Annotated in this window: 50 protein-coding genes, 9 tRNA genes, 1 rRNA gene, 1 other RNA gene and 3 pseudogenes; 57 read left to right on the top strand and 7 right to left on the bottom strand. The window is 45.3% G+C overall.

Translation table 11 applies throughout. From position 1 onward, the window contains the following. The 17 genes from L1028_RS24755 to L1028_RS24675 all read left to right on the top strand — a co-directional run. A 23S ribosomal RNA gene (locus L1028_RS24755) occupies positions 1-119 on the top strand; the annotation flags it as partial. Between the two features lie 83 nt (positions 120-202). Continuing rightward, positions 203-294 (top strand) — tRNA-Ser (locus L1028_RS24750). A gap of 30 nt (positions 295-324) precedes the next feature. Continuing rightward, a tRNA-Met gene (locus L1028_RS24745) sits at positions 325-401 on the top strand. Positions 402-409: 8 nt separating this feature from the next. Next, positions 410-485, top strand: a tRNA-Val gene (locus tag L1028_RS24740). Between the two features lie 32 nt (positions 486-517). Continuing rightward, positions 518-593 (top strand) — tRNA-Thr (locus L1028_RS24735). A 13-nt stretch (positions 594-606) separates the two neighbouring features. After that, positions 607-684, top strand: a tRNA-Asp gene (locus L1028_RS24730). A gap of 65 nt (positions 685-749) precedes the next feature. Continuing rightward, positions 750-822: transfer RNA gene (locus L1028_RS24725), tRNA-Phe, on the top strand. A gap of 9 nt (positions 823-831) precedes the next feature. Then, positions 832-917 (top strand) — tRNA-Tyr (locus L1028_RS24720). A 5-nt stretch (positions 918-922) separates the two neighbouring features. Then, positions 923-995, top strand: a tRNA-Lys gene (locus L1028_RS24715). Positions 996-1,134: 139 nt separating this feature from the next. Then, positions 1,135-2,238: a PucR family transcriptional regulator gene (locus L1028_RS24710; protein WP_234540556.1), complete on the top strand. Its 1,104-nt coding sequence runs from the start codon at positions 1,135-1,137 to the stop codon at positions 2,236-2,238. 114 nt (positions 2,239-2,352) lie between these two features. Then, the gene (locus L1028_RS24705) at positions 2,353-3,474 is read left to right on the top strand and encodes an ABC transporter ATP-binding protein (protein WP_042123255.1); all 1,122 of its coding nucleotides are present in this window, start codon (positions 2,353-2,355) and stop codon (positions 3,472-3,474) included. Positions 3,475-3,684: 210 nt separating this feature from the next. Continuing rightward, positions 3,685-4,623, top strand: a complete 939-nt coding sequence (gene hprK / locus L1028_RS24700; RefSeq protein ID WP_042183988.1) for an HPr(Ser) kinase/phosphatase — start codon at positions 3,685-3,687, stop codon at positions 4,621-4,623. A 12-nt stretch (positions 4,624-4,635) separates the two neighbouring features. Further along, complete coding sequence (gene lgt, locus L1028_RS24695; protein WP_234540555.1) at positions 4,636-5,667, top strand: prolipoprotein diacylglyceryl transferase; 1,032 nt, start codon at positions 4,636-4,638, stop codon at positions 5,665-5,667. Between the two features lie 5 nt (positions 5,668-5,672). Beyond that, on the top strand, positions 5,673-6,329 hold the full coding sequence (gene ppaX / locus L1028_RS24690; protein ID WP_234540554.1) for a pyrophosphatase PpaX: 657 nt from the start codon (positions 5,673-5,675) through the stop codon (positions 6,327-6,329). Beyond that, the gene (locus L1028_RS24685) at positions 6,326-6,835 is read left to right on the top strand and encodes an acyltransferase (protein ID WP_234540553.1); all 510 of its coding nucleotides are present in this window, start codon (positions 6,326-6,328) and stop codon (positions 6,833-6,835) included. The genes ppaX and L1028_RS24685 overlap by 4 nt, the downstream gene beginning before the upstream one ends. 293 nt (positions 6,836-7,128) lie before the next feature. Beyond that, positions 7,129-8,325, top strand: a complete 1,197-nt coding sequence (locus tag L1028_RS24680) for an acyltransferase (protein ID WP_234540550.1) — start codon at positions 7,129-7,131, stop codon at positions 8,323-8,325. A 42-nt stretch (positions 8,326-8,367) separates the two neighbouring features. Next, positions 8,368-9,522: an acyltransferase gene (locus L1028_RS24675; protein WP_234540549.1), complete on the top strand. Its 1,155-nt coding sequence runs from the start codon at positions 8,368-8,370 to the stop codon at positions 9,520-9,522. A gap of 77 nt (positions 9,523-9,599) precedes the next feature. Here the strand turns inward: L1028_RS24675 and gntK are convergent, their stop codons facing one another. Further along, positions 9,600-11,129, bottom strand: a complete 1,530-nt coding sequence (gntK, locus tag L1028_RS24670) for a gluconokinase (protein WP_234540559.1) — start codon at positions 11,127-11,129, stop codon at positions 9,600-9,602. Between the two features lie 384 nt (positions 11,130-11,513). On the opposite strand from gntK, the gene L1028_RS24665 reads away from it, so the two are divergent. From L1028_RS24665 to L1028_RS24535, 27 genes and pseudogenes are all read left to right on the top strand, one after another. Further along, positions 11,514-12,731 (top strand): ATP phosphoribosyltransferase regulatory subunit, encoded by a 1,218-nt coding sequence (locus L1028_RS24665; RefSeq protein WP_234540548.1) that lies wholly within the window; start codon positions 11,514-11,516, stop codon positions 12,729-12,731. 167 nt (positions 12,732-12,898) lie between these two features. Beyond that, complete coding sequence (gene hisG, locus L1028_RS24660; RefSeq protein ID WP_060626426.1) at positions 12,899-13,537, top strand: ATP phosphoribosyltransferase; 639 nt, start codon at positions 12,899-12,901, stop codon at positions 13,535-13,537. A gap of 36 nt (positions 13,538-13,573) precedes the next feature. Continuing rightward, positions 13,574-14,884, top strand: a complete 1,311-nt coding sequence (gene hisD / locus L1028_RS24655; RefSeq protein ID WP_234540547.1) for a histidinol dehydrogenase — start codon at positions 13,574-13,576, stop codon at positions 14,882-14,884. After that, complete coding sequence (gene hisB, locus L1028_RS24650) at positions 14,871-15,479, top strand: imidazoleglycerol-phosphate dehydratase HisB (protein ID WP_036687073.1); 609 nt, start codon at positions 14,871-14,873, stop codon at positions 15,477-15,479. The genes hisD and hisB overlap by 14 nt, the downstream gene beginning before the upstream one ends. A 1-nt stretch (position 15,480) precedes the next feature. Then, entirely contained in the window at positions 15,481-16,098 is a 618-nt protein-coding gene (gene hisH, locus L1028_RS24645) for an imidazole glycerol phosphate synthase subunit HisH (protein ID WP_234540546.1), read from the top strand. 147 nt (positions 16,099-16,245) lie between these two features. Then, positions 16,246-16,983: a 1-(5-phosphoribosyl)-5-[(5-phosphoribosylamino)methylideneamino]imidazole-4-carboxamide isomerase gene (hisA, locus tag L1028_RS24640; RefSeq protein ID WP_234540558.1), complete on the top strand. Its 738-nt coding sequence runs from the start codon at positions 16,246-16,248 to the stop codon at positions 16,981-16,983. Positions 16,984-17,659: 676 nt separating this feature from the next. Continuing rightward, on the top strand, positions 17,660-17,806 hold the full coding sequence (locus L1028_RS24635; RefSeq protein WP_234540545.1) for a hypothetical protein: 147 nt from the start codon (positions 17,660-17,662) through the stop codon (positions 17,804-17,806). Between the two features lie 118 nt (positions 17,807-17,924). Next, on the top strand, positions 17,925-18,683 hold the full coding sequence (gene hisF, locus L1028_RS24630; RefSeq protein WP_234540544.1) for an imidazole glycerol phosphate synthase subunit HisF: 759 nt from the start codon (positions 17,925-17,927) through the stop codon (positions 18,681-18,683). Beyond that, positions 18,680-19,396: a bifunctional phosphoribosyl-AMP cyclohydrolase/phosphoribosyl-ATP diphosphatase HisIE gene (gene hisIE / locus L1028_RS24625; protein WP_234540543.1), complete on the top strand. Its 717-nt coding sequence runs from the start codon at positions 18,680-18,682 to the stop codon at positions 19,394-19,396. The genes hisF and hisIE overlap by 4 nt, the downstream gene beginning before the upstream one ends. A 14-nt stretch (positions 19,397-19,410) precedes the next feature. Continuing rightward, a complete protein-coding gene (gene hisJ, locus L1028_RS24620) occupies positions 19,411-20,238 on the top strand; it encodes a histidinol-phosphatase HisJ (RefSeq protein ID WP_234540542.1) in 828 nt (275 codons plus the stop codon). 23 nt (positions 20,239-20,261) lie between these two features. Next, positions 20,262-21,212 carry a ribose-phosphate diphosphokinase gene (locus L1028_RS24615; protein WP_042123288.1) on the top strand — a complete coding sequence of 317 codons (951 nt, stop codon included), beginning with the start codon at positions 20,262-20,264 and terminating at the stop codon, positions 21,210-21,212. A 334-nt stretch (positions 21,213-21,546) separates the two neighbouring features. Further along, a complete protein-coding gene (locus L1028_RS24610; RefSeq protein ID WP_234540540.1) occupies positions 21,547-23,283 on the top strand; it encodes a tetratricopeptide repeat protein in 1,737 nt (578 codons plus the stop codon). A gap of 40 nt (positions 23,284-23,323) precedes the next feature. Further along, positions 23,324-24,277, top strand: a complete 954-nt coding sequence (trxB, locus tag L1028_RS24605) for a thioredoxin-disulfide reductase (protein ID WP_234540538.1) — start codon at positions 23,324-23,326, stop codon at positions 24,275-24,277. A 136-nt stretch (positions 24,278-24,413) separates the two neighbouring features. Beyond that, entirely contained in the window at positions 24,414-25,226 is an 813-nt protein-coding gene (locus tag L1028_RS24600) for a class I SAM-dependent methyltransferase (protein WP_234540536.1), read from the top strand. 210 nt (positions 25,227-25,436) lie between these two features. Then, positions 25,437-26,864, top strand: coding sequence for a glucuronate isomerase (gene uxaC / locus L1028_RS24595; protein ID WP_234540534.1), 1,428 nt, complete (start codon positions 25,437-25,439; stop codon positions 26,862-26,864). 57 nt (positions 26,865-26,921) lie between these two features. Beyond that, complete coding sequence (locus L1028_RS24590; protein WP_234540533.1) at positions 26,922-27,926, top strand: LacI family DNA-binding transcriptional regulator; 1,005 nt, start codon at positions 26,922-26,924, stop codon at positions 27,924-27,926. A gap of 133 nt (positions 27,927-28,059) precedes the next feature. Next, positions 28,060-29,301 (top strand): annotated as a pseudogene (locus L1028_RS24585) (UxaA family hydrolase); the annotation flags it as partial. A 203-nt stretch (positions 29,302-29,504) separates the two neighbouring features. After that, positions 29,505-29,732, top strand: coding sequence for a DUF1858 domain-containing protein (locus L1028_RS24580; RefSeq protein ID WP_234540532.1), 228 nt, complete (start codon positions 29,505-29,507; stop codon positions 29,730-29,732). 40 nt (positions 29,733-29,772) lie between these two features. Beyond that, complete coding sequence (locus L1028_RS24575) at positions 29,773-31,032, top strand: DUF438 domain-containing protein (RefSeq protein ID WP_234540531.1); 1,260 nt, start codon at positions 29,773-29,775, stop codon at positions 31,030-31,032. A 209-nt stretch (positions 31,033-31,241) separates the two neighbouring features. Next, positions 31,242-32,192, top strand: a complete 951-nt coding sequence (locus L1028_RS24570) for an ROK family glucokinase (protein WP_234540530.1) — start codon at positions 31,242-31,244, stop codon at positions 32,190-32,192. A gap of 45 nt (positions 32,193-32,237) precedes the next feature. Beyond that, a complete protein-coding gene (gene rapZ, locus L1028_RS24565; RefSeq protein WP_042123306.1) occupies positions 32,238-33,137 on the top strand; it encodes an RNase adapter RapZ in 900 nt (299 codons plus the stop codon). Between the two features lie 57 nt (positions 33,138-33,194). Continuing rightward, positions 33,195-34,142 (top strand): gluconeogenesis factor YvcK family protein, encoded by a 948-nt coding sequence (locus tag L1028_RS24560; protein WP_179085868.1) that lies wholly within the window; start codon positions 33,195-33,197, stop codon positions 34,140-34,142. A gap of 146 nt (positions 34,143-34,288) precedes the next feature. After that, positions 34,289-35,218 (top strand): DNA-binding protein WhiA, encoded by a 930-nt coding sequence (whiA, locus tag L1028_RS24555; RefSeq protein WP_042123310.1) that lies wholly within the window; start codon positions 34,289-34,291, stop codon positions 35,216-35,218. A 97-nt stretch (positions 35,219-35,315) separates the two neighbouring features. Beyond that, the gene (locus L1028_RS24550; RefSeq protein WP_036687106.1) at positions 35,316-35,585 is read left to right on the top strand and encodes an HPr family phosphocarrier protein; all 270 of its coding nucleotides are present in this window, start codon (positions 35,316-35,318) and stop codon (positions 35,583-35,585) included. 149 nt (positions 35,586-35,734) lie between these two features. Further along, the gene (locus tag L1028_RS24545; RefSeq protein ID WP_234540529.1) at positions 35,735-36,490 is read left to right on the top strand and encodes an SIMPL domain-containing protein; all 756 of its coding nucleotides are present in this window, start codon (positions 35,735-35,737) and stop codon (positions 36,488-36,490) included. A gap of 121 nt (positions 36,491-36,611) precedes the next feature. Next, on the top strand, positions 36,612-37,712 hold the full coding sequence (locus L1028_RS24540; protein ID WP_234540527.1) for a PdaC/SigV domain-containing protein: 1,101 nt from the start codon (positions 36,612-36,614) through the stop codon (positions 37,710-37,712). A 109-nt stretch (positions 37,713-37,821) separates the two neighbouring features. Continuing rightward, entirely contained in the window at positions 37,822-38,460 is a 639-nt protein-coding gene (locus tag L1028_RS24535; RefSeq protein WP_234540524.1) for a GDSL-type esterase/lipase family protein, read from the top strand. 98 nt (positions 38,461-38,558) lie between these two features. Here L1028_RS24535 and clpP read toward each other — a convergent pair whose 3' ends face one another. After that, entirely contained in the window at positions 38,559-39,155 is a 597-nt protein-coding gene (gene clpP / locus L1028_RS24530; RefSeq protein WP_042184034.1) for an ATP-dependent Clp endopeptidase proteolytic subunit ClpP, read from the bottom strand. 193 nt (positions 39,156-39,348) lie between these two features. Continuing rightward, positions 39,349-39,423 (bottom strand) — tRNA-Arg (locus tag L1028_RS24525). A gap of 334 nt (positions 39,424-39,757) precedes the next feature. Between L1028_RS24525 and L1028_RS24520 the strand changes: the two genes are divergently transcribed. The 11 genes from L1028_RS24520 to L1028_RS24470 all read left to right on the top strand — a co-directional run bounded on the left by L1028_RS24520 (position 39,758) and on the right by L1028_RS24470 (position 52,458). Beyond that, positions 39,758-40,810, top strand: coding sequence for a sugar-binding transcriptional regulator (locus L1028_RS24520; protein ID WP_234540521.1), 1,053 nt, complete (start codon positions 39,758-39,760; stop codon positions 40,808-40,810). 102 nt (positions 40,811-40,912) lie between these two features. Then, complete coding sequence (gap, locus tag L1028_RS24515; protein WP_060626472.1) at positions 40,913-41,920, top strand: type I glyceraldehyde-3-phosphate dehydrogenase; 1,008 nt, start codon at positions 40,913-40,915, stop codon at positions 41,918-41,920. Between the two features lie 118 nt (positions 41,921-42,038). Further along, positions 42,039-43,220: a phosphoglycerate kinase gene (locus L1028_RS24510; protein WP_234540519.1), complete on the top strand. Its 1,182-nt coding sequence runs from the start codon at positions 42,039-42,041 to the stop codon at positions 43,218-43,220. Between the two features lie 27 nt (positions 43,221-43,247). After that, entirely contained in the window at positions 43,248-44,000 is a 753-nt protein-coding gene (gene tpiA / locus L1028_RS24505; RefSeq protein WP_060626476.1) for a triose-phosphate isomerase, read from the top strand. 1 nt (position 44,001) lies between these two features. Further along, complete coding sequence (gene gpmI / locus L1028_RS24500; protein ID WP_234540517.1) at positions 44,002-45,546, top strand: 2,3-bisphosphoglycerate-independent phosphoglycerate mutase; 1,545 nt, start codon at positions 44,002-44,004, stop codon at positions 45,544-45,546. Between the two features lie 66 nt (positions 45,547-45,612). Continuing rightward, on the top strand, positions 45,613-46,899 hold the full coding sequence (eno, locus tag L1028_RS24495; protein ID WP_042123330.1) for a phosphopyruvate hydratase: 1,287 nt from the start codon (positions 45,613-45,615) through the stop codon (positions 46,897-46,899). 211 nt (positions 46,900-47,110) lie between these two features. Beyond that, positions 47,111-47,344, top strand: a complete 234-nt coding sequence (secG, locus tag L1028_RS24490; protein ID WP_042123332.1) for a preprotein translocase subunit SecG — start codon at positions 47,111-47,113, stop codon at positions 47,342-47,344. A 345-nt stretch (positions 47,345-47,689) separates the two neighbouring features. After that, positions 47,690-50,572, top strand: a complete 2,883-nt coding sequence (gene rnr / locus L1028_RS24485) for a ribonuclease R (protein ID WP_234540557.1) — start codon at positions 47,690-47,692, stop codon at positions 50,570-50,572. A 507-nt stretch (positions 50,573-51,079) separates the two neighbouring features. Next, a complete protein-coding gene (gene smpB, locus L1028_RS24480) occupies positions 51,080-51,559 on the top strand; it encodes an SsrA-binding protein SmpB (protein ID WP_234540516.1) in 480 nt (159 codons plus the stop codon). Positions 51,560-51,757: 198 nt separating this feature from the next. Then, positions 51,758-52,122: a transfer-messenger RNA gene (gene ssrA, locus L1028_RS24475) on the top strand. A gap of 168 nt (positions 52,123-52,290) precedes the next feature. Further along, entirely contained in the window at positions 52,291-52,458 is a 168-nt protein-coding gene (locus tag L1028_RS24470) for a hypothetical protein (protein ID WP_234540515.1), read from the top strand. 380 nt (positions 52,459-52,838) lie between these two features. Here the strand turns inward: L1028_RS24470 and L1028_RS24465 are convergent, their stop codons facing one another. Continuing rightward, positions 52,839-53,069, bottom strand: coding sequence for a hypothetical protein (locus L1028_RS24465; protein WP_234540514.1), 231 nt, complete (start codon positions 53,067-53,069; stop codon positions 52,839-52,841). Between the two features lie 168 nt (positions 53,070-53,237). Between L1028_RS24465 and ltrA the strand changes: the two are divergent. Further along, positions 53,238-54,472 (top strand): annotated as a pseudogene (ltrA, locus tag L1028_RS24460) (group II intron reverse transcriptase/maturase). Between the two features lie 225 nt (positions 54,473-54,697). Here the strand turns inward: ltrA and L1028_RS24455 are convergent. The 3 genes from L1028_RS24455 to L1028_RS24445 all read right to left on the bottom strand — a co-directional run bounded on the left by L1028_RS24455 (position 54,698) and on the right by L1028_RS24445 (position 56,893). Beyond that, a complete protein-coding gene (locus L1028_RS24455; RefSeq protein WP_234540513.1) occupies positions 54,698-55,486 on the bottom strand; it encodes a hypothetical protein in 789 nt (262 codons plus the stop codon). 75 nt (positions 55,487-55,561) lie between these two features. Further along, positions 55,562-56,191 (bottom strand): hypothetical protein, encoded by a 630-nt coding sequence (locus tag L1028_RS24450; protein ID WP_234540512.1) that lies wholly within the window; start codon positions 56,189-56,191, stop codon positions 55,562-55,564. A 378-nt stretch (positions 56,192-56,569) separates the two neighbouring features. Next, positions 56,570-56,893: a hypothetical protein gene (locus L1028_RS24445; RefSeq protein WP_234540509.1), complete on the bottom strand. Its 324-nt coding sequence runs from the start codon at positions 56,891-56,893 to the stop codon at positions 56,570-56,572. 170 nt (positions 56,894-57,063) lie between these two features. Here L1028_RS24445 and L1028_RS24440 point away from each other — a divergent pair. After that, positions 57,064-57,277 (top strand): annotated as a pseudogene (locus tag L1028_RS24440) (group II intron reverse transcriptase/maturase); the annotation flags it as partial.

Genomic DNA, 57,277 nt, shown 5'->3' with positions numbered 1-57,277 from the left:
TCAAGATGAGATTTCCCAATTAGTAAGACCCCTTGAAGACGACGAGGTAGATAGGTTGGAGGTGGAAGTGCAGTAATGCATGGAGCTGACCAATACTAATCGGTCGAGGGCTTATCCTATAACATAAAACGCAAATTCAATTCGGATTCAGTTTTCAGGGAGTCAAATTCCTGTTTGGATTGCTGTGGTACTGATATCGTTTGGAGAGATACCCAAGTGGCTATAAGGGGACCCTCTGCTAAGGGGTTAGACTGCGTAAGCGGTGCGTGGGTTCGAATCCCACTCTCTCCGCCATTTTCAATCCATAGCATTTCTAATTATTGTGGCGGTGTAGCTCAGCTGGCTAGAGCGTACGGTTCATACCCGTGAGGTCGGGGGTTCGATCCCCTTCGCCGCTACCATAATACCTGGAGGCTTAGCTCAGCTGGGAGAGCATCTGCCTTACAAGCAGAGGGTCGGGGGTTCGATCCCCTCAGCCTCCACCATTATTACTTTTTAGAATTACTCTTTACACCGTGCCGGTGTAGCTCAACTGGTAGAGCAACTGACTTGTAATCAGTAGGTTGGGGGTTCAAGTCCTCTCGCCGGCACCATTATTATCAATGCGGAACCGTGGTGTAGTTGGCCTAACATGCCTGCCTGTCACGCAGGAGATCGCGAGTTCGAATCTCGTCGGTTCCGCCATTTTTTCCACAAGACTAGGGTGGGAAGTTTAATACTACCACTTTATTTTTATGTCAATTTAATATGGCTCGATAGCTCAGTCGGTAGAGCAGAGGACTGAAAATCCTCGTGTCGGCGGTTCGAATCCGTCTCGAGCCACTTTTCCCTGGGGGATTAGCGAAGTGGCCAAACGCATCAGACTGTAAATCTGCTCACGTACGTGTTCGGTGGTTCGAATCCATCATCCCCCACCATTTATGAGCCATTAGCTCAGTTGGTAGAGCACCTGACTTTTAATCAGGGTGTCGAAGGTTCGAGTCCTTCATGGCTCATCCCAAACAGAAAGTCATCACCTTATGGTGGTGGCTTTTTTTGTGTTTTTGGTTGTATTATAGTAGCGCGCTACTGTAGCGATTAACATAATATAAGAGAATATGCTAAAATAGGCGAAAAGAGCAAAAGTGGTGGAGCATGGTGACTATGGATAGTGAGACATTGCGGAAAAATTTAGAGCAGCTCACCGGAAAGAGAACCGGAATCAAGCAGTTAGGGAGGCAGCATTCAGCTTCTCTTTTTAGCATGGGATTAGAAGGACAGGATCAGCTGGTAATCCATGAGGGTCATCTCTGGGCACCTTTATATGAGAGTGAAGGACGTATAACCGCTGTTTGGGTAGAAATGGAGGGGCTCACCTCTCTGGAAGTACAACTGGTCAACTATGCAGTTCGAAATTTTGCTATTGCACTCAAAGCTACAGGGCTTAGAGAAGAAGGTGAAGTGGAGGCGCGGCAGCTTGGCGCTTGGTTGAACACGGAGTTAGAGCAAGAGAAGAATGACACTGAAATACCCGATGAGATTACCCTAAAAGGACGTCTATTCGGAGATATGATTCCATTCCTCCTTAGTAGTGAGATTGCCCATAGTCCACAGATCTCTTATCGTTCGCTGATGAAATTACTGCGTAGCTATTTTGAGAACGAAATTCTTCTTATTCCCCTTCAAGAGAAGGAATGGTTAATTTTAGCTCGTAAAGAATTACTTACGGGCGGAGATGATAAGGATGATGAAGAAGAGAGTGTAGATGATCTTCTAGCACAGACTAGTATGGGGTTACATGAGCTGATAGCTAGTGAATGGGTAGGGGTATTCCATTTGGCAGTAGCTCCGGCTATAGTCCCTGTTAAGGGATTGACTGGGTCTGTAGCTTTGCTAAGGGAGACGATTGTACTCGGTCGTATTTTTCAAGTAGGAGAGTATATTCATTTACCTTGGGAATTGCATTTGGAACGTCTGGTTAACAGCATTCCTGTTGTACGCCGCAAACAGTTGCTTGGACAAATTGGTGACTATTCCTCTGTACTATCAGATAAAGAAATGCTGCTGACTTTGGAGACTTTCTTTGAGATGGACTGTAATGTAAGTGAAACCGCCAAGAAGTTGTATATCCATCGTAATACGCTGCTGTACCGTCTGGATAAGATAAAACAAGAGACTGGAGCAGATGTACGAAGCTTTGGGGACGCTGCTATTGTGAAGCTCACTATGCTTTTGTATAAAGTGACGAAAAGGAAATAGGTTTTTTGTGAACCTTACAAATAGCCATAGTGTCCCGACTGGGGTAATATAAATGTACAAGGAAACAGAATTTTTATATTAACTAATTAATAATTAACTCGAGGGGGAAATACAATGGCAGGCGTACGTTTAGAGCATATTTTCAAAAAATACCCGGGTTCAGATAAAGCAACAGTAATCGATATCAATCTTGATATTAAAGATAAGGAATTTCTAGTATTGGTTGGACCTTCCGGTTGCGGTAAATCCACAACTTTGCGTATGATCGCTGGGTTGGAAGAAATCTCCGAAGGTAAAATGTACATTGGCGATCGTGTAGTTAATGACGTTGCACCTAAAGACCGCGATATCGCGATGGTATTCCAATCCTACGCCCTGTATCCGCATATGAGCGTATACCAAAACATGGCTTTCGGTTTGAAACTTCGTAAAGTGAAGAAGGATGAAATCGACAAGAAAGTTCGCGAAGCTGCTAAAATTCTTGATATCGAGCATTTGCTAGATCGTAAACCAAAAGCGCTTTCCGGTGGTCAACGCCAACGTGTCGCTTTGGGACGCGCTATCGTACGTGATCCACAAGTCTTCTTGATGGATGAGCCTCTTTCCAACTTGGACGCTAAACTTCGTGGTCAAATGCGTGCTGAAATCACTAAACTGGTTAAGCGCCTTGAAACTACTTGTATCTACGTAACGCATGACCAAACAGAAGCTATGACAATGGGAGATCGCATCGTAGTTATGTATGATGGTATCATTCAACAAGCAGCTTCCCCTGAAGAGTTGTACAATGAACCTACAAACTTATTCGTAGCTGGATTTATCGGATCCCCTACAATGAACTTTATCAATGGTACTTTGTCCGAAGTGAGCGGTTCTATCCGTTTCCGTGCTGAGAACCTTGATGTTGAAGTACCAGGCGGAAAAGCTCAAATCATCCGCAACAAAGGTTACATCGGTAAAGAAGTAATCATGGGCGTTCGTCCAGAAGATATCCATGAAGAGCCAGTATTCTTGGAAGCTTCCCCGAACACAATCTTCACTTCATTGGTTGATGTTACTGAAAACCTTGGTCACGAAATGCTCCTTTACTTGAGCGGCCTTGGTAAATCTACTGTAATCGCTCGTGTAGATGGACGTTCCACTACTCGCGAAGGCAGCAAGCCTAAATTGGCTATTGATATGAACAAAATTCACTTCTTTGATAAAGAATCCGAAGCTAACATTTTGTTGGGATAAGATTGTAAAGATCTTTTCTCTCTTGATAAAGCCACCCGAAAGGGTGGCTTTATTGTTTAGATGGACCTTGTTTGGTTAGGCGCTAAGATTGCATTCATAAGCGTTATCAATTAAGATAGCAGGAGAATTACCTCCGGAATGTAAAGAGATCGCTGCCAACCGGACGCAGTAAGCGGACAAATACCGCAGGTGACGAAAGGACGAAATTACATGGCTAAGAAAGTAAAAGTATCTGAATTGGTACAGCATTTTCAATTAGAGGTTATTTCCGGCCAGGAAGGTCTAAAGAGACCCATTACGGTCGATGACCTGAACCGCCCTGGACTAGAGATTGCTGGTTATTTTGAATATTATCCAGAAGAACGTGTTCAATTGTTAGGCAAAACAGAACTCGCTTTTTTCTCCATGCTGCCCGAAGCTGAGCGGAAAAGTCGGCTTCGTGGAATTTGTAATGACAACACACCTTGTATTGTAATTACACGTGGTTTGGAAGTGCCTCAGGAGTTAATTGACATAAGTAATGAAAAGGCCCTTCCTGTGCTTCGCAGCTCCATGGCTACGACTATTTTCTCCAGCCGTTTGACGAGCTTCCTAGAAGGGAAATTAGCTCCTACGGCGACTATTCATGGCGTACTTTGTGATGTATATGGTGTAGGTATGCTAATTACGGGTAGTAGTGGGATTGGTAAAAGTGAAACAGCTCTTGAACTTGTAAAACGCGGTCATCGATTGATTGCTGATGATGCCGTAGAAATCCGTCAGACTTCAGATAACCAGTTGCATGGTACAGCCCCTGAGTTAATCCGTCATTTACTGGAGATCCGTGGAGTAGGTATCATTAATGTAATGACACTTTTTGGTGCGGGTGCCATTCGTAATCATAAACGGATTACACTTGTTGTTAGATTGGAAGCTTGGCAGCAAGACAAGCAGTATGATCGACTTGGACTTGATGAGGAAACGACACGGATTATTGACACAGATGTCCCGCTAGTAACGATTCCCGTACGCCCAGGACGTAACCTTGCAGTTATTATAGAGGTTGCAGCGATGAACTATCGCCTGAAACAAATGGGCTTTAATGCAGCCCTGCAGTTCACTAATAAGTTAACTGCTACCATATCTGAAGATATGGATGATCTCGATTAGGAGTGTGAGAGAATGTTCCCATTAGCACTAAATCCTATTGTCTTCTCCATTGGATCACTGCAAGTACACTGGTACGGATTAATACTAGGTTTCGGTGCACTCGCGGGGTTATTTCTTGCGATCCGCGAGGGCAAACGGTTTGGTATACCACAAGAATTCTTTATGGATATGCTGCTGCTAGGTGTGCCTTCGGCCATTATTGGGGCACGGATTTACTTTGTAGCGTTTAAATGGGAGGATTATAAGGATAATTTAATAGATGTCTTTAAGATCTGGAACGGTGGTATTGCCATTTACGGTGCGTTAATTGGAGCCATTATTTGCGGGATTATTTATTTCCGCTATAAAGGCTATCCCTTCTGGCGTATCGTTGATATTTGTGCACCTGGACTACTTGCGGGTCAAATGATTGGACGCTGGGGAAACTTTGTCAACCAAGAGGCATACGGCAGCGTGGTTGAAGAGTCCTTTTTGCGGGATAAACTGCATTTACCTGACTTCATCGTGAACCAAATGTACATAGGGGATGCTTTTCATCATCCGACCTTCTTGTATGAATCTCTTTGGAGCTTACTGGGGATCGCGCTACTAATGGTCCTTCGTCGCCAGAAGTTTGTGCGTGCCGGTGAGATCTTCATGTCTTACTTTATATGGTATTCTATCGGTCGTTTCTTCATTGAAGCCATACGTACGGACAGCTTGGCCTTTAATGGAAGTGCAGGCTTGGCATCCTTGATGAACGGATTGTGGAAACCGATGGAATGGTTAGGTTTTGAACAAGGATACTTGGACCCAAGCTATGGAAATATCCGTATTTCTCAGCTGCTTGCTCTATTGATCATCGTCGCAGCTGTACTGCTTATCATTATTCGTAGGGTCACCGGAGAGCCTAAAGCACATTATTCTGATCCTATCGTATGTACTAAACCGATCAAAGCAGATACCATAGTGCCTGAAAGCGCAGTAAATACACCGCAGAAAGCTCGTCAAGCGACTCAACCTGAGCAAGGACAGCCTGCGGATGGTGATAAGAAGGAGCAGTAAAGCTTATGATAGAATGCGTTCTTTTTGATCTAGATGGAACGATTGTCGATACGAATGAGCTAATTATTAGTTCGTTTATGTACGCGCTGAAGGACAATGGTCTAGCTCCACCCACTAGGGAAGAGATTATTCCGCATATGGGCACAACCCTTCAGCAACAGATGAGAGTCTTCTCTGGACTTGAGGATGTAAGTGGTGCGCTTGAGAAATCTTACCGTTCTTATAATTATGAACATCACGATGAGTTAGTACGTCCCTTTCCTCAAGTGAATGAGACAATGGAAGAGCTCTTACGTCGTGGAATTAAAATGGGGATTGTGACCACAAAAATTCGTCCAACAACGATTAAATCGCTTGAGATGTTTGATTTGCTAAAGTACATGGATACGATTGTGACGGTGAATGATGTTACTAAACCAAAGCCACATCCAGAGCCTGTTCTGACAGCAGTCAATAACCTTGGCGTTGATCCTCGTAAAACTCTCATGGTGGGTGACAGTACAGTTGATATTCAGTCAGCAAAAGCTGCTGGTGTATATGCGGCGGGAGTATCGTGGTCATTAAAAGGCGAAGAGACTCTCCGCAAGTATGATCCCGACTATATCATCCATAACATGAAGGATATTATAGAAATTGTGGAGCGAGGAACGAGTGAATCGTGAGAAACGTAACCCGATATCCTGTAGAAGGTCATAACTCACTTTGGTACATTTACCGTACGGTCAGCCCGTGGAAGGGTGTCCGTAACTTTATTTTTATTCAGATTGCCCGTTATTGCCCGATTCTACCGTTAAAGAACTGGATCTATCGTCGGATTCTCGGGATGAAGGTAGGCAAACATACCTCCTTCGGTCTGATGGCGATGGTGGATGTATTTTTTCCGGAAAAAATAACGGTGGGTGAGAACTCTATTATCGGTTATAACACGACGATTCTGGCGCATGAGTATTTAATCAAGGAGTATCGCCTGGGAGAAGTAGTGATTGGTGAAAATGTATTAATTGGCGCCAATACAACGATTCTTCCCGGTGTAACCATCGGTGATTGGGCAGTTGTTGCCGCAGGATCAGTAGTACACAAGAACGTGGCGGCTGGCTCTTTTGTAGGAGGCAATCCACTGCGAGAGCTACGCCCAGCTTCAGCGGAAGATTCTTCGGAACAAGTGTAAAAGATGCTTCGTAAACCCTGCAGTTTCATATTGCGTTTTTTTAGCGCAGGATCTGCAGGGTTTCTTGCGTCTTGGAGAAGCTTATTAAGAAAACTTTAAGGTCTTCTTAAGTTTTTTATTCGGATGTAGGCGGTATAATTAACCTTAGTAATCACGTAAATCCCACGCTAGGCATTCAGCATCAAATATCAGAATGTAAATTCAGCAAGTGCAGACTTCCTGGTATGTTCAGTTTCCACATTCCGCTTAGCGTCTCTATGAACAGCCATCATAGTAGAGAAGAGGAATTTAATATGAATACTGTGAGACAGGAAAGGCTGCCCCAGCTGGATATTTTCAGAGCTCTAGCTATATTAGGAGTGCTGCATGTGCATGCCTCATCTTTTGCTGCTGGAGAGCAGGCACTGCATTCTCCTTATTATTACTGGCTGAACTGGATTAACATTTTCTTTAAATTCGGTACGCCCTCATTTATTTTCCTTAGCAGCTTCGTATTGTTTTATAATTACTATGGTCGTCCTGTGACACGCAGCTTGATCATTAATTTCTACCGTCGGCGATTAAAGTATATCTTACTGCCTTATTTGCTAGCTTCTATGGGATATTATGCACTAACTCTATATGTGAACGGACGATTGATGCAGAACTTTGGAGATAACTTGTTAAGCTTTTCTAGAGCGTTATTCTCGGGTTCCGCATATGCGCATTTGTATTTTGTCTTTATTAGCATTCAGTTTTATTTGCTTTTTCCAGTGCTGCTTAAGCTACTGCAGAGTTCCCGCTTCTTAATGAAATGGGCGATACCGGTGGGTCTGGCGCTTCAGTGGGGTTTTATTTTTTGGAATAAGTACGAACTGCATATTGTTGAAAAAGGAAGCTTGGCGATCTCCTACCTGGCCTATTATATGATGGGTGCTTATATCGCCATTCACTTTGAGAAGGTGAAGCAGTGGCTGATAAAGCCATGGAGAGAGCTGGCTGCAAAGCAAAAAAGATGGACTGCCCTATTAGTGAGCTTGTGGTTAATTGCGGCCTTTATCCATGTGCAGCTATGGTATGTAGCCCGCCATTTTGGGGTGTGGACGGATTCGCTGTGGTACGAGCTATTATGGAATGTCCATATGATGTTATCAGCATTGGTTCTGTTGTACGCTACATTTTTACTTTATCGTAAGGCTCCTCGTGTGATCGTTACTTTCTTGACTCGTTTAGGTGAGTTGTCATTTGCAATTTATTTGATTCATCCGCTATTGCTGGCGATATATCGCAGGTTCCGATACCATATTCCCCTGGAGTCGCTAACTTATGTTTTCTTCATCTATGGAGGACTTGTAGCTGCACTGGGAGGAAGCTGGTTCATGGTGCAGTTTGCTTTTCGCCGAATTCCTAAGTCATGGATCTTTTTGGGAAGTGTTCCTCGGTCTCTAGAGTCTAGTTCCAAGGTAAAGTCAGGACATGCCTCGGAGGAGATGAGGAAGGTTAATACTTGATTAGGCATCATTTTGATGCGGAGCTTAACAGGAGGAAAGATTATGAGACAAAAAGAAAGAATTCCGCAGCTGGATATTTTCCGAGCGATTGCTATTTTCGCAGTGCTAGCTATTCATGCTACCTCGCGAACGTTGGCGGAGACACTAGGTACAAACATGTTCCATCCGTTCTTATTTATTAATAAATTCAGCCAGTTTGCCGTACCTTCGTTCATATTTTTGAGTGGGTTCGTGCTGTTCTATAACTATATTGATCGTCCTCTGGGCGGAAAGACGCTGGGGAAGTTCTACAGTAGAAGGCTGCTTTATATTATTGTGCCCTATGTACTATTCTCGCTGCTATATTTCGCATTAAAAATGACGGCGGGTCATACATGGAGTTTACCTCCTGGGGAGATGGCTTCTAAGCTTTGGAAGTATTTGTGGACAGGAACAGCATATACACATTTGTATTATATTATTATCATTATTCAGTTTTACGTATTGTTTCCGCTCATTTTGTGGTGTCTGCAAAAGGTTCGTCATCTGGCGGCTTGGGCGCCGCTGATCGGATTAATTCTACAGTGGGGTTTTGTGCTGCTGAATAAATACATGACTAATCACGGGTATTGGCAGTTGTCGAAAGGCAGTCTGGCAATTACTTATTTCTCGTATTTCTTGCTGGGTGCTGGAATTGCAGTATATTATCCTTCTTTGAAAAAATGGCTGGTACCTTCACGTGAAGGCTGGCGCGCCGGTAGAGGTCTGGTATGGATTACGTTGTGGTTGTTATGGATCGTAGCAGGGGTTGTTCATGTTGAGCTATGGTTTAACAACTATACGAAGAAAACAGTCATCAATAGTTTATGGTATGAGGGTTTCTCTAACCTTCATGCGCTACTCTCTTGTGTGGTGTTGCTACAAGTCTCCTTCTTATTGTACGGAGCGGGCCGAAGCTTGATTACAAGACTGTTGTTATCTGCCGGAGCCTGCTCTTTCGGAATCTATTTACTGCACCCGTTACTGCTATTTTTCTATAGAAAATTACCGTTTCACGGAGGTTCACTTGCCTATACCGCAGCGATTGCTGGGGGCTGGCTCTTTGCGTTGTTAGGTTCATGGCTAGTAGTGGCTTTTGCCTTCCGATATTTCAAATCGACTTGGATCATCTTCGGCTCGGGTCCAAAGAAAGCGGAAACGAATTCCAAAGGTGCGTAACCTAGTTATGCGTTAATGGTAATAATGAAAGCGTCGGTCTTCCACCATTGGGTGGATTGACCGACGCTTTTTTTACCTTATTCTCCCGAATGTTCACGCTGAAATTCTGCAATGGCTTGATATTGGCTTTCGAGACTACGGTAGACAGAAATATAGATCGGTAGCAGCTGCTTGTATATTTTGGTATGTTCATCCATTGGATCATGCTTGTAGGTTGAACCAATCATGTCAAACACCACATCAAAGGAATCTACACGACCCGTAGCATAAAGGCCAAGTACAACTGCACCGAGGCAGGAGCTCTCGATGCTCTCCGGAATGATAACCTCCTGATCAAAGATATCAGCCATCATCTGCCGCCATACTGAGGAGCGGGCGAAGCCACCTGTGGCAAGGATTCTGCTTGGGCGTCCGATTTGCTCTTCCATCGCGAGCAGAACCGTATACATATTAAAGATTACGCCTTCTAAGACCGACCGGATCATATGCTCCTTATGGTGGTTCATAGTAAGGCCAAAGAAGGAACCCCGAGCATCCGGATTCCACAGCGGAGCTCGTTCCCCGGTCAAGTAAGGATGGAATAACAGTCCGCCGCATCCCGCAGGAACCTGCTCTGCAATGCGAGTCAGAACCTCGTAAGGATCGATGCCTAGTCGTTTGGCGGTTTCAACTTCAGAAGCCGCGAACTCATCCCGTACCCAGCGGAACAGCATCCCACCATTATTGACGGGTCCTCCGATTACCCAATGTTTTGGGGTTAAGTTATAACAGAAGGTCCGTCCTTTGGGATCGGTGAGCGGGTGATCCACTACGGTACGAATTGCTCCGCTAGTTCCAATCGTAGCGGCTACTACACCGGGTTCAATTGCACCTACACCGAGGTTGGACAGGACGCCGTCACTGGCGCCAATAACAAATGGGGTTGTAGGAAGCAGCAGCAGCTCCTCCTCCAGACCAGGGAGCAGCCCTTGCATGATCTGTGTGGTGGGAACAAGCCGCGAGAGTTGATCCGCAGTAATATGAGCAATCTCCAAGGCTTCTTTATCCCATTCTAGATCCTCCAGATTGAGCATGCCTGTGGAAGAGGCAATGGAATGATCGATGACGTATTCGCCAAAGAGTCTTGCGAATATGTATTCTTTTATGGAAATGAATTTATAGGTTTGGTAGAACACGTTGGGCTGCTCGTCACGAAGCCACATTAGCTTGGTGATCGGAGACATTGGGTGTATAGGTGTTCCTGTACGTAGATACAATTCATGACCGTTCAGCTCATCCCTCAAACGAAGTGCGCACCCGGCACTGCGATTATCAGCCCATGTGATGCAGGCAGTTAGGGCCTTACCCAGTTTATCAACTGCAATGACACTGTGCATAGCTGAACTGAAGGAGACGAATAGGATTGCATCCGCAGATACACCGCTTTGCCGCATAACATCAGAGATAGTATGGAAGACTGCATTCAGGATTTGCTCTGGGTCCTGCTCCGCTATTGAGGGTGAGGGCTGATGTAAAGGATATCCTACATTAGCTTGTGCAGCTATGGCTCCTTTTTCCTCGAAGAGAACTGCTTTGGTACTTGTAGTTCCAATATCAACGCCAATCATATAGGATTTAGTCACGCATTAGCCCTTCTTTCTAGTTGTAAGTAGATTTTTAGAACACTAATTACAGAATTATGAAGTACAATCATATTAGCTCATTATAGTATTGGATAAACGTAGAGGCAAAATAAAGGGATTGCCAAGTATTCGTTCGAAGTACATAAGTATTTATTTCGGAATCAGATTTTCCTTGCGAGCCATTCAACCTAGATGGACAAACTTAAGCATACAAGCATTTGAAATGAAGTTATAGCTTTATCCCGTTTGATTGACGAAAAAGCGGTGAACATGATACGATATTGAAAATACTTTAATTTGCTACCACTTTACCATAGTAAAGTTAACATAAACAATATCTAATGATAACTGACGAGGTGAACAATGAAGATGTCCAAACCAAAGGGATTTGAGAAGCCGTCTGGCGTTCGGGACTATCTGCCCCGGGCCGTAACGAAATTGCGCAAAATTGAGAACGATGTCCTGCATTGCATGAGTCGCTGGGGTTACCAGCAAATGATGACTCCAACGCTAGAATATTACGATACGGTTGGCGTGGCTAGCTCTACGTCTGACCAAAAGCTTTATAAATTGCTCAACAATCGTGGTCAGGCGCTAGTGCTTCGTTCTGAAATGACAGCTCCAGTCGCCCGTGTGGTTGCATCTCTTTTGAAGGATGAGCCATTGCCATTGCGGTTGTCCTATCACGCTAATGTTTTCCGTGCCATCGAAGAAGAGGCAGGGCGGGAAGCGGAGTTCTTCCAGACAGGGGTTGAGCTGGTAGGTGATGATTCACCTGAGGCCGATGCAGAAGTAGTGGCGCTTGCGATTTCATCGCTGCAGGCTGCGGGTGTGAAGTCTTTTAAAATCGCTATGGGACATGTAGGTTTTTTGAATGGTTTATTTCAAGAGGCACTTCCGGAATTACCGGAGGTTCAGGAGGAGTTGAAGAGTCATTTGCTGGGTCGCGACTATGTCTCTTTCCGAGAGACCCTACGGCGGCTGGATCTGACGGAAGCTCAGAAGAATGAACTGGATGGACTGTTACGTCTGCGTGGAGGCAAGGAGATTTGTGGCCAGGCGCTGGAGCTTAGCGATCATCCGCTTGCCCGTCATTCGATAGATCATTTATGCAAGGTGTGGGAGGTGCTGGTCTCTTACGGCGTATCCCAGCATGTGTTGATCGATCTGACGATGATCGGGGACTTTTCCTATTATACGGGAATGACTTTTGAAGGCTATGCAGCGGAATTAGGGTTTCCGGTATGTAGTGGAGGCAGATATGATAATCTCCTTCAGCAGTTTGGGCGTCCGATCCCTTCCACCGGTTTTTCCTTAAAAACGAATCGTATTCTCGATGGTGTGGCTGGAGCAAACGAAGAGGAAGAGCTGCCTATCTTGATCCAATATGATGCTACTCGCAGAAAGGAAGGCCTCGAAGAGGCAACACGTTTGCGGTCAGAAGGCCACGCGGTAGTGACTAGACTGGCAGCAGGTCCAGAAGAACTTGAAACGGTGAAGCGCCTAGATACGGACACGGTCGAAGCAGAGGGTGTGCGGTACGGCGAAATTTATACCTTCGTATCTTTTGTAAGTGAGCATGGCTGAGATATCGCTAGCAAGCTATAACGCCTTCGGTGTCCTTATAAGGACGATAGCGTTTATGCGAGAACTATAAGGATAAAGCATAGCGTGAAACTTATACTTTCTTATAATTTGAAAATGAGCGGTTAAGATAAATTTTGTATGGAGATGGAAAAGGAGGCAACTTAACGATGGCACAGATTTTGAAGGTCGCTATGCCAAAAGGTCGGATTTACGAAAAGGCTGCTGAGCTGTTCCGCCAAGCAGGTCTCCCGATTCCACCGGATGGTGAGGCATCCCGCAAGCTTGTTATTCCGCTGCCTGAGGCAGGCATGGAGTTTATATTAGCTAAACCAGTAGATGTACCTACATATGTAGAATATGGTGTGGCCGACATTGGAATCGTGGGCAAGGACGTATTGCTGGAAGAAGATCGTGATGTATATGAGCTGCTTGATCTTGGCATCGCTCGATGCCGGATGTCGATCATTGGATTGCCGAACTGGCAGCCGGGGATCCAGCAACGAGTAGCTACGAAATATCCAAATGTGGCATCAAAGTATTTCCGGGAGCAGGGACAGCAGGTTGAGGTCGTGAAGCTGAATGGTTCAATTGAGCTTGCACCGCTGATTGGTCTCGCCGATCGTATCGTGGATATGGTAGAGACGGGCCAAACGCTGCGGGATAACGGATTAATTGAAATGAAGAGCATATTCGAAATTACGAGCCGTCTTGTGGCGAATCGTGTGAGCTATCGGATGAAAAATGAAGAGATACAGCAGTTGTGTGATCGACTGCAGACGGTTATAGGGGAACCTAATTTGCGGTAGGTGACAGATGTTAAGGGGTAAAGGGAGGAACCAGCGATGAAGGTTGTATCGAGCAAGGATTTTAAGCTAGAGCGGGAAGTGGAGTATGGAACACCGGAGCAAAATAAGGCGGTAAAGGAAATCGTGTCTGCGATTAAAAAAGAAGGAGACACGGCGCTTCTTCGCTACACGGAGCAATTTGATCGGGTCACGCTTACGCCGAATCAGCTGCGGGTAACTCCGGAAGAGCTTCAGGCAGCATATGGTCGAGTAGAAGAATCCTTCGTATCAGCTATTCAAGCGGCTGCTGCCAATATCCGGGCTTTTCATGCTAGACAGAAACGGAATTCGTGGATGGATCTGCAGCCCGATGGTACGATTCTGGGACAGATTATTCGTCCGCTGAAGCGGGTAGGGGTATATGTTCCTGGTGGTAAGGCAGCTTATCCTTCCTCGGTGCTGATGAACGTGATCCCTGCGCAGATCGCAGGCGTGCCAGAGATCGTTATGGTAACCCCGCCATCCACCGGCGGCAAAGAAGGGATTGATCCTTACATCCTGGTTGCTGCTGCTGAAGCAGGAGTGAATGAGATCTACCGTGTGGGCGGAGCGCAGGCGGTAGCTGCTTTGGCTTTTGGTACGGAGAGCATAGCGCCGGTAGATAAAATATGTGGGCCCGGCAACATATACGTTGCGCTAGCGAAACGCGAGGTATATGGTGCCGTGGACATCGACAGTATCGCGGGTCCAAGCGAAATTGTCGTGCTCGCAGATGAGACCGCTGAGCCGGCCTATGTCGCAGCGGATCTGCTCTCGCAGGCTGAGCATGACGAGATGGCCTCCGCGATTCTGGTCACGCCATCGCAGAGCTTGGCGGATAGCGTGGCTGCCGAAGTGGAGCGTCAGCTACAGGAGCTGCCGCGACAGGCGATCGCCCGTTCATCCGTAGAAAATTACGGGGCGATCATTGTTGTGGAATCTATGGAGGAGGGAATCTCCGTAGTGAATCGTTTGGCACCAGAGCATCTAGAGATTGTTGTCGAGGATCCAATGGGCCTTGTGGGCAGCATCGAGAATGCTGGGGCGATCTTCCTGGGAGCGTATAGCTCGGAGCCTGTGGGCGACTATTTTGCCGGACCGAATCATATTATCCCGACCAATGGAACGGCACGATTCTCGTCGCCAGTGGATGTGGATGATTTTATAAAGAAATCAAGTCTGATCTATTACAGTAAAGAAGCCCTCCTGCGGGATGGGAAGACCATTATAGAGCTGGCGCGTCGAGAAGGGTTAGAAGGTCACGCACGAGCCATTGAGATTCGACTCAAGAACGAAGGAAAAGGTGGAGACGGATATGGAGAACAATAATGAACAGGCCTTGCGCCAAGCAGGATTAAGCCGTAAAACAAACGAGACGGATATCAAGCTGTCTCTTAACGTAGATGGAAGTGGAGTTTCCGAGCTGGAGACGGATGTTCCTTTTCTAAATCATATGCTGGACCTGTTTACGAAGCACGGCCAGTTTGACCTGTCAGTACAGGCGCGCGGAGATATCGAAATTGATGATCACCACACGGTTGAAGACATCGGGATCTGCCTAGGTCAAGCGCTGCACGAAGCACTGGGTGATAAAAAAGGAATCAAACGTTATGCGAGTGTTTTTGTACCGATGGATGAGGCGTTGGCGCAGGTTGTGATCGATATCAGCAATCGCCCGCACTTTGAATATCGCGCAACATATCCTTCACAGCAGGTGGGTAGCTTTTCGACGGAGCTTGTTCAGGAATTCTTATGGAAGTTCGCGCTGGAAGCCCGGATTACGCTGCATGTGATCGTACACTACGGTTCTAACACACATCACATGATTGAGGCTGTATTCAAGGCGCTCGGACGGGCGCTCGATGAAGCGACACTGATTGATCCACGTGTGAAGGGTGTGCCTTCTACGAAGGGAGTGCTGTAGCATGACTGTTGCAATCGTCGATTATGGCATGGGCAACCTGCACAGTGTGAGCAAGGCGGTAGAACGTCTCGGTTATGAGTGTGTAGTGACGGGGGAGGCCGAGCAAATTCTCGCTGCTGATAGTGTCATTCTGCCAGGTGTCGGTGCATTTGGCGATGCGATGGAGCAGCTGCGGGAAAGTGGTATGGATCTGGTAGTCAAACAGGTAGCTGCCGGAACCCAGCCGCTGCTAGGAATCTGTCTTGGTATGCAACTACTGTTTAGCAGCAGTGAAGAGCATGGCAGCCACGAAGGACTTGATATTCTCTCAGGCTCGGTGGTGCGTTTCGCTCCTAGAGATGGCTATAAGGTGCCGCATATGGGTTGGAACAAGCTGAGCTTTAGGCAGCCGCAAAGTCCGCTTTTTGCAGATCTTGATGAGGGTCATGTGTACTTTGTGCACTCGTATCATGCGCTTGTAACAAAAGAGAGTGATCTGCTGGCTGTCACCGATTATGGTTATCCAGTCACAGCTATTGTAGGGCAAGACAATGTGTTCGGCATGCAGTTCCATCCGGAAAAAAGTGGGGAGCTGGGAATCAAGCTGCTGGGGAATTTTTTGAAATATAAGAAAGTATAAGTTTCACAATACACTTTATCCTTATATTTCTCGCTTAAACGCTTACCGTCCTCATAAGGACGACGAAGGCGTTTATACTTGAAATATAAGAAAGAGCGGGCGTAAGCTGCGCAATAAATGGAATATAACGAAAGTGGGGAGCGCCAAATGTCTTCTTTTATTGTATATCCGGCGATTGATATCCGGGATGGAAAATGTGTCAGGCTGCAACAAGGGGACTACAGTCAGGAAACGATATACAATGATAGCCCACTAGAGGTGGCAAAATCATGGGAAGAGCAAGGCGGAAAGTTCATTCATTTGGTGGACTTAGATGGCGCGAAAGCAGGTCATCCTGTGAATGATGCGATTATCGGCGCTATTGCTGCTAATGCTAATGTGCCTGTTCAGGTGGGCGGTGGCCTTCGTAATCTTGCGGACGTGGAAAAATTGCTTGGGCTTGGCGTTAGTCGGGTTATTATCGGAACTGCTGCGATTAACGATCATGCTTTTACCGAAGCGGTATTGGCTAAATACGGTGATAAAGTAGCTATCGGTATTGATGCGCGCAACGGTTATGTTGCGACACATGGCTGGTTGAACACCTCTGAGGTACGTGCTGAGGATCTGGCTAAGGAATTGGCTGCAAAAGGAGCCGAGACGTTCATTTACACCGACATCTCCCGCGACGGGATGATGCAAGGGCCGAACGTGGAGGGCATTGTGTCCATGGCGAAGGTCAGCGGTAAAACGGTGATCGCCTCCGGCGGAGTCACCAGTCTTGATGATCTGTTACGCCTGAACGTGCATAGCGGTAGCGGTGTGGGTGGAGCTATTGTTGGCAAGGCGTTGTACACGGGCAATATTGATCTTTCCGAAGCTTTGCAGGCGCTTGGGCAGAAGTAGTGCTGAGTATGTGCGTTAGTTGACGAACCTGACTAATTAACTCGTTCTCACTCTGTGAAAAGTCTCATTTGTGGTTTTGGTTGTATTTTGTGCAATAGAAAGTTGCTTAAAGAGAGTGAATGCTTGTTTGATTGCACTTTGTACAATCAAAACAATAAAAAGCCCTCATTTTCGAGGATTTCTCAGGAATCTATTGCATGAAATGCATTAGACAGCACAATTTGATTGTTTGAGGTCTATTCTATTGTACAGAGTGCAATAGAACGTTGAACCATGCTGCGGTACGGACATTACTCCTCAGCTGGATGATATAAGTGTACTTCATACAACTATTGTTCCAATTAAGAGCGTGTTTGCTAATTTAATTGTATTTCGTGCAGCTATAAATGAGAGTTGAGCTTAATTCTAAGCTCATTCCCAGATTTAATTGTACGAAATGCAGTTAAACACCTGGTTTGCTGGACGGACGGTGAAATAACTGCACAATGTGCAACTAATTATGCTTATTACTTCATGAGCGCGAGCCCATAGGCCGCCTATACGAATGTGGTCTTACCGGTGTCGCGAGTCCGCATCCTGTTAGGAGCAAGAATCGTGGAAACATAGTGATTATAGAGTGTTTGTCTAGCTTGGGCTTGCAGGCGGCGTAAGCCCGCCGACCCGCAGGGGCAAAAACGTGGAACACGAAGGTGTTATGGGCTTAAGTTTGGGTTTAGGTTTGGACTCAGGTTTGTGGTTTAGCTTTGCTCTTGCAGGAGCACCAAGCGTCCAAGCGGCCCCAGAGGGGTTAGCGATCACAGCTCAAACTCACCTGAGTACGTAATGGTCATGCCCACGTCAACAATCCGGGTGTCCAGAGGGCCGGGGCCCTTGGGGTCCCCCTTGGCTAAGGGGGATTTAGGGGGATCGAAAAAGCCTTTGCAATAAAGGAGGGATTTATTATGTTAGCAAAACGTATCATCCCCTGTCTTGACGTTAAGGACGGACGGGTAGTTAAAGGCGTTAACTTTGTGAATCTGCGCGATGCCGGAGATCCGGTAGAGCTGGCGGCGCTGTATGACCGTGAGGGTGCAGATGAGCTTGTGTTTCTCGATATATCGGCTTCCGTAGAAGGCCGAGCGACCATGATTGAGGTTGTGCGGCAGACCGCAGGTGAGATCGCTATTCCTTTTACAGTGGGTGGAGGGATCTCTACACCTGATGATATGAAGCGGATTCTTCGCGCAGGTGCAGACAAAATCGGTATTAATACAGCCGCTATTACAAATCCACAGTTAATTCTGGAAGGTGCGCGCCGTTTTGGCTCTCAATGTATTGTGGTAGCAATAGATGCTAAATATAACGAGACCTTTGACGAATGGGAAGTGTATACCCATGGTGGGCGCAAGCCCACTGGTATCCGTGCTCTGACCTGGGCGAAAGAAGCTGAAAAGCTGGGTGCAGGCGAGATTCTGCTCACAAGTATGGATGCAGATGGCACGAAAGATGGCTTCGACCTGAAGCTGACCTCAGCAGTAAGCGACTTACTTAGTATCCCTGTGATTGCTTCTGGCGGCGCTGGGAAGAAGGAGCATTTTTACGATGTATTTACGGAAGGGAAAGCCGATGCGGGACTGGCGGCGACCATTTTTCACTATAAAGAGATTGCCATTAACGACTTAAAGGCCGACTTGAAGCAAAAAGGGGTAGAGATCCGATGAGCGAAACAGAAAAGAATACACCCATTAGCCAAAAAGAAGCGCTGGCCGGCATTCGCTGGAATGAAACAGGTTTGGTGCCTACCGTTGTGCAGAATGCTAACACACTAGAAGTTTTGATGGTTGCTTATATGAATTCTGAATCATTACAGCTCTCCCTGGAGAGTGGCCAGACCTGGTTCTGGAGCCGCTCGCGCAGCGAGCTTTGGCACAAAGGTGCAACCTCAGGCAACACACAAGCGATTATCTCCATATCCTATGATTGCGATAGTGATACACTGCTCGTGAAGGTTGTCCCTGAAGGACCAGCTTGCCATACTGGAGCTACGTCATGCTTTTTCCGTGACGTTCCTTTGAATAACCAAGCCGAGGAATCTCAGAAATCGGTAGCTACTAGCCTTACCGATGGTGAGCGGTTTGCTGTTCTGGGTGAGCTGGAGCGCGTGATTGCTGAGCGGGAGGTAGAGCGACCAGAAGGCGCGTATACAACTTATTTGTTCGATAAAGGTGTCGATAAGATCCTTAAGAAGATAGGCGAGGAAGCCTCCGAAACGATTATTGCCGCCAAAAATAAAGACAATGCCGAGCTGCGTCTTGAAGTTAGTGATCTGATCTACCACTTACTAGTACTGCTACAGGAGCGCAAGCTTCCGCTGGATGAGATCATGGAAGAGTTGAGTACCCGCCACGAGCGCCCACGCCGGGACCAGTACTAGGGAGGGAGCTGACGATGCATATCGATTACCACACGCATCATGAGCGCTGCGGTCATGCCGTGGGCAAGCTTGAGGAGTATGTGCAGCGTGGGATAGCGCTTGGAATTCAGCAGCTAGGATTATCCGACCACTTGCCGCTCATCCATATCGATCCCGCTAGCTATTATCCTGAAATGGCGATGCCAATGGCTGAGCTGCCTCGTTATGTGGAGGAGTGTCTGGCGCTGAAGGAGCGCTATCGTGGAGTCATAGACCTGCGGGTAGGGCTGGAAGCAGATTATATTGAAGGCTACGAGGATCAAATTCATGAGATTTTGTCGCCGTATCCATGGGATTATCTTATAGGCTCTGTGCATTTTCTTGGGGAGTGGGATATCACGGATTACCGCCAGGTTCATGGTTGGGAAGGAAGAGATGCGCTAGAGGTGTATCGTCTTTATTACGATGCGGTAAAGAAGTCGGCGTTATCGGGATTATATGATATTATAGGACATATGGATGTTATTAAGCGGTTCGGCTATGGTCCACAGACACCAGAAGGCAAAGCAGAGGTGACAACGCTGGAGCTGGAAACCTTAAAGGTTATAGCGGATAGCGGAATCGCCATGGAGCTGAATGCTTCAGGACTTACCAAGCCATGTGCTGAGATGTTCCCGGCGGAACATCTGCTACAGGAGGCTTTTAAGCTCGGTATACCGCTTACGCTCGGCTCGGATGCACATAATCCTGCCAAGCTTGGTGACGGCTTGCAAGAGGCACGTAGCATGCTTTGGCATACAGGCTTCCGTGAACTGGCTGTATTTGAGGGACGCCGTCGTACCACTGTTCCGTTCAAACTATAATTTATAATCCGCAGGAGGGTATTATGCATCATCAACAATTACGTATTTTTTCCGGTTCGTCGAATCCAAAGCTGGCGGCAGATATTGCAGAGCGACTTGGTGTTGAATTGGGGCAGATTAAACTGACCCGTTTCATGAGCGGCGAGATTTACGTGCATTACGAAGAGAGCATCCGGAACTGCGACGTATTTTTGGTGCAATCCCTATCCCATCCCATTAATGAGATGTTCGTGGAACTGCTCGTGATGATAGATGCTGCTAAGCGGGCATCGGCGCGTACAGTTAACATTATTGTGCCGTATTATGGATACGCTCGACAGGAACGTAAGTCTGCACCTCGTGAACCGATCTCGGCTAAGATGGTAGCTGATGTACTTACGACCGCCGGCGCAACCCGTGTGATCACTATCGATTTGCATGCAGCGGCAATTCAAGGCTTTTTCAACATTCCGGTCGATCATCTGACTGCTCTCGATTTGATCAGCAGCCATTTGAAGGCCAAGGCTATGTCTGATTTGGTCATTGTTTCTCCGGATGCCGGACGTGCATCTATGGCTGAGAAGCTGGCGAATAAGCTGGATTCACCTTTTGCCATTATGATTAAGAAGCGTCCAGCCCATAATGAATCGGTAATCACTCATGTCATTGGTGATGTCGAGGGACGCACACCGATTATTATCGAAGATCTGATTGATACAGGGACTACCATTGTGAATGTGGTAGAGGGTCTGAAAGAGAGAGGTGCGAAGGACAGCATCGTCTGTGCGACACATGGATTATTCTCAGGACCTGCGCTTCAGCGGCTTGACCATCCTTCAGTTCAGGAAGTGGTCATTACGGATTCTATTGCGCTGCCGGATGACCATTCAAGTCGGTTTACGGTCTTATCGGTGGCACCGATGCTTGCACAAGCTACACGTATTATTCTTGAGGGCGGGTCGATCGATAAGCTTTTCAGAGACGCGGGAATTTAATTCCCCGTCTTTTTTTAAATATAAGAAAGTATAAGTTTCACACCATACTTTATGTCTTATATTTCTCGCATATACGCTTACCGTCCTTATAAGGACGCTGAAGGCGTTTATGCTTGTTTTTACGTGAAAAAGTTGCTGTTTATGGAGTGGTAGAGTCTTTCTCAACTTGAGAATCTCGCGGTCACATGTGGTATACTGTGTGAAGATAGCCGCACCCATAAAGGGAACGGAATAGCGATTAAGTTTGGAGCTCCGGTATACCCCATTGGGCGCCGTCCTCCTATTTTTTCGTTAGTATAAAAGGAAGCTTCTTATAAGGGGGTGCCTTGCTTCCATGATGGAGAGAACTTCAGAGTATGAGGAGAATGATAATGTTATTCCTGTCACTCTGAATGCCAATTTTTTCTTTGAAAGAGCCGTTCGGTCCTTGGATCGCTTTCAATATGATAAGGCATTAAAGAATTTTCGCAAAGCTGTAGAGTACGAACCGGAGAACCCGGTGAATCATTGTAACGTAGCAGGCGTATTATCAGAGATGGGTAATTATGAGGCGTCTAACGACATTTTGACCCATGTGCTGGAGAATATTGATCCTGGAATGACGGAATGTTATTTCTATATGGCTAACAACTTCGCTAATATGGAAAGCTATGAGGAGGCAGAACGCTCACTCGTTACTTATCTCGAAGAAGATGTGAACGGTGAGTTTCTGGACGAATCGGAAGAATTGATGGAACTTCTGCAATATGAGCTGGATCGTCCTGCACCGCTTATCCGGATTAAAAGCCGGGAAGGGGTAATAGAGCATGAGCGGGCACGAGCGCTGTTGGAGGAAGGCAAGTTTACACAAGCCGTTACTTTGCTTGAAGAGATTGTGAGCAATACGCCAGACTTCTTGGCGGCGCATAACAACCTAGCCCTTGCGTATTTCTATATGGGTCGTTTTACCAAAGCCAAAGAATGTATTATGCGGGTGCTTGAACAGGACTCTGGGAATTTGCACGCACTTTGTAACTTGGCGATCTTTCTGCAGTACGAAGGTGACCGGGGGCAACTGGCTGGATTGTTACGTTTGTTAGAGACGACCATTCCTTTTCACCAGGAGCATTTGTTCAAAATGGCCACTACCATGGGGATTCTGGGACGGCATAGAACCGCCTATAGTCATTTTCGTCGCCTGCTGAAGGATGAAGAAGTCGGCGGTGACGCCAGTTTGTACCATTACTGTGCGGCAGCAGCAAGTAATAGCGGTCTCTATGCAGAGGCTCAACGTTGCTGGCAAAAGGCTGCTAAGCTGGATCCGGAATCGGCTGTGCCGAGATTTTTTCTGGCCCAACTGCAGCAAGCACAGGGCGAAGGCAAGGCGTTGTCTCCAATCAGCTACAACTATCAGCTCCCATTTCAAGAGCAGCTGAAGCTGTGGAAGGACAATAAAGGCAGCTTTGCCGAAGAGGTGCGGAACAATCCGTTGCTTCGATCTTCCTTCTTCTGGGCGCTCCGCTACGGTGATGCCAATACGAAGCTCCAAGTTACGGAAGCTCTGCGGTGGATCGAAGATGAAGAAATGTCCGAGATTCTGCAAGGACTTCTGAAGCAACAGCCATTGCAGGAAGAAAAGCTTCAAGAAGCTGCACTTCTTAGTCTACAACGACTGATTGGTAGTGTTCCGGAGGAAAATGTACTTCAGGAAGCCAAAGAAGCTTCTACTGCGCGTCTGAAGGGATTGCCGGAATGGAGAGAAGATTGGCAAAAAGTCATCGACCAGACGGTAAGTATGATGGACCGGAGATTTGATGCCGTTCAGAAAAAAGATGCTGAATTACTTTGGAAGCAATTCGTGAGTAGCATATATCCAGATGTTCCTTTTATCCGTCAAACGGAAGGCTGGTGTGCTGCCTTAGAATATCTGATCGCAAAAATGCATAACCTTCCAATCACCTACCGCGAGGTAGCTCAGCGCTACGACGTTTCCGTGTCGATGGTCAGTCGTTATGCTCGGCGTATCGATGATGAATGTAGTTTTCAGGGAAGTGTGAGCGACAGTCTTCCCCCGTTTACCGAAAATATCTAAATTTTTAATGCATAAACCCTATTGTGAGGAGGCCACTGTTATGTACAAAACGATTGTAATCGGAACAGGCCCGGCCGGGCTTACTGCTGCTATTTATCTGGCACGCGCCAACCTTAACCCACTTGTAATTGAAGGGATGCAGCCAGGTGGACAACTGACAACGACAACGGAAGTTGAGAACTTTCCAGGTTTTCCTGAAGGGATTCTCGGCCCGGATTTAATGGACAACATGCGGAAGCAGGCTGAACGTTTTGGTGCTGAATTCAAGAATGGTTGGGTGGATTCAGTGGATTTTTCACAGCGTCCATTTAAAGTGACAGTAGATGGTTTGGGTGTATTAGAGGCAGAGTCGGTAATTATCTCTACCGGTGCTTCTGCCAGATATTTAGGAATACCAGGGGAGCAGGAGAATGTGGGCCGTGGGGTCAGCACTTGTGCTACTTGTGATGGCTTCTTTTTCCGGAATAAGAAGATTATCGTAATCGGTGGAGGAGACTCCGCGATGGAGGAAGCCAGCTTCTTAACAAGATTTGCTTCCAGCGTAACCGTGGTTCATCGTCGTGATGAGCTCAGAGCTTCGAAGATCATGCAGGATCGTGCACGCGATAACAGTAAGGTTGCGTGGGCACTTAATCGTACACCGCTTGAAGTAACAACCGGCGAGTCTGGAGTTAAGGGGCTGACGGTCCATAACAATGAGACAGGGCATGAAGAACTCATCGAAGCGGACGGAGTGTTTGTCGCTATTGGTCATACGCCGAATACCGGATTCTTGGGCGGTCAGATTACGACGGATACCAATGGTTATATTGTGGTAAATCCAGGTACTACTGAAACGAACATTCCGGGTGTATTCGCTTGTGGCGACGTACAGGATACCCGTTACCGTCAAGCGATCTCCGCAGCAGGCACCGGCTGCATGGCAGCAATGGATGCTGAGAAATATCTTGAGGGCACGATGGTACATGACTGGAGCGAAAACTTGGGTAGTTAATTTATCGAGAATTCGTAGTCTAATGACTTGTAAGCAGGCAATCCTTTTCCTAAAGGTTGCCTGCTTATTTGTTAATCAATGCCGATCTTATCAGCACTTGAGAAACTTTACACATATATATCCCGTAAAACATTTCATGAAATCATGGGGAGTGATGAGCATAGATACTATGGATTGGATGAAACAAAGTAAAAGTTTTAATAAGGCTGCGGATTATTACGATGTATTTAGACCCAGTTATCCATCCGAGGTAATTGGTTGTATTGAAGCTAATACCTCTCTTCACGTAGCTTCAAAAATACTAGAAATCGGAGCGGGCAGCGGAAAAGCTACGGAATTATTTTTGAATCGTGGATATGAACTCTTATGTATAGAACCAGGGGCACGGTTAGCGGAAATTGGCGTGCACAAGCATAGAGATAAAAAGTTACAATATGTAGTCACTCGATTTGAAGATTGGGAGGAGCCCCGAAAAGGCAATGATTTGGTGTTCTCTGCTCAAGCCTATCACTGGGTTCCACAACCTGAGGGATATAAGAAATGTGCCGAAGTGCTTAAGCCGAACGGGCATTTAGCTCTTTTTTGGAATTTCTATTTATGCGGAGATAGTAAGTTGGATAAAGAGGTTGCTGAGCTTTGCAATCAATATCATGCTTTTACTATTTCCAGCAAAGAAGAGATAGATAGAAGAATAAATAGTACTTCAGATGAGATATCAAATAGCGGATATTTTGAGGCACCGTCCATTTATAAATTTCCATGGTCTCATAAAGAGGATGTCGATAGTTTCATTGGTTTCTTAAATACTACGAGCTCTTTTCTGGTTCTTTCGGAATCAGAGCAAAATAAATTTATTGCTGAGCTAAGGCTGCTTTTTTCTAACAATGGTGGGGTTGTGTGCAGATATTATATATGCTGCTTGTTTATTTCATCTCGGAAGTTAGAATAACTGTAACAATGTCCTTAGAAAAAACTTGCGAATTTTAAAAATGCGTTTACAATGAAAATATAATGTTAACGTGAACAATTCTTGAGAAACCATTTTGTATTCATTAATTTTAAGTTTAAAATAATTATAAAGAAATCATCTGATTAACTAAATGTTCACGTTAAACTTTGTGTAACTCCCATTCGAATTTAAAGGAGAGCAGCAAAACTCATGAGCAAAAAATTTATGGATGAGAACTTCCTATTGTCGAGCGAGACCGCCATTAAGCTGTTTCATAATCATGCGAAAGATATGCCTATTATCGACTATCATTGCCACCTTAGCCCAAAAGAGATTTATGAGAACAAGACGTTCAACAATATTACCGAAGCTTGGCTGTATGGCGACCATTACAAATGGAGAGTGATGCGGGCAAATGGTGTAGAAGAAAAATACATTACCGGTGACGCCAGTGATTATGATAAGTTCTTGGCATGGTCTAGAACCGTTCCTAAGATTATCGGGAATCCACTCTATCATTGGACACATCTGGAGTTGCAGCGTTTCTTTGGAGTATATGATTTGCTAAATGAGGCTAATGCGCCGAAGATTTGGGATGAAGTGAACAGACAGTTGCAAGGTGAAGGGTACGGAGCAAGAGACTTGATCATTAAATCGAAAGTAACTGTTGTATGCACCACCGATGACCCTGTAGATCATCTTGAATATCATGGAAAAATTAGCAGATTGAGTGGATTCGATGCCAGCGTAGTTCCGGGGTTTCGTCCAGATAAAGCCCTTGAGATTAATCGTCCTACCTTCAAGCCTTGGGTAGATCAGCTAAGCGAAGTCTCAGGAATGGATGTTGAGAATTATGGTCAGTTTCTAGAAGCATTGGAGAGCAGAGTAAGATTTTTCCATGACAGAGCGGGTCGTGTATCCGATCATGCTTTGGATGCAGTAATGTTTGAGCCCGCTACCTTGGAGGAAGCTACGGCTATATTCAACAAAGCGCTTCGTGAAGGCGCTGTAAGCGAGAGTGAAGAGAAGAAATATAAAGGGTTCACCCTTGTGTTCCTCGGCAAATTGTATAGCGAGCTGGATTGGGCCATGCAATTCCATATCCATGCACTACGCAATAATAACAGCGTAATGTTCGGACGACTCGGCCCTGACACCGGCTATGATGCCATTAATGATGGCGTGATTGCTAAGCCGCTGGCAGGTCTATTAGATGCGCTGGATCGTGAGAATGCGCTTCCTAAGACCATTTTGTACTCCCTGAATCCAAATGATAATCATGTCATTGCTGGTCTAATGGGCTGCTTCCAAGGAGGCGGCATTCCAGGGAAGATTCAATTCGGGACGGCATGGTGGTTCAACGATAACAAGGACGGCATGCTGGAACAGATGAAGACGCTCGCTAACCTCGGTGTACTTAGCCAGTTTGTAGGGATGCTAACTGATTCCAGAAGCTTTTTATCGTATACCAGACATGAGTACTTTAGAAGAATTCTATGTGATCTTGTAGGCTCTTGGGTAGAGGTCGGAGAAGCCCCGGATGATATGGAACTGCTGGGCGATATGATTGAGAATATCTGTTACAATAACGCTGATCATTATTTCAATTTCTCGAAACAGGCATTGGTGACTAGGTAATCGATATGATATCCTTACATGGAAGAGCCAAACCCGTTTAATAAGGAAGGTTGACCCATGGCACCTACAATTAAGGATATCGCCAAACTGGCGAATGTTTCACATACAACTGTATCGAGAGCACTTAACAACAGTCCCCTAATTAAAGAAGTCACACGTAAAAAAATTGCCGAGATCGCTGCGCAAGTGGGTTACGTCCCCAATTACAATGCCAAAAGCCTTGTGATGCAGCGATCATATACCATTGGCTTGTTCTTCACGAGTATTGCCAACGGCACAACTTCTGGTTTCTTCTCAGATACGATTCGTGGTGTAAATAGTGTCATAGATGTAGAGTATAATCTGTTCATCCGTGGGATCGATGATTATGCGGAGTATTCTTCTATTCATCGCAAGCGTTTTGATGGAATTATTCTAATGAGTCAAAGCGAAGCAGATAATAAATTCATTTACCATGTAGTACAGCAAGGCATTCCAATCGTTGTGCTGAACCGACAAATTGATGACCGTTCCATTATCAACATCATCTCGAATGACCGGGAGGGCGCTTATAATGCAGGTAAACACCTAATTGAGGCTGGGCATCAAGACATTGCGATCATTGAAGGTGTTGAGGGTTTTAAATCTACGCAGGAACGCAGAGACGGTTTTATAAAAGCATTGATTGACCATAATATCCCTGTGCGTAACGACTATATGAGAAGTGGTAATTACGATATGCAAAGCGGATATGAGGCGATGGGCAAGCTACTGGATTTGGAGAAACCACCGACGGCAGTATTTTGTTCCAATGACGATATGGCGATCGGGGCTATGAAATCTGTGTTCGAGCGGGGGCTGCAGGTGCCGAACGATGTTTCTATTGTTGGCTTTGATGATAGTGGATTTTCGCTATTTGCGAATCCTTCGCTTACCACGGTTAAACGTCCTATTGAGAAGATTAGTGAGCAAGGTGCACGCCGGCTGTTAAGTTTAATCAAGGAACCTATAGAGAATGACGTGCTAATCTCGATCGACACGGAGTTTATTGCGAGAGAATCGGTTAGGAAGCTGTCAAAATAGCAGGTGGACGTATATAGTGACCAATCCTTTACAAAGGTAAAGGATTTCGATCTAAAATGATCACGTGTGCATATATTAATAATATAATATGAATATATAAGGTTTATTTAATTAGTTTATCGTGTTCATTCATGGGATAGAGGAATATACTTTTGAGCAGAAACTGACGCCGAATCCTTTTGCTGCTGAGAATTTGACTTTTAAGGGGTATCGCCGCTTTGACGGACCTGTAGGCATTCGTAATGAGCTGTGGGTCGTGCCTACGGTTGGTTGTGTGAATGGAGTGGCGGAGCAGATCATCAATATTTTTAATATTTTTAAGGCAGAGGTTGGCGATATCGCTCTGTTCGATAACGTGCTCGTACTGAAGCATAACTATGGTTGTTCCCAGCTGGGTGATGATCATGACAATACTCGTACAATACTTGCTAACGCGGTTAAGCATCCAAATGCGGGCGCCGTACTTGTGCTCGGACTAGGTTGTGAGAATAACAATTTGCATATTTTTAAAGACATTCTGGGTAGTTACGATGAGGATCGAGTGCATTTTCTTGTCTCCCAAGAGGTTGGAAACGAGATTGAAGAAGGCGTAAAGCTGCTGAAGGAACTCTACAATAACGTACAGAGCGATCATCGGGAAGAAGTCTCACTCTCTGAGCTGAAGATTGGTCTGAAGTATGGAGGCTCGGATGGCCTGTCCGGGATTACTGCGAATCCGCTTCTTGGACGTCTCTCTGATTATATGGCTGCCCAAGGCGGCACAACTGTACTCACTGAGGTACCTGAAATGTTTGGCGCCGAAAAGATTCTGATGGAACGTGCTGCAGACGAAGCTATTTTCCACAAAATTGTTGATCTCATCAACGACTTTAAGCAGTATTTCATGGACTATAAACAGCCGGTATATGAAAATCCTTCCCCAGGCAATAAAGCCGGAGGGATTACTACGCTTGAGGATAAATCTTTGGGTTGTACTCAAAAATCCGGTAATTCTACGGTAATGGATGTACTCAAGTACGGAGAGCTTATCACTAACAAAGGCTTAAATCTTCTTAACGCGCCGGGCAATGACCTAGTGGCTTCGTCGGCTCTGGCTGCTGCTGGCTGCCAATTAGTGATCTTTACGACCGGGCGGGGAACGCCATTCGGTACATTCGCGCCTACGATGGAGGTATCGATGAATACGCCTTTGTATGAAGGAAAGCGTCATTGGATTGATTTTAATGCGGGTGTGTTGGTCGAAGATGGTTCTCCAGATGAGGTCCTGCGCGACTTCATTAACTACATTATCAGTGTGGCTAGCGGGGAATGGGTAAATAATGAGAAGAATAATTTCCGCGAGATTTCCATATTCAAAACAGGTGTAACGCTATAATAAATGATTAATTACGAATCAGGCTGTCCCTTATGCTTTTTAAGCGTAGGGGGCAGTTTTTTATTTCACACTAATACGTAATCCTTTGTTAAAAAGAACAACAGCCTCTTTCTTCTAATTTAGTGATTGCAATCACTATCGCCTCATATGGCCTGTGCTAATCTGTTATTGAGAATAGTTCTCACAAAAAGGAGAAGAGTTACATGGAAAAAGTGCTGCGAATGGATGAGTCCATATTCGATATGGTATCACGGCATCCGGAGGTCATCGAGATTATGGTAGAGCTGGGCTTTAAGGACATTGCTAAGCCAGGCATGCTGCAGACCGCTGGCCGTTTCATGACCTTATCCAAAGGAATCAAGTTAAAGAAAATGGATTTCGACACCGTGAAGTTAGCATTTGAACGACATGGCTTCGAGATTATGAAATAAAGGAATCTATCATCAAAATTTCATTAAGGAGAGATCAATAATGAGTGAACTGATAAATAACCGCGAGGTTGATGTACCGGAGCAAACTCGTCGCCAAGCCATGCTCAAGGAAATTATTAAAGAACTGCATGCAGGGAAAAGCGTTGAAGAGGTTAAGGCACGCTTCGAGGAAGCTGTAGGCGATGTTACTGTTACGGAAATCTCTGCAATGGAGCATTCGTTAATGACTGAAGAGGGAATTCCAGTATCCGAGGTACAGCGGCTTTGTTCGGTGCATACAGCAATTTTCAAAGGCTCTATTGAGCAAATTCACCGCTCCTCGAAGCCTGAAGAACAACCCGGCCACCCAGTCCACACCTTCAAGCTAGAAAACCGTGAGATTGAAAGACTTGTGAACTTCCGCATGGATCTGCACGCAACGAAGTTTCAAAAGAACGATAGTGAGGAACTCATCTTCAAGTTGTTGGAGGATCTAAGCTTGCTGCTAGATCTTGATAAACACTACAGCCGTAAAGAGAATCTACTATTTCCTTACCTCGAAAAGTATGGGATTTATGGGCCAACCAAGGTCATGTGGGGAGTCGATGATAATATCCGCCGTATGATTAAAGAGGCAAAGGCTGCACTCACTAGCTACAGCGGAAATGCAGCTCAAATTGGGGTTCAACTTATGGAGATCATCAAGGAAGTTAATGAAATGATCTTTAAGGAAGAAAATATCCTACTGCCTATGGCACTGGACAAATTGACGGAAGATGAATGGGTCAAAATCGCTCGCGAGAGCGATGAGATTGGGTTCTGTCTAGCCGCACCGGAGCAGGAGTGGATACCCGAGCGTGCCGCAGAGCCGGAAGGTGCAGTGCTGGGAGAAGCAGAGGGTGCAGCTCCCCAAGAAGGGTTCATACGTTTTGAGACAGGGCTGTTGTCACTGCATCAGCTAGAGACCGTGCTCAATCACCTGCCGGTAGATCTGACATTCATTGATGAGAATGATGTCGTGCGATATTTTTCACACGGGAAGGAACGTATCTTTGCTCGGACAAAGGCGGTTATCGGTCGTACAGTACAGAACTGTCATCCTCCGCAAAGTGTGCATGTGGTAGAGAAGCTTTTGGAAGACTTTAAGGCAGGCATTAAGGATGCTGAAGACTTCTGGATTGCCATCAAGGATAAATTCATTTATATCCGTTATTTCGCTGTCCGCGACGAGACTGGCCGATATATGGGCACGCTGGAGTTTACGCAAAATATCGCTCCAATCCGTGCACTAGAAGGACAAAAGCGTATTTTATCAGAATAAATGGGTGTTCTAGGTTATTTTCCAGATAATAATATAGTCAGAAGACTCTCTTACTTAGTCGTAAGGGGGTCTTTTTAGAATATAATAGAGTATAGTATTAAAATAAGGAATTCCCGGGTGTGTTGTCTTTCCTTGACCACAGAGGGGGCTTCTATTATAGTTGGTACTTAGGATTAACTATTTTAGTATAAAAAAAGGTGGCTTGTTACATGTCTGAGAATATCTACGTTGGCGTGGATTTGGGTGGAACTGCAATTAAGGTTGGAATCTGCAATGCTGAGGGAACGCTACTGCATACTTATGAGGGACCCACAGAAACTGCAGAAGGTGTCGATACTGTTATCGATAATATCGAGAAGTATGTACGCCAAATTGTGGAGGATTCCCCGTACTCTTGGGATCAGCTTGCAGGTGTAGGCGCGGGCGTAGCAGGGTTCACAAATATTCGTGAAGGAATCATTATCCTTGCGCCCAACATAGGATTTAAAGATGTGCCGATTCGCTCCATTTTGGAAGATCGCTGGAACAAGCCTGTCAAAATAGACAATGATGCGAACGTGGCTGCACTGGGTGAAGCTTGGAGTGGTGCAGGACGCGGGATTGAAAACTGTGTCTGCTATACGCTAGGAACAGGTGTTGGTGGCGGGATTATTATTAACGGAAAAATTTATCAAGGTTTTGCAGGTCTAGCAGGTGAGCTTGGCCATATCACTGTAGTGCCGGATTTGGAAGCCATTCAATGTGGTTGCGGTAATATGGGATGTCTGGAAACCGTTTCCTCCGCTACAGGAATTATTCGTATGGCTAACGATGCAGTAGCTCGTGGTGATCGTACTTCCCTCTCAATGGTAGAGAAGATTGCTGCGAAGGAAGTCTTTGATGCAGCTAAGGCTGGCGATGAAGTAGCGATTCGCATAGTAAACCGTGCAGCATACTACCTGGGTAAATCAATGGCTTCTGTTGCAGCCGTGCTTAACCCTGAGGTCTTCATCATTGGTGGTGGTGTGTCTAAGGCTGGAGATATTCTATTTGATGAAGTTCGTCGTGTATTTGCTAAGCTCGCACCGGCTCCGCTTCAGACTGGTGTTTCGATTATTCCTGCAGAGCTTGGTAATGATGCAGGTATTGTGGGTGCAGCAGGTCTTCTGCTTCGTTCTTAAAAGATAGGGAGTATTCATATACTAATTTAGGGAGGGGACGCTTTAATGACCGAATTGGACAATACTCCAACGGCTGGAGCCACCCTGATCATTATTACCGGAATGTCAGGTGCGGGTAAGACAATTGCTGTGCAGAGTCTGGAAGACCTAGGGTTCTTCTGTGTCGATAATTTGCCGCCGGTGCTGATCCCTAAGTTTGCAGAACTGATTGAGCAGTCGAAGGGTAAGATCGCCAAGGTAGCGCTTGTGATTGACCTGCGCGGTAGGGAATTCTTCACTGCTTTGTCCGAGTCTCTAGCCTATATCAAAGATGAGTCAACCATTGGCTGTGAAATCTTGTTCTTGGATGCTACGGATTCGGTGCTTGTGCAGCGTTACAAGGAAAGCCGGCGTCATCATCCTCTAGCGCCTAAGGGACTTCCGCTTGATGGTATCAAGCTGGAACGTAAAATGCTTGAGGAATTAAAGAATTCTGCCACATTATGTCTGGATACTAGCAGTATGAAACCAGTGCAGCTCAAGGAGAAGATCGTTTCCCGGTTCTCGCATTTAGGAAAAAGTACACTCTCCGTCAACATTACATCGTTCGGATTTAAGTATGGTATTCCTATTGATGCAGACCTCGTCTTCGATGTTCGCTTTTTGCCTAACCCACATTATGTAGATCACCTGCGGCCAAAAACAGGTCAGGACAGCGATGTCTATGACTATGTAATGAAGTGGCCTGAAACACAGGTGTTCCTGACCAAACTGCTCGATATGCTTCATTTCTTAATTCCGCAATATCGTAGGGAAGGTAAATCCCAGATTATTATCGGCATTGGCTGTACAGGCGGGAAACACCGTTCAGTAGCCATTTCTGAATATTTGGGTAAAATGCTGGGCGTCAGCGAAACGGAATCCGTAGCCGTCAGTCATCGGGATTCCGAGCGTGATCGGCACTAATGAGAGAAGGGGTCCATAGTGGCTGAAGAACAAAGAGAGCGTCCGCGTATCGTCGTTATGGGCGGTGGCACGGGGCTATCTGTCATGCTTCGTGGCTTAAAAGAAAAGCCGCTAGATATTACAGCTATAGTTACCGTAGCAGATGATGGAGGAAGCTCGGGCATTTTGCGCAGTGAACTGCAAATGCCGCCTCCTGGGGACATCCGCAACGTATTAACAGCTATGGCTGATGTAGAGCCGCTCATGGCGGATATTATGAGATATCGTTTCAACACGGGCGAAGGCTTGGCGGGCCATAGTCTTGGTAATTTAATTCTTGCCGCGCTTACAGATATATCTGGCGATTTTGTCACTGCTGTTCGTGAGCTTAGCCGATTATTTGCTGTTCGCGGACGGGTATTACCCGCTGCGGGGGATGCCGTAGTATTGCGTGCAGAAATGTCGGACGGTACGATTATCACGGGTGAGTCTAAGATACCGGAAGCAGGCGGGATCATTAAACGGGTTTCTTTGGAGCCTGCTGATGTGGAGCCGTTGCCTGAAGCACTTGAAGCGATTCGAAATGCTGATGCAATTCTTTTGGGTCCAGGGAGTCTATATACGAGCATTCTTCCGAACCTACTTGTCCCGAAGCTGGCAGAAGCAGTTGTATCTTCTGATGCAATCAAAATTTTTGTCTGCAATGTAATGACTCAGCCTGGTGAAACGGATAATTATACTGTAAATGACCATCTACAAGCCGTTTATGATCATATTGGGATTCATTTGTTTGATTATATTATTGTGAATGACGGTGAAATTCCAGAGCAGGTGCAGTCGAAGTACGCTGAGAAGGGTGCACGTCCGGTACAACTCGACAAGGATGTACTAGAAGGCAGTGCATATAAAGTTATAGCGGATAAGCTAGTGTTATTCCGAACTTATTTGAGGCATGATACTGATAAGCTTAGTCATCATATTTATCAGCTTGTGCAAGATTGGATAAACAGAAATCCTAGGGTATAACTTAAAATATAAGAAAGTATAAGTCTTACACCTATACTTTATGTCTTATATTTCTCGCTTAAACGCTACCGTCCTTACAAGGACGCCGAAGGCGTTTATGCTTGTATATATGAATGACGTACTTATTTCAGAAAGAGGTGAGACCCTTGTCTTTTGCGGCCCTTACCAAAAAAGAGCTGACGATGGTGGAGAGTGAGCCCTGTTGTGAGAAGGCGGAAATGTCAGCGCTTATCCGTATGAATGGATCTGTGCAGCTTTCAAGCAAAAAGGTGATTCTCGACATTTCGACGGAGAACGCCGCGATTGCAAGGCGGGTATATTCTTTGCTTAAGAAATATTACCAGGTCCATATTGAGCTACTCGTGCGTAAGAAAATGCGTTTGAAGAAAAATAACGTTTATATCGTTAGAATCCCTAGTCGCGTACAGGAGATCCTAAATGATCTCAGAATTGTGTCCGAAGGATTTATTTTTACCGACGGTATTGATAAAGAGATTGTTGGGAATAACTGCTGTAAGCGTGCTTATTTGCGTGGTGCCTTTTTGGCCGGCGGATCGGTTAATAATCCGGAGGGTTCCTCTTACCATTTGGAGATTTCCTCGATGTATGAGGAGCATTGTAAGGCGCTGGTCGATCTGGCTGGTGAATTTCACCTAAACGCACGCTGCATTGAACGTAAAAAAGGGTTCATTCTATACATTAAAGAAGGCGAGAAGATAATCGAATTCTTAAGTCTGATCGGGGCGCATCAAGCGTTGTTCAAATTTGAGGATGTAAGAATTATGCGTGATATGCGTAATTCCGTGAATCGGATCGTAAACTGCGAGACCGCGAATCTCAATAAAACGATAAGTGCCGCGGTGCGGCAGATTGAGAATATCAAACTGCTGCAGCGAGAAGTGGGACTGGAGAGCTTACCGGATAAACTGCGAGAAGTTGCAGAAATTCGAATGGCACACCCAGATATCAACCTTAAAGAGGTTGGTGAAATGCTGAAAGGTACGGTTAGTAAGTCCGGAGTAAATCATCGACTTCGTAAGATTGATGAACTGGCGGACAAGGTTCGAGGCGGCTAGTCACTTTTTTTCTAGTGTGGTTTACGTTATAATGATATAATACTATAAAATTAATGTGAAATTTTTGGGGAGAACTCAATTAGGGGGTAAGCGTTTCATGACAAAGCACCCGGTAGTTGTTCGGTTGAAGACAGGGCTACACGCTCGACCGGCAGCATTGTTTGTGCAAGAAGCTAACAAGTTTTCGTCGGAGATTTTCGTGGAAAAAGACGATAAAAAAGTAAACGCCAAAAGTATTATGGGGATTATGAGCCTAGCGATCAGTTCCGGCACGGAGATCTATATCAGCGCGGATGGTGCAGACGCGGATCAAGCTGTAAACGCTTTGACGAGTCTCGTCAGCAAAGAAGAGCTTGAGAACCAATAATCTTTTAAATTGACTTTTTATCGCATGACTAAAAAGCCCCTAGGGGCTTTTTTTTATACTAAAAAATAGATTTAGATGTGCAACATTTACCAAAAAGACTCGTCTAGAGGGTAATAACAAATCATAAAAGGTGAAAGGGGCTGGCAAATATGAAAGGTTTGGTAAAGAAGATTGGTTCAGTGTTGATCGTAGGGAGTTTGTTAATTGGAGGGATTAGCATGAGTGGTGTCTTCCAAGGTCCTGCAAAGGCTTACGCAGATGAAGTGCAGAAAAATGTCGTTAGTGTAGTAGGTAAAGGTGAATTGTCCATCAAGCCGGATATTGTATACCTGTCCATCGGTGTGGATACTACGGCTACAACTGCACAAGAAGCGCAAAAAACAAATGCTGCTAAAATCCAAAAGATCACTACACTACTGAAAGGGACTTGGAAAATCGCTGATAAGGATATTCAAAGTACCCAATTTTATGTGCAACCCAACTATAGTTATAGCGAAAAAGAAGGACAGCAAGTCAAAGGGTACAACGCGAATCATACGCTGTTAGTGTCTTATAGAGATCTGACCAAGGTCGGTGAATTGCTGGACGCTGCATCTGCGGCAGGGGCAAACAATATCGGAAATGCACGTTTTTCCGTGGAAGATACTTCTGCCTTTGAAGCTCAGGTGATTGAAAAGGCGATGGCAAACGCAGATGTTAAAGCAGGAGCTATTGCTAAAGCGGCTAAACGTAGCTTGGGTCAAGTAATCACGGTCAGCCAAAATGATGGCAATGTCACTCCGGTTTATTTTGAACAGAATTTGAAAATGGATATGGCTGCAGCAGATGCTGGTGCAAGTACATCCGTTCAACCGGAAGTAGTTAAAGTTACAACACAGCTGAGCGTAATGTATGAATTGAAATAGTATTAGAACAAGATGAAAGCAGGAGAGGTGATCTTCCACTAGTAATAGTGGGGGGCGCCTCTTTTGTGTGTAAATTCTCTAAGATTAGGTTTAATAAATTGGAAAGGAGTGGGAAAATAAAATGATGAATATCTCAAAAGAAATAGTACGCAAATGGGGCATAGGTTTGATGTCAGCGGGGTTATTGCTTGGTGGAGGAGTGCTACCTGGTGAGATTGGTTATGCAGCGTCTGATCAGACGCAGAGTAAGGTTATTGCTTCAAGTATAGTTCTAAAGGCGAATGGGATGATTTCGCGGGAGACAGGTATTTTGCAGGAAGGGAAGGTCTGGATTCCGATTACCTTTATGCGTGATGTGCTGCGATTACCTTTTACTTATGATAAAAAAGAAAATGCATACACGATAGGAAAGGGAACGACTAAGGTCAAGTTGATGTTATCTAGCTATGGCACTTCTATTTGGGTGAATAACTATTACATTCGAGAGTATGAAGGAAAGCTAATAAACAACCGGCTCTATGTTCCATCAGGTCTCTTAAATGATTATCTGGGCTATAAAGTGGATTGGAGTAGGGGCTCTAGTAAGTTGAACGTGGTGAACAGACCACAGAACACGTTGACGGTAACCACGGAGACCTATGCTAAGGATCGAAAAGAGGCATTTATCCAGCTTGATTATCCGAAGATCGGTGGATTAAGCAATTCCAATGCACAGCAGGCCATGAATGATATTTTGAAAGAAAGTGCCATGAGATTCGCTGCGGGTGCAGAAAAGGATATCTCGAATCGATCCGGATCAGAGCCCAAGTATACCTATGATATTGATTATGTGGTGACCTACAATCAGAACGGCGTGATCAGTTTAGTAATGTCACAGTATAGTGATACGGGCGGCGCTCATGGCATGACCAACCGGGAGGCTTTTACCTTTTCGCTCAAGGATGGCAAACGTCTATTATTGGGTGATCTGTTTGGTGCTAATCCCAATTACAAACAACTGTTAAATGCAAAGTTGAACAAGCTGGTAAAAGCGGAGGAAAGTTATTTGGGGGGATTCAACGGATTGAATACGGAAAAGTATTTTTATCTGAAGGATGATCAGGTCGTTCTGTTCTTCCAATTGTACGAATATACAGCATATGCTGCGGGGTTCCCGGAATATACCTTTACTTTCAAAGAACTGTTGCCGGAGGGCGGTAGTCCATTTGCTGCTATAAAATAAATAGAGGAATCGTAACCGCTAGTGTCTGCACTGGACATCTCCCCCTTACCAGAATCATCTCGAATTCATATGCTAAATGGAGTAACTAGTTTATGAACGGGGGAGAGCTATGAGCTATCAATATACTGCAATTGGCGATTCCTTGACGACTGGATTTGGCGCTCTGCCTGGTAACGGCTTTGTACCGGTGTACCGTAGAATGGCGGAAGGGAGACTGCGTTCTAATGTAGCCTCTACGAATTTGGGCGTGAATGGATTGACTACTTCTGAACTGGAACAGCGGCTACGCGGGAGTTCTATGACTCGCGAAGCTATTCGAGCAGCCGACATTATCACCCTATCCATCGGTGGCAACGATTTAATCCATGCTGCGAAGGCTGCAGCTAGACAACCTGAAAATTTATCAAAAGAGCTACGAATATCACTACAGGAATGCAAACAAAATTTTGCTGCAATTATGAGTATTCTCTTTCAATTGAAGGCGGGAACGCGTAGACCTTTTATCATTCGAATTGTGGGATTGTATAATCCCTATCCTCAGGTAGTAGGTGCTACAGAGTGGGTACGGCAGTTTAACGGCTATGCATCACAGTACAGTAGTCGAGCATGTGGATTTGCTTCAATTTATAGTGAGTTTGCAGGAAACGAAAGAGGGCTTTTATCGATTGACCACCTACATCCTAATGGCCGAGGCTATCGTGTGATTGCTGAGAAACTGGATGGTCTTGGTTATGGCAGTTTGAATTAATTGAGATTCGTATGAAGTAGTCGTCTGAAAAATAAAGAGGCTGTGCGCTAACCATCAAGTGGATAGGGCACAGCCTCTTTGTGTTGTTGTTCTATAGCTTACACACCGCTAGGCAGTGTCTTCTCGATGACTTTATCAACGATACCGTAAGCTGCCGCGTCTGCAGCAGTCATGAAGTAATCACGATCTGTATCCTTCTCAATACGCTCTAGCGGTTGACCCGTACGTTCAGCAAGGATACGATTCAACTTATCACGTAATTTCAGGATACGGCGGGCACGGATTTCGATATCCGTTGCTTGACCTTGAGCACCACCCAGAGGTTGGTGAATCATGATTTCACTGTTAGGCAGCGCGAAGCGTTTGCCTTTAGCGCCAGCGTTTAGTAGGAAAGCTCCCATGGAAGCTGCCATACCCACACAGATGGTGGAAACGTCCGGTTTAATGTACTGCATTGTATCAAAAATAGCCATACCTGCAGTAATGGAACCGCCGGGGCTATTCACATAAAGGTGAATGTCCTTCTCCGGATCTTCGGCAGCCAAGAACAGCATTTGTGCGATGATAGAATTGGCTACCACGTCATTAACCTCCGTTCCAAGGAAAATGATGCGGTCCTTCAGCAGGCGGGAATAGATGTCATAAGCGCGCTCACCGCGGTTGCTCTGTTCTACTACCATAGGAATATAACTCACGTGGAAAACCTCCTTGATATTGGTTCTTTAAATGTATTCATTTTTACTCTTGCCGTATTACCCACATGATAAACAAATTCAAACAAAAAGTCAAAGAAAGTCAAACTTATATTCAAAAAAAAGAGCCGACACGCGGCTCTTTGGTTAAGTAGTAGTATAGGCACTACTAAATTATGTGCAAAAGTGAAATTAATGGCGCGCCCGCCAAGAATCGAACTTGGATCTCAGGCTTCGGAGGCCTACGTCATATCCATTGGACCACGGGCGCAACAAAAATGATTATACTACAATTTCTGTGCAATTGCAATGAATTAATAATACTGTACACGGGTTCTATCCCTTGTCTTTAAGGTGGACAAGCGTACATTGTCTTTCACTCAGTGATAGAATCTGGATTGTTAATGACAGGTTTTAGGAGCTATACCTCTTTCCCGATCTTATAAATGTATAAGAAGACAAGCGCTTGAGAATTCTACTCTCGGAAGACTTGCACTTCGAGCAAAATTTGGTTAGAATATGAGTGGGACTTAAAAAGTTTACCCGGGACATTTTGAGACCATGAACAAGGGAATAGAGGAAGACGAAGTTGCAGGAGTGAAAGTATGCGTAATTTATTAGATATCCAAAAGCAGCTTCTGCCTGATCTCATGGAAACCCTTAAGAGACGGTACACGATTCTTCATCAGATCATGCTGTCCGATATAATTGGACGCAGAACGCTTGCCGCTTCACTTGATATGACTGAGCGGGTGCTGCGTGCCGAGACGGATCTTCTGAAATCGCAAGGGCTCATTGAGATCGAAAGCGTTGGTATGCGCATTAGCGCTGCTGGGCGTAGACTGCTTGATTTGCTAGAGCCGGTCGTTAAGAGCCTGTTTGGTCTGGATGATCTGGAAGAGAAAATTCGGGCAACGTATGGTCTGGATAAAGTTATTGTGGTGCCGGGTGATTGTGAATCATCGCCGTTCACCAAACGTGAGCTTGGCCGAGCGGGTGCAAAAGCGCTGCTTAGTGTACTTCGTACAGATGATATTGTTGCTGTCACAGGTGGATCAACGCTTGCCGATATGGCTGATCAACTGACACCGCCGTTATCCCTTTCCTATAAGAACGCTTGGTTTGTTCCGGCGCGTGGTGGACTAGGAGAGAGTATGGAGATTCAAGCCAATACGATTGCCTCAACAATGGCAAAACGGGTTGGAGCGAATTACCGGTTATTGCATGTACCTGATTTACTTAGTGGGGATGCCTACCAGTCACTAGCACTTGACTCTAATATTGGAGAAATTGTACAAATCATCCGCAGTTCGCGTATTATTGTACATGGGATTGGGGATGCCATTGAAATGACTCGACGCCGCAAGCTGGATGAGGCTACTGTCTCAGAAATCCAGGGTGAGGGAGCCGTGGCAGAATCCTTTGGGTATTACTTTAACGAAGAGGGTCAGGTTGTCCATACGATGCTTACGATGGGACTACGTCTAGAAGATATTGTCCGGACGGAGACAGTCATCGGTATTGCTGGAGGCAAACCAAAGGCCAAAGCCATTCACGCCATGCTGCGTTTCGGGCAGGAGAATATACTCGTCACGGACGAGGCTGCTGCTGTGGAAATAGGCAAGGGAATTGACAATCAGTTACAGATATCCTCGTAACACACTAGAACATATATCTTGCATTATACTTAACATTGTTGTCATGACAGGCTTCACGGTCTGTTTTGAATAAATAAAACGAATTCTAGGAGGAACTATTCAATGAGTGTAAAAGTTGGAATTAACGGATTTGGACGTATTGGACGCCTTGCTTTCCGCCGTATTCAAAATGTAGAAGGTATCGAAGTGGTAGCAATCAACGATTTGACTGACGCTAAGATGCTTGCTCATTTGCTTAAATATGATACAACTCAAGGTCGCTTTGATGGAGAAGTAGAAGTACATGACGGATTCTTCAAAGTAAACGGTAAAGATGTTAAGGTTCTTGCTAACCGCAACCCTGAAGAATTGCCATGGGGCGACCTTGGTGTTGACATCGTTCTTGAGTGCACAGGTTTCTTCACAACTAAAGAAGCTGCTGAAAAACACTTGAAAGGTGGAGCTAAGAAAGTAGTTATCTCCGCTCCAGCTACTGGCGACATGAAAACTGTCGTTTACAACGTTAATGATGACATTCTTGATGGTACTGAGACTGTTATTTCCGGCGCATCTTGCACAACGAACTGCCTAGCTCCAATGGCAAAAGTATTGAACGACAAGTACACTATTGTTGAAGGCTTGATGACTACAATTCACGCTTACACTGGCGACCAAAATACTTTGGATGCTCCACACGCTAAAGGTGACTTCAGACGTGCTCGTGCAGCAGCAGCTAACATCGTTCCTAACACTACTGGTGCAGCAAAAGCAATCGGTCTAGTTATTCCCGAATTAAAAGGTAAATTGGACGGAGCAGCTCAACGTGTTCCTGTAGCAACAGGTTCTTTGACTGAGCTAGTGACAGTTCTTGAGAAAACTGTAACTGTTGAAGAAATCAACGCAGCAATGAAAGCAGCAGCGAATGATTCTTTCGGATACACTGAAGATGAAATCGTATCTTCTGACATCGTAGGCATCACTTACGGTTCCCTGTTCGATGCTACTCAAACTAAAGTAATGACAGTTGGCGACAAACAATTGGTTAAGACAGTTTCTTGGTATGACAACGAAATGTCTTACACTGCACAATTGATCCGAACTTTGGAAAAATTCGCTAAAATTGCTAAGTAATTGATTTGATATAAGCAACATCAATAGAGCGGAAACAGGAGTTAATTGTTTCCGCTCTTTCTAAAATTATTAGACTTGTTTCCTGCTAGAAACAATTTTGGGTGTGGAGGAATTAATCATGAACAAAAAGAGCGTCCGTGATGTAGAAGTAAAGGGTAAACGCGTATTTGTACGCGTGGATTTCAACGTACCTGTAGAAGACGGTAAGATTACTGATGATACTCGTATTCGCGAAACACTTCCAACCATTAAATATTTGATTGAGAACGGTGCGAAGATCATTCTTGCGAGTCACATGGGTCGTCCTAAAGGCCAATTCGTAGATTCCATGCGTTTGACTACTGCTGCTGAACGTCTGTCCGAGCTTCTCGGCAAACCAGTGGCTAAAGCTGACGAAGCTGTTGGCGAAGCTGTAAAAGCAAAAATTGCTGAGCTAGGCGAAGGCGACGTACTTGTACTTGAGAATGTTCGTTTCTACCCAGGCGAAGAAAAGAACGATCCTGAATTGGCTAAACAATTCGCTGATCTGGCTGATTTGTTCGTCAATGATGCGTTTGGTGCGGCTCACCGTGCACATGCATCGACAGAAGGTATCGCTCATTTCCTACCAGCTGTCTCCGGTCTTTTGATGGAGAAAGAATTGACCGTACTTGGTAAAGCTCTTACTAACCCAGAACGTCCTTTCACAGCGATAATCGGTGGTTCGAAAGTTAAAGACAAGATTGATGTTATTGATAACTTGTTGTCTTTGGCTGATAACGTTTTGATCGGCGGTGGATTGTCTTATACATTCACTAAAGCACAAGGCTTTGAAATCGGTAAATCACTTGTAGACAACGACAAACTTGAAGTTGCTCTTGGATTCATCGAAAAAGCTAAAGCACTTGGCAAGAACTTCATGCTTCCTGTTGATGTTGTTGTTGCTGATAAATTCGGTGCTGATGCTAACACTAAGATCGTTGATTACAATGAAATCCCAGAAGGTTGGGAAGGACTTGATATCGGACCTAAGACTCGTGAACTTTATGCCGATATTATCAAGAACTCCAAGCTGGTTGTCTGGAATGGACCTATGGGCGTGTTCGAAATCGATAAATTCGCTGAAGGTACACTTGAAGTAGCAAAAGCTTGTGCAACAACTGAAGGTTACACTGTTATTGGCGGCGGAGATTCTGCAGCAGCAGCAGAAAAATTCCACCTGGCTGACCAAATGGATCACATTTCCACTGGTGGCGGTGCATCCCTTGAGTTCATGGAAGGCAAGGCGCTTCCTGGCGTAGAAGCACTGAACGACAAGTAAGACGTATAGAAGGAGGCAACTAAATTCATGAGAACACCAATTATTGCGGGTAACTGGAAGATGTTCAAAACAGTTCCTGAAGCAGAAAGCTTTATTGCTGACATCAAAGGCAAAGCAGAAGTAGAAGGCGTTGAGACTGTAATCTGCGCCCCATTTACTAACCTGCCTGCACTTGTAGCCGCTGCAAAAGGTACAGACATCAAGATTGGCGCACAGAACCTACACTTTGAAGATAACGGTGCTTACACAGGAGAAATCAGTGGTGTAATGCTTAGCGATCTTGGCGTAGACTATGTAATCATTGGTCACTCTGAGCGTCGTGCTTATTTTGGCGAAACAGATGAAATCGTGAATAAGAAAATGCATGCTGCATTCCGTCACGGTATCACTCCAATCGTATGTGTTGGCGAAAAGCTCGAAGAGCGTGAAGCTGATCAAACTAAAGCAGTATGTAAAGTACAAACTGAAGCTGCATTCCAAGGACTTAGTGCCGAGCAAGCAGCAAAAGTTGTCATTGCGTACGAACCTATCTGGGCTATTGGCACAGGTAAATCTTCCACTTCCCAAGATGCTAACGAAGTTATTGCTTACATCCGCAGTCTTGTAAAAGATTTGTATGATGCAGCAACAGCTGAAGCTGTTCGTATTCAATACGGCGGCAGCGTGAAGCCTGAGAATGTAACTGAGTACATGGGCCAAAGCGACATCGATGGTGCGCTTGTTGGCGGTGCCAGCTTGCAGCCTGCTTCCTTCGTTCAATTGGTTGAGGGGGCGAAGTAAGATGTCAGCTCCAAGACCTGTAGCTTTGATCATCATGGATGGTTTCGGTTTGCGTGGAACATCTGAAGGCAACGCCGTTGCTCAAGCTAACAAACCTAATTATGACCGTTACTTGAAACAATATCCTAATACTACCCTTACTGCTTGTGGTGAAGCTGTTGGTCTTCCAGAAGGCCAAATGGGCAACTCTGAAGTAGGGCACTTAAATATTGGTGCAGGACGGATTGTATACCAGGATTTGACTCGTATCGATAAATCAATCCGTGAGGGTGAGTTCTTCGATAATGAAACACTGGTAGCCGCAGTTAAAAATGCTAAGAACACAGGTAAAAAGCTTCATCTTTACGCGCTTGTATCCGACGGAGGGGTACATAGCCATATTAACCACCTGTTTGCTATGCTTGACCTGGCTAAGAAAGAAGATATGCATGAAGTGTATATCCATGCTTTCATGGATGGCCGTGATGTAGCTCCAGATAGCGGAAAGAAGTTTGTCCAAGATCTGGTTGCTAAAATTGAAGAAGTTGGTGTGGGTACAATTGCAACGGTATCCGGGCGTTATTACGCAATGGACCGTGACAAACGTTGGGAACGTGTAGAAAAAGCCTATCGTGCTATGGTTTATGGCGAAGGTCCGAAATACACAGATGCTCTCGAGGCCATCACTGCATCTTATTCAAATTCGGTGTTCGATGAATTCGTTGAACCTAGTGTAATTGTAGATAGTGAAGGCAAGCCGGTGACTCAGGTTCAGAGCGGCGATTCCGTCGTGTTCCTCAACTTCCGCCCTGACCGCGCTATTCAATTGTCACAAGTGTTCACGAATCAAGATTTCCGCGGTTTCGACCGGGGTCCTTTGTTCCCGCAAGACTTGCACTTCGTATGCCTGACTACTTTCAGCGAAACGGTACAAGGTTATGTAGCCTACTCACCGAAGAACCTGGATAACACATTGGGTGAAGTGCTTGTGCAGCAAAACAAGAAGCAACTGCGCATCGCGGAAACTGAGAAGTATCCGCACGTAACCTTCTTCTTCAGTGGTGGACGTGATGAGGAACTTCCAGGAGAAACTCGTATCTTGATCAACTCTCCTAAAGTGGCAACTTATGATCTTCAACCTGAGATGAGTGCTTACGAAGTGGCTGCAGCCTGCGTAGCAGAAATCGAAGCGGAAAGACAGGATGCTATTATCCTTAACTTTGCAAACCCTGATATGGTTGGACACTCCGGTATGCTGGAGCCAACAATTAAGGCTGTAGAGGTAACGGATGAGTGTGTTGGTAAAGTAGTGGACGCAGTGGTTGCCAAAGGTGGCGTTGCGATCATTATTGCCGATCACGGTAATGCAGATATGGTGTTTGATGAGAACGGTCGTCCGTTCACAGCTCATACCACTAACCCGGTTCCATTCATTCTTACGGATGAAAATGTTGTATTGCGCGATCGCGGTATCCTTGCTGATGTTGCACCAACCATTCTGGATCTGATGGGACTTCCGCAACCTGCGGAAATGACCGGTCAATCCATGATCGCTAGTCGCAAATAAGGAAACAATACCTAAGATTAAGCCAACAATTAAAACCAAAACATTGTTTAAAGGAGATTAACTAAAATGACTATTATTTCTGATGTTTATGCTCGCGAAGTCCTTGACTCCCGTGGTAACCCTACTGTAGAGGTTGACGTTTATCTTGAATCCGGTGCTAAAGGCCGCGCTATCGTTCCTTCCGGCGCTTCCACTGGCGCTCATGAAGCTGTAGAGCTTCGTGATGGCGACAAATCCCGTTACATGGGTAAAGGCGTTCTGAAAGCTGTTGAGAACGTAAATGAAATCATTGCTCCAGAAGTTATTGGTATGGACGCTCTTGACCAAGTGGGCATCGACAAATTGATGATCACTTTGGACGGAACTCATAACAAAGGTAAATTGGGTGCTAACGCAATTCTAGCTGTATCCATGGCCGTAGCTCGCGCAGCTGCAGCAGCTTTGGATATTCCTTTGTATGTATACTTGGGCGGATTCAACGCTAAAACTCTTCCAGTACCAATGATGAACATCATCAATGGTGGTGAGCATGCGGACAACAACATCGACGTGCAAGAGTTCATGGTTCTTCCTGTAGGAGCTCCAAGCTTCAAAGAAGCTCTTCGCACAGGTGCAGAAATCTTCCACAACTTGAAATCTGTACTTCAATCCAAAGGCCTGAACACAGCTGTAGGTGACGAAGGTGGTTTCGCACCGAACCTTGGTTCGAATGAAGAAGCAATCACTACAATTATCGAAGCTATCGAAAAAGCTGGTTATAAACCAGGTGTTGACGTATTCTTGGGTATGGACGTTGCTTCCACTGAGTTCTACAAAGACGGTAAATACACACTTGCTGGCGAAGGTAAATCTTACACTTCTGCTGAGTATGTTGACCTTCTTGCTTCATGGGTTGAAAAATATCCAATCATTACAATCGAAGACGGTATGTCCGAAGACGACTGGGATGGCTGGAAATTGCTTACTGAAAAATTGGGCGACAAAGTTCAATTGGTTGGTGACGACTTGTTCGTTACAAACACTGAGCGTCTTGCAACTGGTATCGAAAAAGGTATCGGTAACTCCATCTTGGTTAAAGTTAACCAAATTGGTACATTGACTGAAACTTTCGATGCTATCGAAATGGCTAAACGTGCTGGTTACACAGCAGTTATCTCTCACCGTTCCGGTGAATCCGAAGATAGCACAATCGCTGACATCGCTGTTGCGACTAACGCTGGTCAAATCAAAACAGGTGCTCCTTCCCGTACAGACCGTGTTGCTAAATACAACCAATTGCTTCGCATCGAAGACGAGTTGGGTGAATTGGCTCAATATAACGGCCTGAAATCCTTTTACAACCTTAAAAGATAATCTGCTTTTATAGCAGAGTACGAAGATCCGCCGTTATGGCGGGTCTTTTTTAAATGTGTGTTTATCCTAATCTTTCAAGAAAAGCTACGACTTAACAGTCTAGGCGGTTGTATTACCGGCACTGCTATGATAAAATAAGAATACTGTTTATGTATCGTGATAACCTCAATTACCATAGATAGTGATGCTTAGGCGTAGGAGGTGGAAGTGAATGGATATCTTTTTGAAAGTTGTGCTCCTGATTTTTTCCGTCGGTCTTATTGCGGTCGTTCTTCTGCAAAAGGGGAAAAGCGCGGGTCTTTCCGGTGCCATCTCCGGCGGTGCTGAGCATCTCTTTGGTAAAACAAAAGCTCGTGGTATGGAACTCGTACTACAACGTGTAACAGTTGGACTTGCTGCAGGATTCTTCATTATGGCGATTCTAGCTGCTGTTTTCATTGACTAAAGTACCTACAGTGAGCCTCGCTCTGTTCTGAATAGAATAGAGCGAAGGCTTTTTTGTTATAATTAAAAGGGGGTAAAGCACCTGCAGGTGCTTTTCTTTGCATAGCAGAAAGAATAAGATTCTGTAAGTTAGAGCCATAATAAACTGACTTTCTTCTTCGTTGTGAATGAAATTTCGTACTGCGTTTACTTTTGGATAACAGTAACAGGGATGCGCAGGATTGATTTCGTGTATACTAGGGTATGAAGTAGGTAAAGGTAAATTTTACTTGGCATTACTACAGAGCAGGACAAGACATACATATTTGCCAGCGGCTTGGAGCCGCGGAGGGCTGGGGTGACGAACATGATAACACAAGAAATATTACTCGATTTCATGCGGGAAACTGCATATAAACCAATGACTTATGAAGAGCTGGTTAGTCATTTTGCTCTAGAAGATAGCATAGGGTTTAAAAAGTTCGAGGAACTACTAATTGAATTAGAGCAGGACGGAAGAATTGTACTAACTCGTAATGCACGTTATGGCGTGCCGGAACGGATGGATCTACTGCGAGGCCGGTTACAGGCTCATGCGAAAGGCTTCGCTTTTCTTATCCCGGATGATCGTGATCATCCTGACGTATATATCCATGCGAATGATCTTAAGGGAGCTATGAATGGCGATATCGTCCTTATCCGTATTACCTCTAAAAGTCCGTCCGGTGGACGTATGGAAGGCGAAGTTGAACGTATTATAAAACGGGGAGTATTGCAGACGGTTGGCGTATTTCAAAACCTGGAGACCTATGGCTTTGTGCTGCCTGACGATAAGAGGATTAATCGCGATATTTTTATTCCGAAGGAATCCTTTATGGGGGCGGTAGACGGTCAAAAGGTCGTAGTACGTATCGTGAATTATCCAGAAGGCCGATCAGCGGCAGAGGGTGAGATTATAGAGATCCTCGGACATAAGGATGATCCGGGAGTCGATATTCTATCTATCATCCGTAAGCATCAGCTACCAGAGGCATTTCCGGCTGAAGTGATGAACGAAGCGGACAACGCTCCGGATTCAATCACAGAAGAGGAAATTGCTGAGCAGGGACGACGCGACTTGCGCGGACTAAATATTGTCACGATTGATGGTGAGGATGCTAAGGACCTGGATGATGCGGTTAATGTTCAGCGACTGGAGAACGGACATTACAAGCTAGGTGTGCATATTGCGGATGTAGGCTATTACGTACGTGAGAGCTCTGAGCTCGATAAAGAAGCCTATGATCGGGGCTGTAGTGTGTACTTGGTGGATCGGGTAATTCCGATGCTTCCTCACCGTTTGTCTAACGGGATTTGTAGTTTGAATCCGCAGGTAGATCGCTTAACGATGTCCTGTGAGATGGAATTTAACGAACACATGAAGGTCGTGAATCATGATGTCTTTACGAGTGTGATTCGCACCAAGGAAAGAATGACTTATTCCAATGTTCGCAAAATTTTGGAGGACGAAGATCCAGAATTGCTGGAGCGCTATAGTCCATTAATTGATGATTTTCGTCTTATGAAAGAATTGGCGATGAAGCTGCGTGATGCACGGATGCGGCGGGGCGCGGTTGACTTTGATTTTGAAGAGAGCAAAATCATCGTAGATGAGAACGGCAAGGCTGTAGATATTGTAAAGCGTGAGCGTTCTGTAGCCGAGCAGATTATCGAAGAATTCATGCTTGCGGCGAATGAAACAGTCGCTGAGCATTTTCACTGGTTGAAGGTTCCGTTCCTTTACCGGATTCACGAAGATCCAGATCCAGAGAAGCTGCAGAATTTTATGGCTTTTGCGGCTAATTTCGGATATCACGTGAAGGGCCGTGGCAATTCGGTTCATCCACGTGCTTTGCAGGATCTGTTGGAGCAAATCCAAGGGACTAAAGAACAGACCGTAATTAGCACAATGATGTTGCGTTCCATGAAGCAGGCAAAATATGATGCGGAGAGCACTGGCCATTTCGGACTGGCTGCGGAATACTATTCCCACTTCACTTCTCCGATTCGCCGTTATCCCGATCTGGTCATTCACCGCGTAATGCGTGAAGTGATTGAGAATGGAGGGGCGCTGAGCCAGAAACGACATGATTATTTGGCCGGCCGGATGCCTGACATTGCTCAGCAGTCCTCTGAACGTGAGCGTGTGGCGGTAGAAGCAGAACGCGACACAGAGCAGTTGAAGAAAGCTGAATACATGCAGGATAAAGTAGGCGAGGAATTCGAGGCAATGGTCAGTAGTGTGACCAGCTTCGGAATGTTCATCGAGCTGGACAATACCGTCGAAGGCCTTATTCGTCTCAGCGCTATGAGCGACGATTATTATCACTTTGACGAGGCCCATATGGCGCTCATCGGCGAGCGCACATCACGGGTGTTCCGCATTGGCGACGAGGTGAAAATTCGAGTTGCCAAGGTAAATATGGATGACCACACGATCGATTTCGAGTTGGTCGACATGAAACCACGCGCGCCAGGTGAGCATCGCGGGGGTGGTTTTGGAGGCGGCCGTGGTGGCAAAGGCGCCCGTCCAGGTGGCGGCGGCTTCAAGGCGCCAGCCGGGGGTAAAGGCGGCGCGGGCAGCAAGGGCCGCGGCGGTAAAGGCAAGCCCGGCGCTGCTGTAGGCGCGGGCAAGGGTAAGCCGGGCGCTGGTGTGCGCGCCGGCGGAGGGCCGCGCGAAGCGGCCGGTGTTGGTGCACTGGGCGGACGCGGGAAGCGGAAGCGCGGGCGTGATGCCGGCGAGGATGCGAGCCGGGGTGTTGCGGCGCCGGGCGGAAGCCCCGGTGCAGAGCGCGGGGGCGAAGCCGGCGGCAACGCAGGCGCGCCGCGTGAGCGCAGCGGCGGGCGAGGCCGCGGCGGTGACAACGGCGGTACCGGTGGTGGACGCGGCATCAACTTCGGCTTTGGCTCCGGCAAAGGCGGTTACGGCGCGCCTGCGTCTGAGTCTTCCGGCGGCGAAGTTCGCGGCCTAGACGGCAGCACGAAGTTCCGTAGCCGCGAGGACCGCGGCGGTAACTTTGGTGGTGGAGAAGGCAGGGGCGGCGCTCCAACAGGTAAAGGTCGCCGTAAAAAGAAGAACAAAAGCGGTGTGTTCATCGGTCAGTCCGTGACACCGGGCAACGTTCAGACTTCTGATCAAGCCACTACTAAACGTAGTGACACTACAGGCAGCGCTCCAGACGGAACTCCTCGTAAGAGAAAGAAGAAATAAATAAACGTTGTTGGCTACGTTTCGTAGCTCAATAACGCAAGATTAAGCACCGCCCTCTTTGCTGGGGGCGGTGCTTTTTTAATTGGTGCTTATTTTTAATTGCATAATGTTCAGTTAAAGCCCGGCAGTTCAGTAAAAGTGATAGTTAACTGCACTTTGTATATCTAAATCTGATAAATAAGCTGAATAGATGTATAAAGTGCATTTATATAGCTTTAGCGTCGGAGGGATAGAGATTGAATGAAATTGATTAAGAGGCGATTGTGGTATGGGCAATATCGCAACACAAACGACTATTTTATCAACAAATGTAATAAAAGTTAACTATTGGGTAAACTTACTGACAACTAGTTGTCAAAATGGCTGAGAGAGGATTGCCTTATCCTTCCTTGCGCACAATCGATTCCATTTGTTACAATATAGATCAGACGTTCGATGACTATGTCGTTTAAGATTAGAGAGACATGGTTACTTTAACTTATGAATATGATTCAAGGAGTGATTCTCATGGGTAAAAAAGCAGACGGGAAAGTACTTGCCCAGAACAAAAAAGCTTCCCATGATTATTTTATCGAGGATACTTATGAAGCTGGCTTGGTGCTGACAGGTACAGAGATCAAGTCGCTGCGTAATGGCCGCGCTAATATTGGAGATGCTTTTGCTACGATCCGTAACGGTGAGCTTCACATTCACAACATGCATATCAGCCCTTTTGAACAAGGTAATCGTGCTAACCCTACTGACCCGACGCGTACTCGTAAATTGCTGATGCACAAGGAGCAAATTCATAAACTGCTGGGCTTGTCTAAGCGAGATGGATTTACGATTGTGCCACTCAAGGTTTACGTGCGAAATGGCTATGCGAAGCTGTTAATTGGTCTTGGTAAAGGTAAGAAAGAGTACGACAAACGTGACTCTGCTGCCAAGCGTGATGCTCAGCGTGATATCCAACGTGTATTGCGTGAGAAGCAAAAGATCGCCAGATAATCTATGTGTAGTAGACGATTCAAATGAGTTCCAGTTTCCACCTTCAATTCCTTTAACCTACGTGTTAAAGTATTGATAAATGTGATATACTGAGTAAGTAAGATTATTGCTTCGTTACAGACTTCTTGCAGAAGAAGCTGTGGATTGGATCTCTCTTGCTTGGAAGATCCGCTTGATCCGAAGCGCCCTTTTTAATGAGGGGCCGTTCTTGGATTCGACGGGGGTAGTTCGAGCATGAGTAGCGAGTAGTGGGGACGCGTCCGCTTCATCAACGCTAAAGCCTATTAAACGGCAAACAACAAAACAACTACGCTTTCGCAGCCTAAGAAACTGTGTGCGTGCTTCTACTCTGCATCGTCCATGTGACAGGGCTAGGGGCTAACTAATAGTGGAATACGCTGTCTCATCTCCGCCTGGGGTGAGCTGAAGAAGACAATCAGGCTGACCCAACGTATAGCCGGTTACGGGGCGATACTCGGGTGACATCAAAACTGTGACTACACTCGTAGAAGCTTATGTGCCGTTATCTTCGGACAGGGGTTCGACTCCCCTCGGCTCCATATGGAGTATTAGTGAAGACACCTTTAGGGGTGTCTTTTTTCATTTCAACGGTTGTTTTTGACTATACGAAGTGGTTAAAAAGCTTACTATGACGCGGTTTCTGAGGCTTGCTGTTAATGGATACAGTGAGTTTCACTGAGCCTATACGGAGACAGAAGGAGGGGACCGCAATGAATACAAACCAAATAAGAAATGAAAAATTTTATGCTGTTACAATCTTGCCACCCGAGTTCCTGAATACTCCTGCTTCTATAAGATATTCGCATGCCTGTTGCATGGCATTAATAATATTGCTCCCAGTTCTGTTAAATCCAAAAGCACGAGCTGTAACTGAATAAAGATCGTTAGTCGTAATTCCGATACTCTTGCTTACAATTTGGAGCATTGCCTCTGCGATTTCTTCTTTGGAAATGTAAGTTATTGCTCTTAAGCCGATATCATTAGCAATTGGAACTCTTGCTTTAATGCTTTAGGCTCCTTTAATCCAGAGGAATTCAGCCCTTCTTTTGACCAGGGTTTCTCGACACTCTGAAAAGACACCCCTAAAGGTGTCTTTTTTTATGTGCGTCCAGCATGGGCGCTATCTATAGGTTTGAAGTCCCGAATGGCGAAGGCAGTAGTAGCCATTAGCTTAAGGCAAGGGTGTCCACCGCGAGGTGGAATCTGAAGGAAGCCAGCGGCAAATCTCCGGTCTGAGGAACACGAACTTCATATAAGGCTAACGTAGGCTGGATGAGGTTGCATAACAAACCAAAGTCCATACTGCCAAAGGCGTATGAGAGTAAATGGAGCAGATAGATGAGAGGAAGATAGCGTTCTTACCTGGGGAGATCTGTGCGGAAGGCGAAGTCACTTCGTAACCCTGCTTGAGAAAGTAGACTGAACGCACAGAAGTCAGCAGACGCCATAGTACGCGAGCTGTTGCAACAGCTGCGGAAGGGCTGAACATGGAATAGGTATTTGTACATCCAGGCGTTCAAGGTGGGTAATGAAAGCAGAAAATCCGAAAGGACCTGACTGAAGAAGGAAGCGGTGAATCCCGTGAGGGGCTTCGGCAGGGCAGAATCCATCTTTGGCATAAGCGGAAAGTACAAATCACGTAAAGAGAGGTAAAAAAATGTTGGAGCAACTACTGTCACGGGAAAATCTTCTGCAAGCCTTAAAGCGTGTTGAAGCGAATAAAGGAAGTCACGGCGTAGATGGGATGTCTGTAAAATCCTTACGAGAACACATCGTACAAAACTGGCAGACTTTGCGGCAAGCGATAGTAGAAGGAGCCTATGAACCAAGCCCCGTGCGCCGAGTCGAAATCCCGAAACCTGGTGGCGAAGGTGTTAGGCTATTAGGAATACCTACCGTGACAGATCGAATGATTCAACAAGCAATCGCTCAGGTATTAACGCCATTGTTTGACCCAGAGTTTTCTAACCATAGTTATGGATTTCGTCCGAAAAGGCGAGGACATGATGCGATAAGGAAAGCTAGAGCATTCATGAAAGAAGGCTATCGATTCGTAGTCGACCTGGACCTGGAGAAATTCTTTGATCGCGTCAACCATGATCGACTAATGATGAAGATTTCGGAGAAAGTGACGGACAAGAAAGTTCTCTGCTGATTCGTAAATATTTTCAGTCAGGCGTAATGGAAGGCGCGCCACAAGGAGGTCCACTCAGTCCGTTATTATCTAACATCGTCTTAGACGAGCTCGACAAGGAACTTGAGAAACGTGGACACCGCTTCGTCCGCTACGCGGACGACTGTAACATCTATGTGAAAACACTAAGAGCAGGAGAGCGAGTGAAGGCATCCATCACCGGATTCATTGAGACGAGACTAAAACTAAAGGTAAACCAAGCGAAGAGTGCGGTGGACCACCCATGGAGACGAAAATTTCTTGGGTTTAGCTTTAGTAGCGATAAAGAGCCGAAGGTGAGGATAGCAAAACAGTCCTTGCAGAAAGCGAAGGCTCGAATTCGGGAGATAATATCCCGGAAGAAATCGATGCGAATGGAAGAACGAATCCAGGAGCTCAATGGATACTTGATGGGATGGCACGGATATTTCTCGCTGGCGGATACGCCAAGTGCCTTTAAAGCGATAGATATGTGGATTCGAAGGAGATTGCGAATGTGTCTCTGGAAGCAATGGAAGAACCCGAGAACCAAAGTCAAAAGGCTTATCTCCTTAGGCGCGCCTAAGGAGATAGCCTATGAGTGGGGAAATACCCGAAAAGGGTATTGGCGAATTGCAGGGAGTCCAATTCTGCAACGTGCATTGAATAACCGATACTGGGAATCTAATGGATTAAAGAGCGTATTGGACAGATACAACGCCTTACGGAATATTTCATGAACCGCCGTATACCGAACGGTACGTACGGTGGTGTGAGAGGTAGGGGGCTAGCCGCCCCCTCCTACTCGATTTTAAATATTTTTGAAAAATGGTTAGTCAGCTTGTTATTATAATAGATTAACCTACTATTTGAATTCACATTATCTAGAATTTTGCCGCATGAAAATCGCTGGATGGTAGCTGAAAAGAAGAGGGAGAGATCTCCTGCTCATTTTAAGTGTTATGCTATTGGTAATCATTGAATGTAATGGGAATGGATCCAATTAAAATTACTGCATTCTTATCACTATATTTCTGAAACCATAATACTTCAAAGGTTAAGGAATTTACATGCAGTTTAGTGAACTCGCTCTTAGGAAAACTCAGGCCCAATTTAAATGTGGCTAAAGTATCACTAACACTGACTTGTTTAAAATCAATAGTCTTACGTAGAGAAATTAAATCATCAGGAAGAATGATATCAACATCTTGCTCCGTACTTTTCTCTTTGTAATTAAATTGAGCAGAATAAGTGATTTTGCCTAATTTATTTTGGAAATTTCCTGAATCAAGGAACTTAAGTTTGTTTTCGGGTATGTTTTCTTGTGATATATACTTTTGTAAAATGTATTGACCCGTATTAATTACAACAGTTTTTCCATTATCAAGAGTTAGTTGTGCTTTATTAAAAGAAGGTATAAATTCATTCAAAGTAAAGTAAAGTTTGTTATCAAGAATGTTAGGAGAATTAACAGTAGTTTTATTGGTGACCTGCTCATTATCTTGAATAAGAGAAATTTCTTTAATATTCATATTGTCTACAGAATATGGTAGGAAAAGAGTTATTTTTTTATTAGCCGTTGTGGGGCTCTCCACAAACAGAAGATAATTTGATTCATTAAGTGTATATGATTGAATCTTTTTAAGAATAGTATCTTCAACTTGATCTTTTTTTATAATATTTTTCTGCGAAGTGCAAGACACAGCTATAAATACAATTAGAACTAGAGACATTATAGTAAGTAAACGTTTCAATAGCGCACACATCCTTGTTTAAAATAAAAAGAGAAGCCACTTTACTTAAAGTGGCCACCACTCTGTTCATTCTATTTAGTGAGGAATAGGATTAGACCAGAACCAAAACTCAGAGCCTCCATTCAAATCAATGCTCGAAGAACGGAATGTTTCGTTGATCCATGCAGTATCGTAATATACATAATTACGCTTAATGGTTTTTACAGCACTTTTTAAAGAGTAAACATGATATCCTTCAGTAGTAAACTCTTGAGTAAATGTTTTGGAAAAAGTCTGTCCTACAGCTAAACTCATGGATGCCTTTGCAACAGCAGAAAACCCGTATTCAAGGCTGCCAGTTAATGTTGCGGTTAATGAAGAGCTTGTTTGAAGGGTGATTTTAATTTTACTATCAGAATCATTGTTGTAAGTATCCATATTTTGTCCTGAATAATATGTCTCAGATCCTTCCATAATCCAGGTGTTTTTAGGTGTACCTAATAATGAAATGCGATTACTAACAGAGGGCTCAGAAATCTGTTCTAGATCTTCTTGTGAGGCGTAGGGGGTACCATCAATGTATAACCTGCCATCTTCATCATATGTTTCAACAGGTGCTCTAAAGTGTCCAGTAACCTCAGTGTCTTCTGATGCTGCAAAAGCAGATGTGGAGATTGCACTTGATAATAACAATGCTCCCAGCAAGATTTTGGCTGTTTTTTTCATAATAACAACTCCGTTAGCAATATTTGGTTGGCCAACCTGTTACCAAATATATCATATATACCAAAAAAATACATCTATATTTTTATTTGGATTATATTAAATATTTTAGGCGTTTTTGAAGGTTTCTCAATAGAAAGCGTTCAGAATAATTTTAATAGTATTTTTAATAGATTGTTTCAGAGAATTGATAGTATTAGTTAAGTGGAAAATTTTTAAAGGATGTAAAACTGGATATATGTGATTTTGGACTTGCAAGTTCTCCCTCGGCTCATATGGAGTATCAGTGAAGACACCTTTAGGGTGTCTTTTTAGTTGTGCGCCCAGCATGGGCGCTATCTATAGGGTTGAAGTCCCGAATGGCGAAGGCAGTAGTAGCCATTAGCTTAAGGCAAGGGTGTTCATCGCGAGGTGGAATCTGAAGGAAGCCAGCGGCAAATCTCCGGTCTGAGGAACACGAACTTCATATAAGGCTAACGTACGTTGGGTGAGGTTGCAATACAAACCAAAGTCCATACTGCCAAAGGCGTACGAGAGTAAATGGAGCAGATAGATGGAGAGGAAGATAGCGTTCTTACCTGGGGAGATCTGTGCGGAAGGCGAAGTCACTTCGTAACCCTGCTTGAGAAAGTAGACTGAACGCACAGAAGTCAGCAGACGCCATAGTACGCGAGCTGTTGCAACAGCTGCGGAAGGGCTGAACATGAATAGGTATTTGTACATCCAGGCGTTCAAGGTGGGTAATGAAAGCAGAAAATCCGAAAGGACCTGACTGAAGAAGGAAGCGGTGAATCCCGTGGGGGGCTATAGCAGGGCAGAATTCATCTTTGGCACAAGAGGAAGGTACAAATCATGTAAGGAGAGGGTAAAAAAAAATGTTGGAGCAACTGCTGTCACGGGAAAATCTTCTGCAAGCCTTAAAGCGAGTTGAAGCGAATAAAGGAAGTCATGGCGTAGATGGGATGTCCGTAAAATCCTTACGAGAACACATCGTACAAAACTGGCAGACCTTGCGGCAAGCAATAGAAGAAGGAACCTATGAACCGAGCCCCGTGCGCCGAGTCGAAATCCCGAAACCCGGTGGCGGAG

Origin of the sequence: Paenibacillus pseudetheri (assembly GCF_924513355.1) — a bacterium.
Taxonomy (GTDB): Bacteria; Bacillota; Bacilli; order Paenibacillales; family Paenibacillaceae; genus Paenibacillus_AQ; species Paenibacillus_AQ pseudetheri.
Note: the sequence above shows the minus strand (reverse complement) of the source record. Positions and strands in the feature narration are given on the sequence as shown.

Excerpts from the sequence above, each read along its gene's own strand:
- L1028_RS24710 (WP_234540556.1), top strand. The coding sequence starts at position 1,135 with ATGGTGACTATGGATAGTGAGACATTGCGGAAAAATTTAGAGCAGCTC.
- L1028_RS24705 (WP_042123255.1), top strand. The coding sequence starts at position 2,353 with ATGGCAGGCGTACGTTTAGAGCATATTTTCAAAAAATACCCGGGTTCA.
- hprK (WP_042183988.1), top strand. The coding sequence starts at position 3,685 with ATGGCTAAGAAAGTAAAAGTATCTGAATTGGTACAGCATTTTCAATTA.
- lgt (WP_234540555.1), top strand. The coding sequence starts at position 4,636 with ATGTTCCCATTAGCACTAAATCCTATTGTCTTCTCCATTGGATCACTG.
- ppaX (WP_234540554.1), top strand. The coding sequence starts at position 5,673 with ATGATAGAATGCGTTCTTTTTGATCTAGATGGAACGATTGTCGATACG.
- L1028_RS24680 (WP_234540550.1), top strand. The coding sequence starts at position 7,129 with ATGAATACTGTGAGACAGGAAAGGCTGCCCCAGCTGGATATTTTCAGA.
- L1028_RS24675 (WP_234540549.1), top strand. The coding sequence starts at position 8,368 with ATGAGACAAAAAGAAAGAATTCCGCAGCTGGATATTTTCCGAGCGATT.
- gntK (WP_234540559.1), bottom strand. The coding sequence starts at position 11,129 with ATGATTGGCGTTGATATTGGAACTACAAGTACCAAAGCAGTTCTCTTC.
- L1028_RS24665 (WP_234540548.1), top strand. The coding sequence starts at position 11,514 with ATGTCCAAACCAAAGGGATTTGAGAAGCCGTCTGGCGTTCGGGACTAT.
- hisG (WP_060626426.1), top strand. The coding sequence starts at position 12,899 with ATGGCACAGATTTTGAAGGTCGCTATGCCAAAAGGTCGGATTTACGAA.
- hisD (WP_234540547.1), top strand. The coding sequence starts at position 13,574 with ATGAAGGTTGTATCGAGCAAGGATTTTAAGCTAGAGCGGGAAGTGGAG.
- hisB (WP_036687073.1), top strand. The coding sequence starts at position 14,871 with ATGGAGAACAATAATGAACAGGCCTTGCGCCAAGCAGGATTAAGCCGT.
- hisH (WP_234540546.1), top strand. The coding sequence starts at position 15,481 with ATGACTGTTGCAATCGTCGATTATGGCATGGGCAACCTGCACAGTGTG.
- hisA (WP_234540558.1), top strand. The coding sequence starts at position 16,246 with ATGTCTTCTTTTATTGTATATCCGGCGATTGATATCCGGGATGGAAAA.
- hisF (WP_234540544.1), top strand. The coding sequence starts at position 17,925 with ATGTTAGCAAAACGTATCATCCCCTGTCTTGACGTTAAGGACGGACGG.
- hisIE (WP_234540543.1), top strand. The coding sequence starts at position 18,680 with ATGAGCGAAACAGAAAAGAATACACCCATTAGCCAAAAAGAAGCGCTG.
- hisJ (WP_234540542.1), top strand. The coding sequence starts at position 19,411 with ATGCATATCGATTACCACACGCATCATGAGCGCTGCGGTCATGCCGTG.
- L1028_RS24615 (WP_042123288.1), top strand. The coding sequence starts at position 20,262 with ATGCATCATCAACAATTACGTATTTTTTCCGGTTCGTCGAATCCAAAG.
- L1028_RS24610 (WP_234540540.1), top strand. The coding sequence starts at position 21,547 with ATGATGGAGAGAACTTCAGAGTATGAGGAGAATGATAATGTTATTCCT.
- trxB (WP_234540538.1), top strand. The coding sequence starts at position 23,324 with ATGTACAAAACGATTGTAATCGGAACAGGCCCGGCCGGGCTTACTGCT.
- L1028_RS24600 (WP_234540536.1), top strand. The coding sequence starts at position 24,414 with ATGAAATCATGGGGAGTGATGAGCATAGATACTATGGATTGGATGAAA.
- uxaC (WP_234540534.1), top strand. The coding sequence starts at position 25,437 with ATGAGCAAAAAATTTATGGATGAGAACTTCCTATTGTCGAGCGAGACC.
- L1028_RS24590 (WP_234540533.1), top strand. The coding sequence starts at position 26,922 with ATGGCACCTACAATTAAGGATATCGCCAAACTGGCGAATGTTTCACAT.
- L1028_RS24580 (WP_234540532.1), top strand. The coding sequence starts at position 29,505 with ATGGAAAAAGTGCTGCGAATGGATGAGTCCATATTCGATATGGTATCA.
- L1028_RS24575 (WP_234540531.1), top strand. The coding sequence starts at position 29,773 with ATGAGTGAACTGATAAATAACCGCGAGGTTGATGTACCGGAGCAAACT.
- L1028_RS24570 (WP_234540530.1), top strand. The coding sequence starts at position 31,242 with ATGTCTGAGAATATCTACGTTGGCGTGGATTTGGGTGGAACTGCAATT.
- rapZ (WP_042123306.1), top strand. The coding sequence starts at position 32,238 with ATGACCGAATTGGACAATACTCCAACGGCTGGAGCCACCCTGATCATT.
- L1028_RS24560 (WP_179085868.1), top strand. The coding sequence starts at position 33,195 with ATGGGCGGTGGCACGGGGCTATCTGTCATGCTTCGTGGCTTAAAAGAA.
- L1028_RS24550 (WP_036687106.1), top strand. The coding sequence starts at position 35,316 with ATGACAAAGCACCCGGTAGTTGTTCGGTTGAAGACAGGGCTACACGCT.
- L1028_RS24545 (WP_234540529.1), top strand. The coding sequence starts at position 35,735 with ATGAAAGGTTTGGTAAAGAAGATTGGTTCAGTGTTGATCGTAGGGAGT.
- L1028_RS24540 (WP_234540527.1), top strand. The coding sequence starts at position 36,612 with ATGATGAATATCTCAAAAGAAATAGTACGCAAATGGGGCATAGGTTTG.
- L1028_RS24535 (WP_234540524.1), top strand. The coding sequence starts at position 37,822 with ATGAGCTATCAATATACTGCAATTGGCGATTCCTTGACGACTGGATTT.
- L1028_RS24520 (WP_234540521.1), top strand. The coding sequence starts at position 39,758 with ATGCGTAATTTATTAGATATCCAAAAGCAGCTTCTGCCTGATCTCATG.
- gap (WP_060626472.1), top strand. The coding sequence starts at position 40,913 with ATGAGTGTAAAAGTTGGAATTAACGGATTTGGACGTATTGGACGCCTT.
- L1028_RS24510 (WP_234540519.1), top strand. The coding sequence starts at position 42,039 with ATGAACAAAAAGAGCGTCCGTGATGTAGAAGTAAAGGGTAAACGCGTA.
- tpiA (WP_060626476.1), top strand. The coding sequence starts at position 43,248 with ATGAGAACACCAATTATTGCGGGTAACTGGAAGATGTTCAAAACAGTT.
- gpmI (WP_234540517.1), top strand. The coding sequence starts at position 44,002 with ATGTCAGCTCCAAGACCTGTAGCTTTGATCATCATGGATGGTTTCGGT.
- eno (WP_042123330.1), top strand. The coding sequence starts at position 45,613 with ATGACTATTATTTCTGATGTTTATGCTCGCGAAGTCCTTGACTCCCGT.
- secG (WP_042123332.1), top strand. The coding sequence starts at position 47,111 with ATGGATATCTTTTTGAAAGTTGTGCTCCTGATTTTTTCCGTCGGTCTT.
- rnr (WP_234540557.1), top strand. The coding sequence starts at position 47,690 with ATGATAACACAAGAAATATTACTCGATTTCATGCGGGAAACTGCATAT.
- smpB (WP_234540516.1), top strand. The coding sequence starts at position 51,080 with ATGGGTAAAAAAGCAGACGGGAAAGTACTTGCCCAGAACAAAAAAGCT.
- L1028_RS24470 (WP_234540515.1), top strand. The coding sequence starts at position 52,291 with ATGAATACAAACCAAATAAGAAATGAAAAATTTTATGCTGTTACAATC.
- L1028_RS24465 (WP_234540514.1), bottom strand. The coding sequence starts at position 53,069 with ATGTTCAGCCCTTCCGCAGCTGTTGCAACAGCTCGCGTACTATGGCGT.
- L1028_RS24450 (WP_234540512.1), bottom strand. The coding sequence starts at position 56,191 with ATGAAAAAAACAGCCAAAATCTTGCTGGGAGCATTGTTATTATCAAGT.
- L1028_RS24445 (WP_234540509.1), bottom strand. The coding sequence starts at position 56,893 with ATGTTCAGCCCTTCCGCAGCTGTTGCAACAGCTCGCGTACTATGGCGT.